Source organism: Pseudomonas sp. PB3P13 (genome assembly GCF_054897735.1).
Window position 1 is genome coordinate 4,056,799 of the sequence record NZ_CM142702.1, and the last position, 55,727, is coordinate 4,112,525.

A 55,727-nucleotide genomic window follows, 5' to 3' on the forward strand; every position below is an offset into this window, starting at 1 on the left:
TGCGAACGCCATCGCCTGCTCGGTGGTAAGACGCAGTGGCGAAGGCAGCGTCAGGCGGTTGTCGGTGCGCCAGGTGTAACCGCCCGGCACCGGCGCAAGTCCCCGCTGGGCCAGCAGCTCGGCCGCTTCGCGACTGACTGCCACCAAGCCTTTCATGCGTGCTTCGATGGCGCGGTCCAGTGTGGCGTAGACCGGCTTGCGCTTCTCACGCAGGTCCAGTTGTGCTTGCAGGGCCATCCCCATGCGTTCGGCAGCATTTTCGCTTTTGTCTGTAGGAGGAATGACGCCGTCGATCAACGCAAGATGAGTGACGCGTTCGGGCAACGAGCCGGCAATAATCAACGAAACGATGGCGCCCATGGAGTGCCCCATCAATGCAAAACGCTGCAGGCCCAGCTGTTCTGCAACCTGCAGTATGTCGTGGGCGTAGTCCCACATCGCATAACCGGCCCCGGTCGGTCGATGCCCGGAATGGCCGTGACCCGCCATGTCCAGCGCAATAATCCGTAGCCCCTCTAGCTTGGGCGCCAATCGGGCAAAGCTGTTGGCGTTGTCCAGCCACCCATGCAGGGCGATCACCGGCAAACCGTCCTCGGGACCCGACAGGTGTGCTGCCAACTCGATGTGCGGCAGGTTCAAACGGACTTCTTCCACGCCGTTCATGCGCAATCCTGCTCGCGGCGCGCGTCCCAGCGATTGAACAGGTTTTTCAGCAAGGTCGCGGTTTCATGCGGACGTTCGAGAGGAAACATGTGCCCACCGGGCATGGTCAGGGATTCACCCAGCGGCATACGGCCAACGGCGCTGGTGTGATGGCGCATCACAACGCGGCTTTTATGCCCGCGCACCACTGCGAGTGGCACCTTCAGCTGGCGTGCGCGGCCGGGACTGGTATGCGGCACGCCCCGGTAGATGCTGATTTCCGTAGCCGGGTCGAAGCGCAGCCGCAGGGTGTCGCCGACCCTGTGCAAACCGTGTTGCAGATAGGCATCGAAACAGTCCGGATCAAAACCACGAAACAACGTTTTGCCGGCGAAATACGCTCGGGCGGATTCCATATCAGTGAATTCTTCACGACGACCCAAGGTACGACCGGCCGGCGTCAGGCGATCAATAAAACCGAAGCGCTTGGCCGCGCGGATCACCCATTGATCGGTGCGGGTAAGCACCGGTGAATCGAGCATCACCACGCCGCGATACAGCTGCGGACAGCGCAGTGCCGCATGCAGATGCAGCACGCCGCCGAGGGAATGGCCGACACCCCAGACCGGCTGTGCTTGCCGCTCAAGATGATGAATCAGCTCGTCCACCAGATTGTGCCAGTTGTCGTCTGCCGGGAAGCGCGGGTCGTGAGCATGCTGCTCCAGATGCGTCACCTGATACTCGGGCGCCAGCGCCGCAAACAGCTTGCCGTAGGTTCCGGAGGGAAATCCATTGGCGTGGGCGAAAAATATCTGCTGCGACATACCGGCCATTCCCTTCACGAAACAAAGCTTGATTGTCCGCATGGCCGGCGCGCGACGCAATGACCGTAACTGCCAGGAATGATGACAGCCCGGTCAGAGTGATAACAACCTTGTAATTGGATGGACTCGCCCAAGCCGAGGCGTCAATGCGCCACGGTGGCAGTCTAAACAGCCAACGACAGCGAGGGCGAGTCCATGAAAAAGCATACTTCGATTGATCAATCCCTGTCTTCTTCCGATTTGTCGGCCTGCACAACCGTGGCGGTCGATCTGGCCAAGCAGGTTTTTAGGTCGCCGGTGAAGATGTCCTCGGCCAGGTGCGCTACGAGCAGCGGATCAAGTCGCGCGAGGCGTTTTATGAGTTTCTCCAACAGTTGCCGCCTCATGTCGTGGTTTTGATGGAGACCGGTCCGGGTGCTCAAGCCTGGGCCCGGCAGCTGCAAGACAAAGGCAATCTGGCGCGCATTCTTCCAGCCAATTTGGTGGCCACACACCGCAGCGGGCCTAAAAACGATCGCAACGATGCGCTGGCAATTCTGCGGGCTGGACGCGATGAAAAAATCTGCGCAGTACCGGTCAAAAGCGTTGCGGCGCTGGCAATGCAGGCGTTGCATCGTGCTCGTCAGGGTTATGTACGTCGACGTACGGCAGTAAGTAATCAGATGCGCGGTTTGCTACTCGAGCACGGCGTGGCCTTGGCGCAGGGCGATGTTGCGATCAGCCAGAAAATTCCGCGGGTACTGGAAGATGCGACCCAGCCGCTGCCGAGCCTGCTGCGCGAACTGATCGACGAACTGTTGGCCGAATGGCGCCATTTGGGCGAGCGCATCAGCGTGTTGACGGGACGCCTGGAAGTGGCTGCCAACGCCGACATAACGGCGAAGCGATTGATGACTGTGCGCGGCATCGGCCCAGTCACTGCCACGGCACTGGTGGCCAAGGAAACCAAGCCTGAGCGGTTTCCCAATGCCCGCAAGTTTGCCGCGTACTTTGGCATGGTGCCTGACCAGCACAGCAGCGGGCAGACGGTGCGGCTGGGTGACATGACCAAGCGAGGTGATGTGTATTTACGCAGCCTGATGATCCAGGGAGCCCATTCGGTGCTGCAACAGCTACGACCTGATTCCCAGCAACCCGATGACCGCCGCTTGTTGCGCTGGATGAGCCGGCTGGGCCGTAAGGAGGCGGCGATCAGGTTAGCCAACCGCAACCTGCGAATCGTCTGGGTGCTTCTACAGAATGACCAGACTTATCGTCGCCACACGGGTGATGGCCAGCGAGCGACGATGAGCCACTGAGCGACAGAGTTCTGCCACCGAGGTACTGACTGTCCGACCCTTTGCTGAAAAAAATTGACCCCAGGTAAGACCGGCGTGGATTGATGCCTAAGCTGCTACTGGCCTTCGAGGCCTGACTGTAATCGGCATACCACGAGCTTTTCCAATTTTGGCCAGAAGCCGAAGACGGCTTCCACGAATAGGCCTAATACATAGATGCAACGGGGCGACAGTTTTTCAAAAGCGGGTAGACAGTGGGGGCGAGTCCATACATAGCAGCTGCCGCAGGCTGCGTTCGACCGAGGCTACAGGGAGCGTCAATCAGCGAGCGGGCGGATTCTCCCCCAACGGCACCACCGCCATGGTCAACCGCGACACGCAACTGGCCTTGCCTTCATCACTGGTCAGGCGAATGTCCCAGACGTGCGTCGTGCGCCCGATGTGGATTGGCTTGGCCACGGCCGTCACCCGCCCACTGCGCAGCCCTCGCAGGTGGTTGGCGTTGATCTCCAGACCGACGCAATAAAACTTGCTGGCATCGATGCACAGATAACTGGCCATCGAACCGACCGATTCGGCCAGCACTACCGAAGCCCCGCCGTGCAGCAGGCCGTAAGGCTGATGAGTGCGATGGTCGATGACCATGCTCGCGGTCAGGGACTCGTCATCGAAGGCTTCGAAGCGGATATCCAGCACTTCGCCAATGGTATTTTTCTGGATCGCGTTCAACTGTTCAATGTTCGGAGTGGTACGCCACAGACTCATTGCCGACATCCTTTGTTGGTTTTATGGATGACTCAATCCTGCCACAGCACGGCCTCATTGCGCTCGCTCCATTCTTGGAACCGGGCGCCGTAAGCCGCTTCGATCACGTTGCGCTTGATCTTCAGGGTTGGCGTCAGAAAGCCGTTTTCCACGGCCCAGCTGTCTTTGACCACGATCAGCCGACGCAGACGCTCATGTTTGTCGAGCGCGCCGTTGACCTCCTCCAAAAGTTTTTCCAGGCTCGAGTGCAGCCCCGCGCGGGCCGTGCCGGCCGCGTCCTGCTGACCGACCGCCGAGAGCACGCACAAGCCCAACGGCGCGCTTAAACCGTCGCCGACCACACAGACTTGCTCGATCCGTGAATGCACCGCCAGGCGATTTTCAATCGGCGCCGGGGCGACGTATTTGCCTTTGCTGGTCTTGAAGATTTCCTTCAACCGGCCGGTGAGGCGCAGATAGCCTTCGGCATCCTGTTCGCCTTTGTCGCCGGTGCGCAGGAAGCCGTCTGCGGTAATCGTGTCGGCGGTTTTTTCGGGCTCCTTGAAGTAGCCGAGCATGGTCGCGCCACTGCGCACCATGACCTCGCCCGAATGGTCGATGCGCACGTCCACGTCCGGACACGGTTTGCCGATCCAGCCAGGTTTATGCTCGCCAGGCCGACCAATATGAGAATACCCGCAGCTCTCGGTCATGCCATATACCTCGAGCACATCCAGCCCGAGCTTGCGATACCACAGCAGCAGGGTCTGCGGGACCGGCGCAGCACCGGACAGGGCGACGCGCAAGGCATCGAGCCCGAGCCCCGCCAGTACTTTGTGTCCGACCTGCTTGCCGATGAAGGGCAAACCAAGCAGAAAATCAAGACGTTTAGCCGGGATCTTGCTGTACACGCCCATCTGGAATTTGGTCCAGATACGCGGCACGCCGAACAGTGCAGTCGGGCGCGCGCGCTGCAAATCGGTGAGAAAGGTGTCGAGGCTCTCGGCAAAAAATACCGTTTGCCCGGTGTAGACCGATGCCAGCTCGACGAACATCCGCTCAGCGACATGGCACAGCGGCAGGTACGACAGCAATCGGTCCGACTCGTTGAGCCCGAACAGCTGAGTGCCGCGAGTGGTGGCGAATCCCAGATTGCCAAAGCTGTGCATCACGCCTTTGGGAATGCCGGTAGTGCCGGAGGTGTAGATAATCGTTGCCAGCTGTTCGGCGGACGGCTTCGGGTCATCCCGAATCGGAGAATTCGCCTGAAGATCGTCCCAGCTGAAATCGAACGCACCGGACGGGTGCAATGGCAGGCTGATGGTCGTCAGCTGCGGGCTGACTCCGCAGGACATGCCAGGCCAATTGTCCAGCTTGCCAATGAAAGCCAGCGCAGCCTCGGAATGTTCGAGCACTTGCGCGACGGATTCAGCCGTGAGGTTTGGGTACAGCGGCACCGACACGTGCCCGGCCATCCAGATCGCCAGGTCGGCGATGATCCAGTGTGCGCAATTTTTCGAGATCAGGGCGATGTGGCTGCCTAGCGGCAATTCCCGCGCACGCAACCAGTGGGCGGCGCAGCGAGCCTGATGGCCGACGTCCGCCCAAGTGAGCGTCTCTACCTGGCCGCCGCCGATGGGCTGCACCAGATAACGCTGGCGCGGATGACGGGCCTCACGCTCGTAAAACACGTCCAGCGGCAGGCGAAAAGCGGCAGACATACGACTCGCTCCTGTTTTTGGGGTCTGGAGCAAGCGTAGTCAACCAAGCGGTTGCTTGGTTGACTATTTCAAACAAAATCCCACCACGCCACGAAGCCTGTGGGACCCGGTTTCTTCAGTCAACCAGGGTGTTTGATGCTGTTGAGCTTCATTGCGCCCGCCAGCGGCAGGTCGCCTTCAAGCTCCGCGAGACCCGCAGTCTTCACCGATTCCGGGTCTTGTACGTGACCGTGCTGCAGGTAACCGAGCAAATTTCCCACCAACGGGTTATGGCTGACCAGCAATGCGTAATCCACCGAAATCAACTGTTCGGCCACTGACTGCGGGCGATAGTCCGGGGTCAACCATTCGACAGTACGGATCTCGGGAGCGAACCCCAGCGCCTCTTTGACAATATCTGCTGTCTGCTGAGCGCGCAGGAACGGGCTGGCGTAGATCGCCGTGATTGGCTGCCCGACCAGCTCGGCGGCAATGCGCAACACCTCTTCACGACCATGCGCCGTCAACGCCCGTACGGAATCGGGGCGTGTGCCGTGAGGTTCGGCTTCACCGTGACGCAGTACCCAGAGTTTCATAGTTTCGGCTCCTCATCTCGGGCCGGGTGCGGTGCCGGCGCCACAACGTGCGGTGTTTCACCTTCCGGCGTACGCGGCGTCGGCCAATCGGCGAACGGCCAAGGCTTGTGGTCGCTGTGGAAGCTGCCGAAACGACCGATCTGCGCCAGGAACTGGCTCAGGCTGTCACCGAAATTCATAAGGCTGGCGCTCGGGGCGCCGTATATCAAACGATAGATCAACTGGACCAGCACCACCGCGCCAAGGATGAACTGCGCAACCTGCCAGACCAGCATGTAGACAATCATCCACAACACCCGCAGCAGGATGGACTCGTACCTGGCTTCTGTTTTCGGATCGTTCATGTGAAATTCCTTGTCTGTTTTGAGCAACGTGGTCAGTTGAAACCACTGGTAGAAATAAAGTCGACGTCGGTTTTCGGTTCGCCGCGCATCAACAGACCGATCACTTGATCCAGCGTGCGCCCTTCGAACAGGATCGCGTGCAGTCCGGCGACCAGCGGCATGTACACACCGACTTCCTGGGACTTGGCCTTAAGCACTTTCAAGGTGTTCACCCCTTCGGCGACTTCACCCAGTCGCGTCACCGCCTCTTCAAGGCTCAGGCCCTGACCGAGGGCAAAGCCGACTTGATAATTGCGGCTTTTCGGCGACGAACAGGTCACGATCAAGTCGCCCACGCCCGCCAGGCCGAGGAAGGTCATCGGGTTGGCACCCTGATTGACGGCAAACCGGGTCATTTCCGCCAGAGCACGGGTGATCAGCATGCTCTTGGTGTTCTCGCCCATGCCCAGCGCCACCGCCATGCCGGCGATGATCGCATAGACGTTTTTCAGCGCCCCGCCCAATTCCACGCCGAAGCGATCGGCGCTGGCATACACGCGAAAGGTTTTGCCATGCAATGCTTCCTGAACCCGTTGGCAGAGTTCTTCGTCTTCACTGGCGACCACCGTGGCCGTCAGCGCGTGTTCGGCAATTTCCCGGGCCAGGTTCGGCCCCGACAACACCCCGATGCGCGCTTGCGGGGCGATGTCTTCGAGGATTTGGCTCATCAGTTTGAAGGTGTGAGCTTCGATGCCTTTGGTCAGGCTCACCAGCAACTTGCCACTCAAGCGCTCGGCATGGGGCGCGAGCACCGAACGCAGCGCGCTGGACGGCAATGCGACGAAACACAAATCGCAGCTTTCCAGCGTGGCAAGCAGGTCGGTCACAGGCTCGACCGCCGGCAATATCTTGATGCCCTTGAGGTAACGCGGATTTTCGCGATTGACCCGGATGGCCTCGGCCTGCTCGGGATCACGCATCCACTGTCGGACCTGATGCCCGTTCTCGGCAAGAAGATTGGCCACGGCGGTTCCAAAACTTCCGCCTCCCAGGACTGCAATCGGGCGCTGTTCAGTCATATGCAATCCGTTAATCCATACCAGTGGCGATGCCGGCATTATACGGAGCGTCCCGACGGCGACCACCCCTCTGTACAATCACCGGCTTGTGTATAACGAAGACCAACAAAATCGAGGAAAATGCCGCCTTCGTCACTGGAAAACCGGATAGGCTCGGTTAACATGCGCGCCAATCGTTCGCTTTCAAGGCTGTGTCGTGTCTTTTGCTACTGCGTCCTCCCGTTTGCCGCTGTTTCTGACGCTGATCCTCAGCCCGTCGTTACAGGCCGACGATGTGTTCCTCGACAGCGAGCCGCTGCCGCAAGTGCTGACCGCCACCCGGCTCAAGCAGTCGCCGGCGGCGGTGCCGGGGAGCATGACGGTGATCGACGACGGGCTGATCACCGCCAGCGGCGCCCGCGACATCAGCGAATTGCTGCGCCTGGTGCCGGGCATGATGGTCGGCAACATCAACGGCAATCAGCCTGCCGTGAACTACCACGGCACCAACGCCAGTGAAGCGCGACGCATGCAAGTGCTGATCGATGGCCGCTCGGTGTACCGCGCCGGCCTGGCCACGGTGGACTGGAGCGACATCCCGGTGGCCATGGAAGACATCGAGCGCGTGGAAGTGTTTCGGGGGCCGAATACCGTCAGCTATGGCGCCAATGCGCTGATGGCGGTGGTCAACATCATCACCCGTCGCCCGGCCGACAGCCACGGCACGCGGATGAAAGTGACTCGTGGCCAGCGTGGCATCAATGATTCCCATGCCAGTCAGGGCCTGGGCTGGGATGGCGGCGACGTGCGCCTCTCGCTGTCCGGGCAGGAAGATGACGGTTTCGATTCGGACCGCACCGGCGCGGATTACCGAGACAGTCGCCGCTTGAATCGCTTTAACCTCGCCGTCAGCCAGGCGCTGAACGAGCGGCAAAGCATCGACTGGCAATTGAGCGGCAAGGACGGCGCCAACCAACGGCCGTATACCTACCGCCCGGTGTTCTCGGGGATCACTGCCGCAGGCAACAATTCCGACGTCACGGCCAAGGATTACGCAGGCTCCCTGCGCTGGAACCTCGACCTCAACCCCGACCACAGCCTCTATTTCCAGGGCTCGGCTCAACACTGGGACCGTCAGCAAACCTGGCGCGCCTGCGACGCCGAAGTGTCCTTCAGCCCTGAATTGGCCGAGCTCTGGCAGCTCAATCCGAACTACACCGAACGCCTGGCGCGCAATATCGAGCGCTTCGTCGGTCCCGGCGCGCCGGCAGGCACGATCACCGAGCAAACCCTGGCCAACCAGGCTCTGTGGCAATGGCGCAATGGCGCCAGCCAGACCTTATGCGGCGATATCGACCAGAGCGTGCGGGAGTCGCGCTATGACCTCGAACTGCAGGACACCCTCAGCCTGTCCGACAGCCTGCGTCTGGTCAGCGGTTTGAACTATCGTTACGACCGGGCCGATTCCGAGACCTACTTCAACGGCACGTTCGATGACACCCGCTGGCGAGCATTTGGCCAGATCGAGTGGCGCGCCAGTGAACACTGGTTGCTGCAGGGCGGCGCGATGTTCGAAGACACACAGTTGATCGGCAGTTCGTTGACCCCGCGAGTAGCGGTCAACTACCTGATCAATCCGCGCCACGGATTGCGCGCAGTGTATTCGGAGGCGATCCGTTCGCCGGACATGTTCGAGAACAACGTTAACTGGAGCTATCGGGTGACCCATCTGAGGCCCCGTGCCTACGGCCAGAGCAGCGCGCGTTATTTCGTCAGGACCCGTGGCCCTGGCGATCTCGATCAGGAACACATGCGCTCCCGCGAATTGGGTTACAACGGTTACTTCGCCGGGCCAGGGCTGGCGGTGGACGTGAAGGTATTCCATGACGAAATCACCGGCATGATCAGCGAGCCGCTGCGCAATAATCAGTACATCGCCAGTAACGCCAACAGCTCGCGCTTCAATGGCGCGGAGACCCAACTCGACTGGCGCCTCAACCGCGCCGACCGACTTCGCCTGACCTACGCCTATGTCGATGCAGAGGCGAGCAATCCGCTGGATGCACAACAGACCGCGCGCAACAGCGGTTCTGCCGGATGGCTGCGTGACTGGGGCCACGGCTGGAACAGCGCACTCTTCTATTATGGCGACGATGCGCTCAACGGTTATCGCTTCGAGCGGGTCGATACGCGCCTCGCCAAACACCTGCAGTTGGGCCACGCCCATCTGGAACTGGCCGGCGTACTTCAGCAGCGCCTGGACCGCCAGCCCACGACCTTCATCGATAATCGCTACGACGAGCGACGAGTGATTTACTTCAGCGCGGAGCTGGCGTTCTAGGATGACCCAACCTCAGTCACGGATGACGCCAATCCTTGGCCGCCTGCTGGCAGTGGTGTGCCTGTCGTTTGCCGGCCTGCTGGGCAGTGCGACTGCCCAGGCGGCAGACATTCTGATGACCGGCACCGAGGACAGCCCCGGCATGCATGCCTTCGCCTCGGCACTGGCTGAGTTGCGCCCGGCGGACACGGTACGCTTCCAGCCTTTGGCCAGCCTGCCTGCCCCCGGCGAATTGCCCAACGCCACCCGATTGATTCTGCTGGACCCGCCCAGCCTCGACTGGCGCCTGCAGGACGTCAAGGGCCCGCCCACTCTGGTGCTGCGCATCAGTCGTCTGCAAGCTCGCCAGCGCCTGGGTTCGGCTTTGCCGCCGCGCTTGAGTCTGCTCTGGAGCGACCCGCCGCTTGAGCGGCAACTGCGCCTGTCGCGAATCCTCCTGCCGGAGGCCAAGCGCATCGGTGTGCTTTACGAGGATCACAGCGAGTTTCTCCTCAAGGAGCTGCGCCAGGCTGCTCAGCCTCTGGGCCTGGAGATTGTCAGCGAACGCTGGGACGCCACCCGTGACAGCCGACCACTGCAAAACCTGCTGAAAAACAGCGACGTGCTGCTGGGCCTCGACGATCCCGACCTGTACAACCCGAAAACCGCGAAGAACCTGCTGCTCAGCAGCTATGCGCGACAAACGGCCCTGATTGGCCCCAACGCCGCGTTCGTCAAGGCCGGCAGCCTGGCCAGTACCTACAGCGATCAAAGCGATTGGCTGGCGATCCTCGACACCTTGCTCGACCGGCCTGCCGCGAGTTGGCCGCGCACCTACTACCCGCACCGCTTCAAGGTTGCAACCAACCCGCAAGTCGCTCGTTCATTAGGTATGGAACAGATGAATGAAGCATCTGTCGCATCACTGTTGGCCGAAGGAGAACGCCGCCCATGACCTTCCGTCGTTGCTGGGACATCAGCACCCGCACCCAGATCATCAGCCTCGGCCCGGCCCTGTTGGTCACACTGTTGTTGATCAGTTTTTTCACCTTCGTGCGAATTCAGGACCTGCGTCAGGAGCTCAACCACACCGGCCAGCTGATCGCGAATCAGTTGGCCCCGGCGACGGAATACGGAGTGATTTCGGGTAACAACGACGTGCTGGAAAGTTTGCTCAAGGCCACACTCGCCACGCCCAATGTGCGATTCCTTGAGGTTCAGGACAGCGCCGACCGGATTCTGGTGTACGTCGAGCACCCCTCGGAAAGCCACTCGCGCTCACGACAGGTCGAAGTGTTTCAGGCGCCGGTCCGGTTGCAGCGCATCGCACTCAATAATGATTTTTTCCAGAACACCAAAGCCGCCGGTACAGCGCCCGTCGAAGATTATCTGGGCCGGGTGATTGTCGGTCTGTCGAGCGATGCATTCAGCAAACGTCAGCAGGAAATCCTCCTCAAGGCCGCCGTGCTCGCGTTGTGCGCATTGCTGTTCACCTTTCTCATTGCGCGGCGTCTGGCCAGCAGCCTGTCGAAGCCGATCCGCGACATTGGCGACGCGGTCAAGGCGATTCAACTGGGCGATTACAAAACGCCGCTGCCGATCGTTGACGATGCCGAACTCGGTGCATTGTCGCAGCACATCAATAACCTCGCCCGCGGCCTTGAGCAGGCCAGCCGTGAACAGCATCAGGCAATGGCGCAATTGATCCAGACCCGCGAAGAAGCGGAGAAGGCCAACAACGCCAAATCCGAATTCCTGGCGATGATGAGCCATGAGCTACGCACGCCGATGAATGGCGTGCTGGGCATGCTGCAATTGCTCGAAACCACCGAGATGACCGAAGAACAGGCCGAGTATGCGGCGCTGGCCTCGGAATCCACGGAACACCTGCTCAAGGTGATCAACGACATTCTCGACTTCTCGCGCATCGAGCGTTCTGAACTGGAGCTTGAGCACATCCCGTTCAATCTCGTGGACCTGATCAGCAGTTGCGCGCAGTCGTTTCAGCACAGTGCCGCGCAGCGCGGGCTTGACCTGGCACTATCGATCCCACAGGACATGTGCGCGTTGCAGGTACAAGGGGATCCGACGCGGATCCGGCAAATTCTGGTCAACCTGGTGGGCAACGCGCTGAAGTTCACCGAGCAAGGCCGCGTCAGCATCGAATCGCAGTGGCAAGCGCTGGATCATGAATTGTTGTGGTTCACCTGCACCGTGCGCGACAGCGGCATCGGCATCCCGGCCGAGAGCCTGGAGCTGATGTTCGACGCGTTCCAGCAAGCCGACAGTTCGATTTCGCGACGATATGGTGGCACTGGCCTTGGGCTGCCGATCGCCCGAACGCTGGCCGAACGCATGGGCGGCACATTGCGCGCGCAGAGCGAAGAAGGCCGCGGCTCGGTGTTCACACTGGAAATACCGCTGGCGCTTTCGAAACAGATGCCCAAGGTGAGCGTTCCACGCATTCCCTCGGCAAACGGCGATGGTGCTGGACGAAATGTGTTGTTGGTGGAAGATAACCCCGTCAACCAGACCGTCATCGAGGCAATGTTGCGCAGTCTGGGCTTTACTGTGAGCGTGGCAACCGATGGCGCTCAGGCTGTACGCAGTGCCGAAAGCCTTATTTTTGAAGCGATTCTGATGGACTGTCGACTGCCGATCATTGATGGCTACGAAGCTACCCGCCAGATCCGTCAATTGCCCGGATGCACAGACGTGCCGATCATCGCCCTGACCGCCAACGCCTTGCAGGGCGACCGCGAAGCCTGTTTATCAGCGGGAATGAACGATTACCTGGCGAAGCCGTTCAAAAGGGCCGATCTGCAGCAGATTCTGCAGCGATGGGTGCAGTAGCACTGGCCTTTCGACCATCTGCGGCTGGCATGAAAAGCGAAAGTGCGGCAGTCTTAGGCACCCGAACGGGCCCGAAATCGGGCTCAAATAATAATTTCAGTGCACAAGTGTACATTCATGTCCTTGGCGCTGTGACTTTCACCACAACGCAATAGTCTATGAGTAGGCTGCCGACTCGAGGCATGAACGCTTCGAACGGTCGGGAAGATTTGCCCCACCTGCCGCATGGGACTATTGAGGAGCTCGCATGACCAAACAAAACGCCTTTACTCGGGAAGATCTGCTGCGCTGCAGTCGCGGCGAGCTGTTCGGTCCGGGTAACGCGCAACTGCCCGCCCCGAACATGCTGATGGTGGATCGCATCACCCATATCAGCGAAGAAGGCGGCAAGTACGGCAAAGGTGAGTTGGTCGCCGAACTGGATATCACTCCGGACCTGTGGTTTTTCGCCTGTCACTTCGAAGGTGATCCGGTGATGCCGGGCTGCCTTGGCCTGGATGCCATGTGGCAACTGGTCGGCTTTTTTCTGGGCTGGCAAGGCCTGCCGGGCCGCGGCCGTGCGCTGGGTTCGGGCGAAGTGAAGTTCTTTGGTCAGGTCCTGCCGACCGCGAAGAAAGTTACGTATAACATTCAGATCAAGCGCGTCCTCAAAGGCAAGCTGAACCTCGCTATTGCTGACGGTTCGGTGACGGTTGACGGTCGCGAGATCTACACCGCCGAAGGCCTCCGGGTCGGCGTTTTCACCTCCACTGACAACTTCTAAGGGTTATCCGCATGCGCCGCGTCGTTATCACTGGTCTGGGCATCGTTTCGTGCCTGGGCAATGACAAAGAGACCGTCTCCGCTAACCTGCGTGCAAGTCGCCCTGGCATCCGGTTCAACCCGGAATATGCTGAAATGGGTCTGCGTAGCCAGGTTTCCGGCTCCATCGACCTTCCTCTTGAAGAGCTGATCGATCGCAAGATCTATCGCTTCGTCGGTCACGCGGCGGCTTACGCCTACCTGGCCATGAAAGACGCCATCACTGACTCCGGTCTGACCGATGAACAAGTCTCCAACCCGCGCACCGGCCTGATTGCCGGGTCCGGTGGTGCTTCCACGCTGAACCAGATGGAAGCGCTGGACATCCTGCGCGAGAAAGGCGTCAAGCGCGTCGGCCCATACCGCGTTACGCGGACCATGAGCAGCACCGTTTCCGCTTGCCTGGCCACCCCGTTCAAGATCAAGGGCCTGAACTACTCCATCGCTTCTGCCTGCGCCACCAGTGCTCACTGCATCGGTACCGCCATGGAACAGATCCAGATGGGCAAGCAGGACATCGTGTTCGCCGGCGGCGGTGAAGAAGAGCATTGGAGCCAGTCGTTCCTGTTCGACGCCATGGGCGCACTGTCGAGCCAGTACAACGAGACCCCGGAAAAAGCGTCCCGTGCCTACGACGCCAAACGTGACGGTTTTGTCATCGCTGGCGGTGGCGGCATGGTCGTGGTTGAAGAGCTGGAACATGCCCTGGCCCGCGGCGCGAAAATCTACGCAGAGATCGTTGGCTACGGCGCGACCTCCGACGGCTACGACATGGTCGCCCCAAGCGGCGAAGGCGCCATCCGCTGCATGCAGATGGCCATGTCCACCGTCGACGCACCAATCGACTACCTCAACACCCACGGCACCTCGACCCCGGTCGGCGACGTCGCGGAAATGAAAGGTGTTCGTGAATTGTTCGGCGACAAGGCTCCGGCGATCAGCTCCACCAAGAGCCTGTCGGGTCACTCCCTGGGCGCTGCTGGCGTTCACGAAGCGATCTACTGCATGCTGATGATGGAAGGCAACTTCATGGCAGGTTCCGCCAACATCGACGAGCTGGACCCGGAAGTGGCTGACATGCCGATCCTGACCAAAACGCGCGAAGACGCCACCATCAACACCGTGATGAGCAACAGCTTCGGTTTCGGTGGCACTAACGCCACGCTGGTCCTGAAGCGCTGGTCGGGCAAGTAATACCGCCCCGCCGAACAAAAAAACGCCCCGACTGGTTCGGGGCGTTTTTTTGCCTTGGTTTATGACGTCACCACACCGCCCTGCAGGTGCTGGCTTCGCCAACTCCTGCGGTTTTGGCAGTGTACGTTATCGGGTTACCACATCAGATCATCAGGGATCTGATAGGCCGCGTACGGATCGTCTTCGGCGGCAACTTCTTCAGTCTGCACATTCAACTGCACAATGCGTTGTGGATCGCGTTCCTGGATCTTCAGTGCCGCCTCACGCGGGATCACCTCGTAGCCGCCGGCATGGTGCACGATGGCCAGCGAGCCACTGCTGAGCTTGTTACGCATCAGCGTGTTGACCGAGAGGCGCTTGACCTTCTTGTCGTCGACAAAATTGTAATAGTCCTCGGTGGTCAGCTTCGGCAGACGCGAGGCCTCGATCAATTGCTTGACCTGGGCAGCGCGGGCCTTGGCTTCAGCTTTTTCCTGCTGTTGACGGTTCAGCTCCTGATCGCGCTTGACCTTCTCTGCCTTGGCTTCCTGTGCTGCACGCTGCTGCGAGTCGTCGAGCTCGATCTGGCCTTTATGAGCCAGGCGCTGCTGCTTCTGCTTGTCTTTGCCGACCTGTTTGGCCTGCTTCTGGTTGACCAGCCCTGCTTTGAGTAACTGGTCGCGAAGGGAAATGCTCATGGTGCTTGTTTCTCACTTAGGCAACTGCTCAACCGCAGCCGGGCAAATTCTTTTCCTGACGTTTGGCTTCACCCCACAGGGCGTCCAACTCTTCGAGCGTGCAATCTTCCATGGGACGACCGGTATCGCGCAATGCCTGTTCGATAAAACGGAAGCGTCTGTCGAACTTGTTGTTGGCGCCACGCAGCGCCGACTCGGGATCGACCTTCAGATGCCGGGCCAGATTGACCACGGAAAACAGCAGGTCGCCGACTTCATCGGCTATGGCTACCGGGTCATTGTCGGCCATGGCTTCGAGTATTTCATCGAGTTCTTCGCGGACCTTGTCCAGCACCGGTAAAGCGTCCGGCCAGTCGAAACCGACCTGACTTGCGCGCTTCTGCAGCTTCGCCGAACGTGACAAGGCCGGTAACGCGGCAGGCACGTCATCAAGCAAGGACAGTTGTTGCGGTGCGGCGGAGTTCTCGGCGCGCTCTTGGGCCTTGATCTCTTCCCAGCGTTGCTTGACCTGTTCTTCACTCAAACGCGGGACATCCAGCGGTGCGTACAAATCACCTGCAGGAAACACGTGAGGATGACGACGGATCAACTTGCGGGTGATGCTGTCGATGACGCCTGCAAATTCGAAGCGCCCTTCTTCCCGCGCCAGCTGGCTGTAATAAACCACCTGAAACAGCAAATCCCCCAACTCGCCCTGCAAATGATCGAAGTCGCCGCGCTCAATGGCGTCGGCGACTTCGTAAGCTTCTTCGAGGGTGTGCGCAACGATGGTCTCCCAGGTTTGCTTGATGTCCCACGGGCAACCGAATTGCGGGTCGCGCAGGCGTGACATCAGATGCAGCAGGTCTTCAAGTGTGTACATCATTAATCTCTCACCACAAAAACCTCTGGGAGCTGGCCTGCCAGCGATGGCATCACCTCGACTCTATTGGAAGACTGAGGTGGCTGAATCGCTGGCAGGCCAGCTCCTACATTGGGCACCATCACGGCGTGCGATTACGCCGGGTTTCGATGATGTTCGGCAACTGGGAAATCCGTCCGAGCAACCTTCCCAACGCATCCAGCCCCGGAATTTCGATGGTCAGGGACATCAGCGCGGTGTTGTCCTCCTTGTTTGACCGGGTATTGACTGCCAGCACGTTGATCCGCTCGTTGAGCAGCACCTGCGACACATCACGCAGCAGACCGGACCGGTCGTAGGCGCGGATGATGATGTCCACCGGATAAGTCAGCACCGGCACCGGGCCCCAGCTGACCTGGATGATCCGCTCTGGCTCGCGCCCGCCCAATTGCAACACCGAGGCGCAGTCCTGGCGGTGAATGCTTACGCCGCGGCCCTGGGTGATGTAGCCGACGATCGCGTCGCCCGGCAATGGCTGGCAGCAGCCGGCCATCTGCGTCATCAGGTTGCCCACACCCTGAATCTGAATGTCGCCACGCTTGCCCGGTTTGTAACCGGTGGCCTTGCGCGGAATCAGTTCCAGCTGTTCGTTGCCACGCTCGGGCTCGACCAGTTGTTGCGCGAGGTTCACCAGTTGCGCCAGACGCAAATCCCCTGCACCCAACGCGGCGTACATGTCCTCGGCGGTTTTCATGTTGGCTTTATCGGCCAGTTTCTCGTAGTCCACCGCCGGTAGACCGAGGCGACTGAGTTCGCGTTCGAGCAAGGTTTTACCGGCCGCCACATTCTGATCGCGCGCTTGCAGTTTGAACCAGTGAACGATCTTCGCCCGCGCTCGCGACGTGGTGATGTAACCCAGGTTCGGGTTCAGCCAGTCGCGGCTCGGCGTGCCGTGCTTGCTGGTGATGATCTCGACCTGTTCGCCGGTTTGCAGGCTGTAGTTGAGCGGCACGATCCGGCCATTGATTTTCGCGCCACGGCAGTTGTGACCGATCTCGGTGTGCACACGGTAGGCGAAGTCCAGCGGCGTTGCGCCCTTCGGCAGGTCAATGGCGTGACCGTCGGGTGTGAAGATATACACCCGATCAGGCTCGATATCGACGCGCAACTGCTCGGCCAGACCGCCGATATCACCCAGTTCCTCATGCCATTCGAGGACCTGACGCAGCCAGGAAATCTTCTCTTCGTAATGATTCGAACCGGATTTGACGTCGGTGCCCTTGTAGCGCCAGTGAGCGCAAACGCCCAGCTCGGCCTCTTCGTGCATGGAGTGGGTGCGGATCTGCACCTCCAGCACTTTGCCCTCGGGACCGATGACCGCGGTGTGCAGCGAGCGATAGCCGTTTTCTTTCGGGTTGGCGATGTAGTCGTCGAATTCTTTCGGGATGTGTCTCCACAGCGTGTGGACGATACCCAGCGCGGTATAGCAGTCGCGCATTTCCGGGACGAGCACGCGCACGGCCCGAACGTCGTAGATCTGGCTGAAAGCCAGGCCTTTGCGCTGCATTTTGCGCCAGATCGAATAGATGTGTTTGGCCCGGCCGCTGATGTCGGCATCGACGCCAGTGGCCTGCAGCTCGATCTTCAGCTGGCTCATCACGTCAGCGATGAAACGCTCGCGATCCAGGCGCCGCTCGTGCAGCAGGTTGGCGATCTGTTTGTACTGATCAGGCTCCAGGTATCGGAAAGACAGGTCTTCCAGTTCCCACTTGATGTGACCGATGCCAAGCCGGTGCGCGAGTGGCGCGTAGATGTCGAACACCTCGCGCGCCACGCGGTTGCGCTTCTCGTCGTCGACGGTTTTCACCGCACGGATCGCGCAGGTGCGCTCGGCCAGTTTGATCAGCGCGACGCGAACGTCATCGACCATGGCAACGAGCATTTTGCGCAAGTTCTCGACCTGGCCCTGGGTGCCCAGCACCATGGACTGGCGCGGGCTCAGGCTGGCGCTGATCGCCGCCATGCGCAGCACGCCGTCGATCAGTTTGGCGACCACCGGACCGAAACGCTGGCTCACCGCCGCCAGTTCGATCTGGCCTTCGCGCACACCGCGGTACAGGACCGCGGCAACCAACGAATCCTGATCCAGTTTGAGGTCGGCGAGGATCTCGGCGATCTCAAGGCCCGTGCGGAAACTCGACGTCCCTTCGGACCACAGATTCTTTGCCGCATTGGCCTGTTGTTCGGACACGCGGGCGAACTCGCACGCGTCTTTCAAGGCTTCGCGATCCAGTGCCAGATCGACACTGACCGCATGATCGAGCCAAGCCTCGAGATTGATACTGCCGTCGGTGTTGATCGGCTGGTGTGCTCTCACCTGTACCATCTTGCTTTACCTTCCCTACGACGCAGATTCAATGCGTCAAATCGCTGACCTTTATTGCCAGCACGCACTCGTGGGGCTAAGACGAGTGCTGCACAAGCGGGTCAGTCGGACCAGACGAGCCATCCTGACTCGCTTCAAATAACGCCATGGCCTCGACATGTGCCGTCTGAGGAAACATATCGAGAATCCCGGCACGTTTTAACCGGTAGCCCTGCTTGATCAATTCGACCGTGTCGCGCGCCAGCGTTGCCGGGTTGCACGACACATACACCAACCGTTTGGCGCCCATGCCCTTGAGCTTGCGCACTACCTCGAAAGCACCGTCACGCGGTGGATCCAAGAGTACCGCAGAAAAGCCTTCCCGCGCCCATTCGGCATCGGTCAAAGGCTGGGACAAATCGGCCTGAAAAAACTGCACATTATGCAAATTGTTGCTGCAAGCATTCGCAGCGGCCCGCTCGACCATCGCCTGTACACCTTCCACCGCCACCACTTCGCGAACGGTTTTGGCCAGCGGCAATGCAAAGTTGCCCAGACCACAGAATAGATCGAGCACACGCTCGTGCGCGGTCGGCTTCAACCAGTCCAGCGCCTGGGCAATCATGGCGTCGTTGACCCCGGCGTTGACCTGAATGAAATCTCCCGGCCGGTACGCCAGGTCCAGATCCCACTGCTCCAGGCGATAACCCAAAGACTGATCGGCGTCGACCGGGTGGGGTTCACCGTTGCCATGCAGCCACAGTTGGGCTTCGTGGGACGCGCAAAATTCCTTGAGGATTGTCAGGTCGGCGTCGGACAACGGCGCCATATGGCGCAGCAAAACGGCCAGCGAAGTGCCACTGAACAGCTCGATGTGGCCCAGCGCCTGAGGTTTGCTCAGCCGTCGCAGCATGTCCGGCAAGTGACTGATGATCGGTTGCAAAGGCTGTACCAGCACCGGGCATTCGCTGATTGCCACGATGTCCTGACTGCCCGCCGCGCGAAAACCGACTTCGAGGTGTTTCGCCTTCATGTCCCAGCGCACCGCCACCCGCGCGCGACGACGATAGGCGAACTCCGGACCGCTCAAAGGCGCTGCCCATTCTTCGGGCTCGGCACCGGCGACCCTGGACAATTGCTCGGCGAGCATGCGCTGTTTGAGGGCCAGTTGTTCGCTGTGCGGCAGGTGCTGCACGCTGCAACCGCCACAGCGTCCGAAGTGCGGACACGGTGCGGGACGGCGCAGTTCACTGGCCTGAAATACACGCTCAGTGCGCGCCTCGACCACTTTGCCGTGGGCCCCCAGCACGCGCGCTTCGACCTCCTCACCGGCCAACGCGCCGAGAACGAACCAGGTGCGCCCTTCGAAAAACGCGATACCGCGACCGTCATTGGCCAGGCGCTCGATGCTCAAGCGCTGTTTCTTGCCGGTCGGAATCTGTGGGGCCTTGCTGCCGCCAGCAGGCTGGAAGCGCAGGCCTCTCTCGTGCCTGGCCATCAGTTGGGCGCGTCGAAAATGCCGGTCGACAGGTATCGGTCGCCACGGTCGCAAATGATCGCGACGATCACCGCGTTTTCAACTTCTTTGGACAGGCGCAGCATCGCTGCCACGGCACCGCCCGAAGACACGCCGCAGAAGATGCCTTCTTCGCGGGCCAGACGACGGGTGACGTCTTCGGCTTCGCTTTGTGCCATGTCGACGATGCGGTCCACGCGGTCGGCTTGATAAATCTTCGGCAGGTATTCCTGCGGCCAGCGACGGATGCCCGGGATAGCCGAACCTTCCATCGGTTGCAGGCCGACGATCTGCACACTGTCGCTCTGCTCCTTCAAGTAGCGCGAAACACCCATGATGGTCCCGGTGGTGCCCATCGAACTGACGAAATGAGTAATGGTACCCTCGGTCTGACGCCAGATTTCCGGACCGGTGGTGGTGTAATGCGCCTCGGGATTGTCACCGTTGGCGAACTGGTCCAGCACCTTGCCCCGGCCTTCGGCTTCCATTCGCTGAGCGAGGTCGCGCGCGCCTTCCATGCCTTCTTCCTGAGTGACCAGAATCAGCTCGGCGCCATAGGCAGTCATCGCCGCCTTGCGCTCGGCGCTGGAGTTGTCCGGCATGATCAGGATCATCCTGTAACCTTTGATTGCGGCGGCCATGGCCAGCGCAATCCCGGTATTACCCGAGGTCGCCTCAATCAGCGAGTCACCGGCCTGGATCTGCCCGCGCAACTCCGCGCGGGTGATCATCGACAGCGCCGGTCGGTCCTTGACCGAACCCGCCGGGTTGTTCCCTTCGAGCTTGAGCAAGAGGGTATTGCTGGTGGCGCCAGGCAGGCGCTGCAAACGGACCAGCGGGGTGTTGCCGACGCAATCGGCGATGGTTGGGTACTGCAAGGTCATGGCGTATTCGCAATCCAGACTGCGGGGGCGCCTATCATACCGGCAAACGTTCGCAGGCCATATCACGCAAAGTGCGGTCCTTATGGCTTATGGGAATAAGGGCAATGATCAGTCTTCCTCTGACGTAGCAACATTCATCGCATAGAACTCGTGCAGCTTCGCTTGAAGCAACTGTTGGGAAAGTGTCAGCAACAGCCTTTAGGAAATGTCGTACAACAACACCGGAACGCTCCGGCATTGGCTCACTTGAAACGAGTCATGAGGCCTTCCCCAGGGCAGCTCGAATCAGACCATCAGTGGCGGACATGCATTGGCAGCGAACCGGCTCCCAACCGCGCCATCACTGCCAACCCCCTCATCCGCCACCAACCACATATTCACCCGCAACCCCAGCCCGGTATTCTGCGCCCAAAGCCGCCCACCCTGCCGTTGGACCGCATTCCTGGCGATGCTCAAGCCCAACCCGAAACCGCCATCTCCCGGACGCGAACCCTCCAGCCGGATGAACGGTGAGAAAATCCGCTCCAGATCCGCCTCCGCTACCCCGCCGCCCTGATCCTCCAGCCACAGATGCCAGAAACCGCCATCGCGCCTGCCATCCAGACGCACGACACCGCCCTTGGGCGAATGCCGAATGGCGTTGCGCAAAATGTTTTCCAGCGCTTGCGCCAGGGTGTTGAGATTTCCGCGCACCCAGCAGGACGCGTCCACGTCGCATTGCAACTGACGCTCCGGCCAGCAGCTTTCATAGCAGGCGTTTTCCGTGAGCATCTCCCAGAGTGCCTGGATCTGAATGGCTTCATCGGGCAGCGGCGCGCGCTCGGTGTCGAGCCAGGCCAATTGCAGGGTGTCTTCGACCAGACGCTGCATGCCATCAACTTCACGGCCAATGCGCTCGCGCAACGGCAGCAGTGCTTGCTCGCTTTCGCTGGCGACCCGCAGCCGGCTCAGCGGCGTGCGCAGTTCGTGGGACAGGTCGCGCAGCAACTGCTGTTGCAGGGCGACGGTCGATTGCAGACGTTCGGACATTTGATCGAAGGCGCGGGCCAGCTCACCCAGTTCGTCCGGGCGTTCGGTGGTGTGGCTCGACAGCCGCACATTCAGTTGATCGGCGCGCCAGGCGTTGGCCTGTTCGCGCAGTTGATTCAACGGCACCACCAGCAAACGGTAGAGGCCGACACACAGCAACAAGGTAAACAGACCGGGAATGACACCGTTGGTGATCACCCGCCAGAACACTCGATAGTGCCCGGGCACGAAGCGCTGGGGTAATTCGATCACCAGACTGCCGGCCCCGGGATTATTCGGGAAAGGCACGCGCAGCCACGGCAGGCCTTTTTTATGAATGGGCCAGTCCAGGCCGCGCAAAAACGTCAGGCGCTCGATTTCCTTGTCCGTCAGTGGCCGGATGCTGAGCGACTGCAGTTCACTGCCAATGACGCCAACCCAACCTGCTTCGCGCTGTCGCATGGTTTGCAACCAGCGATCGACGCCCTCCCGCTGCCCCTGCTGCCACGCGTGCTCGGCTTCGGCGGCATAGCGTGTCAGGGTGCCGCGAGCGTCATCGGAAAGAAACTGGTTGCGCTCCTCCATATAGCGCCCCCAGGACCAACTCAACCAGATCATCAGCAGACAGAACGCCACCAGCAGACACGCCAGCTTCCAGAACAGTGAGTGTCTGCCCGGAACATCAGCCCATTTCATGGTCGGCACTCAATACATAACCCTTGCCCCAGACCGTGCGCACTTCCCGCTCGGTGTAGCCGATGGCTTTGAGCTTGCGACGGATCTGGCTGATGTGCATGTCGAGGCTGCGGTCATGGGCCGCGTAACCGCGTTGCAAAACGTGCTGATAAAGGAACGCTTTGCTCAACACTTCATCGCTGTTGCGGTGCAAGGTTTCCAGCAAGCGATATTCACTGCGGGTCAGCGTGGTGCGGCGTTCGCCGAAGCAGACCTGGAGGAGTTCATCGTCGAATCGCAGATTACCCGCGACGACAACCGGCGGCTCAGGCGCTGGTCGGCGATCCAGGGCAACGCGACGCAGGATTGCTTCGATGCGCACGTGCAGCTCGGCCATGCTGAAAGGTTTGGGCAGATAGTCATCCGCGCCGAGGCGAAAACCGCTGATGCGATCGGCCTCGGCCCCCAGCGCCGACATCAGCACCACCGGCGTGGAATGGCTCTGCCGCAATTGCGTCAACACATTCAGCCCGTCGAGGCCGGGGAGCAGAATATCCATCAGCACCACATCGAAAGGCTGCTGGCGCGCCATCGCCAGACCTTCCTGGCCGTTCTGGCACCAGGTCACCTGGAAACCGTTGCGGCCCAGCTCATCGTGAACATAGGCACCGAGCACCAGATCGTCTTCAATGGAAAGGATTCGAGGTGGACCGACAGAGATGGGAGTCATGAGTATCTGCAAATAATTCTCAGTTGGCGATTATTGAAGATTGCTTCGCCTTGGGCAACCCAAGGTTTGCTCAAGGCGCCAAAGCGTCGAACTGTCCGACGAATGACGACATCAATTTACGAAGATTGCCCGCCGGCAAATCGCTACACTGCGCCAGTGGCAGGCGCCGGATGCGCCCACAGGTTCTTAAATGGCTGGATGCAGGAGAAAGGCGTGCTCAAGAAACTGGGAATCAAAGGCCGCGTGCTGTTGCTGACCTTGCTGCCGACGAGCCTGATGGCGTTGGTGCTGGGCGGCTATTTCACCTGGACACAGTTGACGGACCTGCAGACCCAACTCATGCAGCGCGGCGAAATGATCGCCGAACAACTGGCCCCTCTCGTGGCGCCCGCCATGAGCCACAAAAATATCGAAATGCTCGAACGCATCGCTGCTCAGTCGCTGGAAACCCAGGATGTGCGAGCGGTGACGTTGCTGGCTCCCGACCGCACGCCGCTCGCCCATGCCGGCCCGACCATGCTTAACCCGGCACCGTCCGGCAATGGTTCCCAGCTGTTGCGGCGCAGTGGCAACGATGCCACGCGCTACCTGCTGCCGGTGTTTGGCAAGCACCGAAATCTGGCCGGTGATCTGATCCCCGATGAAGCCGAGCGGCTGCTGGGCTGGGTCGAAATCGAACTCTCGCACAACGGCATGCTGCTGCGCGGTTATCGCAGCCTGTTCGCCAGCCTGCTGCTGATCGGTGCCGGACTGGCCGGTGCGGCGCTGCTGGCATTGCGCATGGGCCGTACGATCAATCGGCCCTTGAGCCAGATCAAACAGGCGGTGGCCCAACTCAAGGACGGCAATCTGGAAACCCGCCTGCCGCCGCTCGGCAGCCATGAACTGGATGAACTGGCGTCGGGAATCAACCGCATGGCCGGTACCCTGCAGAACGCTCAGGAAGAACTGCAGCACAGCATTGATCAAGCCACCGAAGACGTACGGCAGAACCTGGAAACCATCGAGATCCAGAACATCGAGCTTGACCTGGCACGCAAGGAAGCGCTGGAAGCGAGCCGGATCAAGTCGGAATTCCTCGCCAACATGAGCCACGAGATCCGCACCCCGCTCAATGGCATTCTCGGTTTTACTCATCTGCTGCAAAAAAGCGAGCTGACCCCGCGCCAGCTTGATTACCTGGGCACTATCGAAAAATCTGCCGACAGCCTGCTGGGGATCATCAACGAGATTCTCGACTTCTCGAAAATCGAGGCGGGCAAACTGGTCCTCGATCACATTCCGTTCAACCTGCGCGATCTGCTCCAGGACACCCTGACCATCATGGCCCCGGCCGCGCATGCCAAGCAGCTGGAGCTGGTGAGCCTGGTGTATCGGGACACGCCACTGTCGCTGGTGGGTGATCCATTGCGACTCAAGCAGATTCTGACCAACCTGGTCAGCAATGCGATCAAGTTCACTCGCGAAGGCACTATCGTTGCCCGCGCCATGCTCGAAGACGAGCACGAAGACAGCGTGCAGCTGCGCATCAGCATTCAGGACACCGGCATAGGCCTGTCGAGCCAGGATGTGCGCGTGCTGTTTCAGGCGTTCAGCCAGGCCGACAATTCGCTTTCGCGGCAACCGGGCGGTACCGGTCTGGGGCTGGTGATTTCCAAACGGTTGATCGAGCAGATGGGCGGCGAGATCGGCGTCGACAGTACGCCGGGTGAAGGCTCGGAATTCTGGATCAGCCTCAAGCTGCCCAAAGCCCGCGACGATGCAGAAGATCTGCCAGGCCCGCCGCTGCTCGGGCGCCGGGTTGCGGTCCTGGAAAATCATGAACTGGCCCGACAGGCGCTGCAGCATCAACTGGAAGACTGCGGGCTGTTGGTTACCCCCTTCAACACGTTGGAACATCTCGCCAATGGTGTGACTGGCGCGCACCAGACCGATCAGGCCATCGACCTCGCCGTGCTCGGCATCACCAGTAACGACATGCCGCCGGAGCGCTTGGGTCAGCACATCTGGGACCTCGAGCACCTCGGCTGCAAAGTGCTGGTGCTGTGCCCGACGACTGAACAAACGCTGTTCCACCTGTCGGTACCCAACCCCCACAGTCAGCTTCAGGCAAAACCGGCGTGCACCCGTAAATTGCGTCGGGCCTTGTCGGATCTGGTCAACCCGCGCCAGCAACGCAGCGAACCCGGCGAAGCGATTTCCAGCCGGGCACCGAAAGTGCTGTGTGTCGACGACAACCCGGCCAACCTGTTGCTGGTGCAGACCCTGCTTGAGGACCTGGGTGCCAAAGTGCTTGCGGTTGAAAGTGGCTACGCAGCGGTCAAGGCTGTGCAGAGCGAAACCTTCGACCTGGTCTTGATGGACGTGCAAATGCCGGGCATGGACGGACGCCAGAGCACCGAAACCATTCGCCAGTGGGAAAGCGAACGGCACAGCACGCCGTTGCCGATTGTCGCGCTCACCGCACACGCCATGGCCAACGAGAAACGCGCGCTGCTGCAAAGCGGCATGGATGATTACCTGACCAAACCCATCAGCGAGCGGCAACTGGCCCAGGTGGTGCTGAAGTGGACCGGGCTGGCTCTGCGCAATCAGGGGCCGGAGCGCATCAGCGACAGTTCGGGCGGGAAGGAACTGCAAGTACTCGATCACGAAGAAGGCTTGCGTCTGGCGGCAGGCAAGGCAGATCTGGCAGCGGACATGCTGGCGATGTTGCTGGCCTCGCTGGAAGCCGACCGCGACGCCATTCGCTTCGCGCGTGATACCAACGATCACAACGCATTGATCGAGCGCGTCCATCGTCTTCACGGCGCGACCCGCTATTGTGGCGTGCCGCAACTGCGTGCTGCCTGCCAGCGCAGCGAAACCCTGCTCAAACAACAGGACCCGCGTGCCTATAGCGCCCTGGAAGAACTCGAGCGCGCAATCAATCGGCTGGCGTCTCATGCGCGAATCAATGCCTGATGCTGCTACACCGGCAACGTTTGGCCGGTATAAAAAGGAGAACAGCATGCGCACCATTCTTTTCAGCAGCCAGACCTACGACCGCGACAGCTTTCTCGGCGCCGAATGGCCCGCCGGGATCGAATTGCACTTCCAGCCAGCGCGCCTGAATCTCGACACCGTCGCGCTGGCCTACGCTCATGAAGTGGTGTGTGCCTTCATCAACGACGACCTCAGCGCCCCGGTGCTCGAACACCTGGCCGGCGGCGGTACGCGCCTGATTGCGTTACGATCGGCCGGTTACAACCATGTCGATCTCGCGGCGGCAAATCGCCTCGGCCTGTCGATTGTGCGGGTTCCCTCTTATTCGCCACACGCAGTGGCCGAACACGCGGTGGCGCTGATCCTGGCGTTGAACCGGCGTTTGCACCGCGCCTACAACCGCACCCGCGACGGGGATTTCAGCCTGCACGGCCTGACCGGGTTCGACCTGGTGGGCAAGACTGTCGGCGTGGTCGGCACCGGGCAGATTGGCGCGACGTTCGCGAAAATCATGAACGGCTTCGGCTGCACCTTGCTGGCTTATGACCCCTGTCCCGACCCGCAGGTCGAGGCGCTGGGCGCGCGTTATCTCAGCTTGCCGCAGTTGTTGGCGCAGGCGCAGATCATCAGCCTGCACTGCCCGCTCAATGACCAGAGCAAACACTTGATCAACCGCCAGTCGCTGCATCACATGCAGCCCGGCGCAATGTTGATCAACACCGGGCGCGGCGGTCTGGTCGACACGCCGGCACTGATCGACGCCTTGAAGGACGGGCAACTGGGCTATCTGGGACTGGACGTCTATGAGGAGGAAGCGCAGCTGTTCTTCGAGGATCGTTCCGACCTGCCGCTACAGGATGACGTTCTGGCGCGACTGTTGACCTTCCCGAACGTGATCATCACTGCCCACCAGGCCTTCCTGACCCGCGAAGCACTGGGCGCTATCGCCCACACAACATTGCAGAATATTGCAGCCTGGGCGGCCGGCACTCCGCAGAATCAGGTCGAGGCTGGCTGAACCGGATCGAAGGTCATTTGCCCGCGCAGTGCTGCCATGATGTCCGTGCTAGCATGCCGCGCATATTTGGAGGACCCATGGTCGAACACGATTTTCGCTATAGCCTGATGAACCCGCAACACACCCTCACCGAATGCCGCGCCCTGGTGCCGGGCCGTTATCAGGTCACCGGCAACGGCGGCTCGATTCGCAACAATGACGTGCTGGTCGTGACCCTCAAAGGTGCCAGGGACTTGTCCATGCGCCTCACCGTGGAAACGGTCCGGCACCTGATCAACCCGCCCGGCCAATGGGTCGCGGTAGCGAGTGGTCCGGTGTTCGGCGAACTGGCGATCCACACCTGGAAGGTCAACTGCGACAGCTGTGCCAAAGAGCTGAGCTTTGAATTCGCCGTGGACGCCAAGCTGGGCAACAAGGCTGAAAAACCGGCCGCCACGGCACGCATCGTCGAGTTGGGCTGGAAGACAGTCGGTGACAAGCACCTGTGCCCGACATGCCAGGAGCCTGCTTGATGAAACGCTTTGTTCTGGCCGCCATGGTGAGCGCCGGCCTGTTGGGTTGCGCCGCCGACCCGGTGAAGTTGCAGCACAATCGCAGTTACATACTGGAATGGATCGGCGAACGCCCGTTGATGGATTACAGCCACCTGACCATCACCCTCGGTGACGACGGTCGGGCGTACGGCAATGGTGGCTGCAATCACTGGTTTGCACCGTACTCGCAAGAAGGCAACAAGCTTACCTTCGGCAAAATCGGCAGCACGCGCAAAATGTGCGCCCCGGCACTGATGGAGCAGGAGCAGCGCTTCCTCCAGGCGCTGGAAAAGGTGCAGCGCTGGGACGTTTCGCCTATCGACCAGGTGCGTTTCTGGCCGGCTGAAGGCAAACCGTTACGCTGTTGGCTTGAAGAGGGTTGATTCCCCCTCTTGATCTCTGGCCAAGGGGCTTGTGTGGCGAGGGGCTTTTGTGGCGAGGGGGCTCGCCCCCGCTGGATTGCGAAGCGATCCCATAAAAAAGGGACTGCTGCGCAGTCCAACGGGGGCAAGCCCCCTCGCCACAACATCGCGTCACCGCACATCCGCGCACTGCAGGGATGGACAATCAGTTACTGGCGCGCAACGCCTCAAGTTTGGCCAACACCCCCGCCGCCGTTTGCTCACCCATCAATTGTTCCCGCACCTTGCCCTTGTCATCGATGATGTAAGTCACCGGCAATGCCTCACTGCGCGGCAACTCGAACACCTCAGCCGGATCCTGCGCGAGCACGGTAAATTTGATTCCGAGTTTCTCGCTGGCGTCTTTCAGCTCTTGCCCCTGCACATTGTCAAAATTGACCCCAAACACACCGATGTCCTTGTCCTTGAGCTGATCGGCCAAAGCGTTCAACTCCGGAATCTCGGTCCGGCACGGGCCGCACCATTCAGCCCAGTAATTGAGCACCAGCCACTGCTTGTCCAGACGCTCGGCCGCGACCTTCAGACCGTTCTGATCGATGCCATAGTCGTTGCCGCAGCCCCCCAGCATCAACGCTCCAATGATCGCCAATGCCGCTGCCAGTCGTCTTGTCATGTCGTGATCCCTATGGAAAAAACGAAACCGCCGCGCCCCATTGCCACCCACGGTTCTGGATTACGCGTTGCACGGTTAGAATAGCCGCCACCTTACGCAAGATGCGACCCGCACATGACCGATCTGACGCTTTATCACAACCCGCGCTGCTCGAAATCCCGCGGTGCGCTCGAACTGCTTGAAGCCCGTGGCCTGACCCCGACCGTCGTGCGCTATCTGGAAACGCCGCTGAATGCAGAGCGCATCCAGAACCTGCTGAAAAAGCTCGACATCAGCGCCCGGCAATTGCTGCGTACGGGCGAAGACGACTACAAAACCCTGGGCCTTGGCGACCCCAGCCTCAGCGAAGCGCAACTGATCGCCGCCATCGCTGCGCACCCGAAACTGCTGGAGCGGCCGATTCTCGAAGTTGGCGACAGAGCCGTGATCGGTCGTCCACCGGAGAACGTGCTGGAGTTGCTGCCGTGACCGCCCCCTACATTCTGGTTCTGTATTACAGCCGCAGCGGCTCAACCAATGAAATGGCCCGGCAAATCGCCCGCGGCGTCGAGCAGGCCGGCCTTGAGGCGCGGTTGCGCACCGTGCCGCCGATATCCGCCGAATGCGAAGCGGTGTCGCCGGACATTCCCGACGAGGGCGCGCTGTACGCCAGCCTCGATGATTTGAAAAACTGCGCCGGCCTCGCCCTCGGCAGCCCGACCCGTTTTGGCAACATGGCAGCGCCGCTCAAGTATTTCCTTGATGGCACCAGCAACCTGTGGCTGACCGGCGCGCTGGTCGGCAAACCGGCGGGTGTGTTCACCTCCACCGCGAGTCTGCACGGCGGCCAGGAATCAACATTGCTGTCGATGATGTTGCCCTTGTTGCACCACGGCATGCTGATCACTGGTCTGCCATACAGCGAATCGGCGCTTCTGGACACCCGCGGAGGCGGTACGCCGTATGGCGCCAGTCACCACGCCGGAGCTGACGGCAAAAGTGGCCTGGATGAGCATGAAATGGCGCTGTGCCGGGCCTTGGGCATGCGCCTGGCAAAGACTGCGCAAAAGCTGGGGAACTGACGTGGCGAAAAAGCCGAAGATTCTGCCCTCCATCGAATGGCTCGAACCGCGAGTGCGGGCCATGCGCGTTATCGCTTTGCTGTGCTTTCTGGGGCTGGTGGGTCTGTTGTGCGTTTATTACCTGCTGATCGCGGACCTGCACGGCGCACGGCCATGGGTGATTCTGCTGATCGAACTGGTGCCGCTGCTGGTGCTGGCGCCGGGCATGCTCGTCGGCAGCGCGCGTGGGCATTCGTGGATGTGTTTTGTGGTGAACCTGTATTTCATGAAAGGCGCGCTGGCAGCATTCGACCCGAACCGGCAGTTGTTCGGCCTGCTGGAGATGGGCGCGAGCGTGGCGGTGTTCTGTTCGGCGCTGTTGTATGTGCGCTGGCGGTTTCAGTTGAACCGCAGGTTGGCGGGTGAAGGCGAGCCCTCGGTTGCCTGACAGATCGCAATCGCTAGCAGGCTAGCTCCCACAGGGGATTTGTGTACGCCCCAGATCCACGGTGGAAGCCAGCCTGGTGACGGATTGGCGTACGTCACCGTTCCAATGTGGGAGCCAGCCTGCTGGCGATGGGCCAGGGTCGCGCTCGAGCGACTCGGTCTCAATGGTTGACGGTATACGCCAACATCATCGACAGCTGGCTCATCGGCCGCCCGCCACTTTCTTCGTGCCACTGGTTGAATACGCCCTGCACCGTGGCCAGATCCCGCTGACTGGTCGGCACTTTGTCGACGATCTTCTGCGCATTCAACCCTGCGACCACGTCATAACTGGGCACAAAAGTGTCCTTGCCGACCATGCGCAGAAACCGCGGTGCCGACAATCCGCCCAACTGGTGCCCGCGTTTCTTTAAATAGGTCCACAAACCGACAATATCGGTCACCGGCCAATCGGCGATCAATGCGCCAAAACTGCCGCGCTCGTGGACCTCGTCCAGCACGAATTGGGCATTGCGCGGCACACTCTTGAGTTTGCCCAGGTGACGAATGATGCGCGCATCCTGCATCAGGCGTTCAAGGTGCTCGGCGCTCATCAGCACGACTTTTTCCGGATCGAACCTGAAAAACACTTCCTCGAAGGACGGCCACTTGGCGTCGACGAGACTGTGCTTGAGCCCGGCACGGAAAACCCGCAGGGCCATGGTCGAGAGGTAGCGGTCGTCGCTGATCTTGCGCAATTGCGCGGAGGTTTTCGGAACGGGCAGGTGGGCTTCCAGTTTAGCCGCCGAACCAAAGCGGTTCAGACAGTACTCGTGCAGCCACTTGTAATCGTGCATGCCCTCTCCTGAGGATTGAAAATAAAAAACGACGCCCGCGAGCTGTGGTGCTGACCCAAGGGTATGTCAGAGGTTCACTACATTCACAAATCGGGAAGCGGCGCTTTCGTCGATCTTCAGGCTGGTAAAGTCGAACAGGTTGCGGTCGGCCAGCTGCGACGGGATCACATTCTGCAGGCTGCGGAAGATACTTTCGGTACGACCCGGCGTCTTGCGTTCCCAGTCTTGCAGCATGTCCTTGACCACCTGACGCTGCAGGTTTTCCTGAGAGCCGCACAGGTTGCACGGGATGATCGGGAATTGCTTGAAGTCCGAATAGGCCTGGATGTCTTTCTCGCTGCAGTAAGCCAGCGGACGGATCACCACGTTGCGCCCGTCGTCGGCGCGCAGCTTCGGCGGCATGGCCTTGAGCGAGCCGTTGAAAAACATGTTGAGGAAGAACGTTTCGACGATGTCGTCGCGGTGATGACCCAGGGCCATTTTGGTCGCGCCGATTTCGTCCGCGAAGGTGTACAGGGTGCCGCGACGCAAGCGTGAACACAGCGAACAGGTGGTTTTTCCTTCAGGGATAAGCTCCTTGACCACCGAGTAAGTGTCTTTCTCGACAATGTGGTATTCGACCCCCAGATCTTTCAGATAGGCCGGCAACACGTGCTCGGGAAAACCGGGCTGCTTCTGGTCCATGTTCACGGCCACGATCTGGAACCTGATCGGCGCGACTTTCTGCAAATGCAACAACACGTCGAGCAGGGTGTAACTGTCCTTGCCACCGGACAGGCAAACCATGACCTTGTCGCCCTCTTCAATCATGTTGAAGTCGGCAACGGCCTCACCGGCCTGGCGGCGAAGGCGCTTTTGCAGTTTATTCTGGTTGACCGTGAGAGTGCCCATGACGCGAGATCCGTGAGGTGTGACGAAAGGTCGGCATTTTACGCAAAAACCTTGCACTTGTGGCGAGTGGGCTTGCCCGCGTTGGGCTACGAAGTAGACCCCCTACATTCATCTCATCCTTACAGATATCAAACCGTACCGGTCAGGCGACTGCTACGCGGTCGAAAGGGGCGAGCCCCTCGCCCCAAAATCATGTACACACAGACGCAGCGGCGATTAACCACGACTTTTACAGCGCAATTTGCTCTAAGCCCCTCGCCCCTGCGTTAACAAGTCCTTTCTATACTGCGACATAAGGTCGCAGGCATATTCTGATCTGACCTGATCCTTACTCGGCCACTTTGGCCCGTAGGCGCTCCACCGGGGGGCGGCGGTAACGACAATAGGAGTGACTGGCATGATCCATCACGTTGTGGGGCTCTTCACCCACCCTGACCAGGAATGGAAAGAAATCCGTGGCGATCAGGAGGAAAGCATCAGCCACATGTACCTGACTCACACGTTGATACTGGCGGCGATTCCCGCTGTGTCGGCATTTATCGGCACTACGCAGGTCGGCTGGGTCATCGGCAACAGGCCGCCGGTGATGTTGACGATGGAAAGTGCGCTGTGGATGACGGTCATGTCGTACCTGGCCATGCTCGGCGGCGTCGCCGTGATGGGCGCTTTTGTGCACTGGATGGCTCGCACCTATGACGCCAATCCGAGCCTGGCGCGTTGCGTCGCGTTCGCGACCTACACCGCAACGCCACTGTTCGTTGGCGGACTGGCCGCGCTTTACCCGCACATGTGGCTGGGAATGATCGTCGGGACGGCGGCGATCTGCTACACGGTTTACCTGTTGTATGTCGGCTTGCCGACCTTCATGAACATCCCGTCTGACGAGGGCTTTCTGTTTTCAAGTTCGGTGCTGGCCGTGGGTTTGGTGGTGCTGGTGGCCATCATGGCGTTCACCGTGATTGTCTGGGGTCTGGGCGTGGGGCCGGTCTATACCAACTGACCGCTTTCTGGACATCAGGATTTGCCAATACAGGCCGCCATCGGGCGGCCTTCTCGTTTCGGGGATAACCATTGGGCGCCTGGACGATTCGCAAGCACCTGAGGTTGCGGCATACTCGGCAACTCTGGAGATCCATCAAGCATGCCCGAGCAACTCAATAACCGCGTCGAAGCGTGTTACCTGCAAGCCGAAACTTTTTTCAAACGAACCTTCAAGCGCCCCGTGGTGAGCCTCAAGCTGCGCGGGCAAAAAGCCGGTGTCGCGCATTTGCACGAGAACCTGCTGCGTTTCAATCCGCAGCTGTACCGGGAAAACAGCGAAGACTTCCTCAAGCAGACCGTGGCCCACGAAGTCGCGCACCTGATCGCTCATCAGTTGTTCGGTGACCGCATTCAGCCGCACGGTGAAGAGTGGCAATTGATCATGCGTGGCGTGTACGAACTGCCGCCCAACCGCTGCCACACCTACGACGTCCAACGCCGCCGCATGACGCGCTACATCTATAAATGCCCCTGCGAGAACAGCGACTTTGCGTTCTCGGCGCAGCGTCATGGGCTGGTGCGGCAAGGGCGGCGTTATCTGTGCCGGCGATGCCGGAGCACGTTGGTGTTCAGTGGGGAAATGCGCGTTGAATAATTTGGATTTTCGGTGTCTGTACCGGCCCCTTCGCGAGCAAAGACGCTAAAGAATGACGTTGGCACCCCGCAACCGGGCAATCCGCTCGACACTGAATCCCAACTCCCCCAACACCTGATCGGTATGCTCACCCAATGCCGCGCCGACATGTCGTGGCGCCGGCAGCCCAGCGGAAAACTTCAGCGGGCAGGCCACCTGCGCCTGCATTGACCCATCGCCACGCGGTACGTCAGTCACCAGTTCCCGCGCTTGGAACTGCGGATGGCGCACCGCTTCGCCCACCGTCAAAACCGGTTCGACACAGGCATCCAGCTCGGCAAACAACGCCGTCAATTCGTCAAAGTCGTGTTTCTCGAACTCGACTTTCAGCGCATCCTTGAGCTTTTTCTGTTGCGCCGGTTGCGGCGACAACCCTAGCGCGGCCAATTCTTCCAGGCCCAGCGCCGTGCACAGTTGCTTCATGAACGGCGGCTCCAGGCTGCCCACCGACAACCAGCGGCCATCCCGGGAACGGTAATAATCGTAAAAACTGCCGCCGTTGAGCATTTGCGTTTCCCGCCCCGGCTCCTCACCGCAGGCCAGGTAACCGGCCGCGGCCATGGCGTTCAGGCTGAACGCGCAATCGGTCATGCTCACATCCAGATGTTGGCCCTGCCCCGTTTGCTGCCGGGCGATGACTGCCGCCAGCAAACCGATCACCCCGTGCAGCGAGCCACCGGCAACGTCCGCCACCTGCATGCCCAACGGCAGCGGCCCACTGTCGGCACGGCCGGTGTAACTGGCCAGTGCGGCCAATGCCAGATAGTTGATGTCATGCCCGGCGCGGTCCCTGTACGGGCCGGTCTGGCCATAGCCGGTGATCGACACATAGATCAGTTTCGGGTTGAGCGCTTTCAACGCTTCGTAGCCCAAACCAAGCCGCTCCATCACGCCCGGCCGAAACTGTTCCAGCACGATGTCGTAGTCCTGGACCAACTGCTGGATGATCTCCAGCGCCTGCGGTTGCTTGAGGTCCAGCGCCAGGCTGCGCTTGTTGCGGTTGAGGTAGGCGTGACTGGCAGAAACGCCCTGATCGTGAGGTGGCAGCACGCGGACCAGGTCAATGCGGGTCGGCGATTCGATGCGCAGGACTTCGGCGCCCATGTCCGCCAGCAACAACGAGGCAAATGGCCCCGGCAACAATGTCGAGAAATCCAGAATCTTGAGTGATGCCAGTGGACCGAGCATAAGTTTCCTCCAGTACGATCCCCCAAGACTAGGCAGCCATTGCCATTGCGGCAATCACCTTATGCATCGGTGTCGCTGACCGTTACGCTCGAATCGCAGACAGAAAAAAACCCGCCGAAGCGGGTGCCTAGGCGGGTTTTCAGTCTTGCGAGAGTAATGCGAGGGTTACTTGACGCTGGCCGGCGTCGGGCCTTCGGCAACGCCCAGGTCGTCCTCTTCACGCTCTTCGGCGATACCGCGACCGCCGGAAGCCAGCTCTGCGTGCATCACGTCGGTGTCCAGTTCCTTGACCCACTTGGCCACAACCAGCGTGGCAACAGCGTTACCCACCAGGTTGGTCAACGCACGGGCTTCGGACATGAAGCGGTCGATGCCCAAGATCAGCGCCAGACCGGCCACCGGCAAGTGGCCAACAGCCGACAGGGTCGCGGCCAGCACGATAAAGCCGCTACCGGTGACGCCTGCAGCGCCTTTGGAAGACAGCAGCAACACCACCAGCAGGGTGATCTGGTGCGACAGGTCCATGTGTGTATCGGTGGCTTGCGCAATGAACACAGCCGCCATGGTCAGGTAGATGGCGGTGCCGTCGAGGTTGAACGAGTAACCGGTCGGGATCACCAGACCCACAACGGATTTCTTCGCGCCCAGACGCTCCATCTTGATCAGCATGCGCGGCAGTACCGATTCCGAGGAAGAAGTACCCAGCACGATCAACAGCTCTTCACGGATGTAGCGAATCACTTTGATCACACTGAAGCCGTGAGCGCGAGCGATGCCGCCGAGCACGATCAGGATGAACAACACACAGGTAATGTAGAAGCAGGCCATCAACTGACCCAGTTGCACCAGCGAGCCAACGCCGTAGGCACCAATGGTGAACGCCATGGCGCCGAAGGCACCGATTGGCGCGAGCTTCATGATCATATTGATGATGTTGAACATCACGTGGGCGAAGCGATCAATCAAGTCCAGCAGCGGCTTGCCGTAGGAACCCAGGCGATGCAGGGCGAAACCGAAGATCACCGAGAACATCAGCACTTGCAGGATGTCGCCTGTGGCAAAGGCGCCGACGATGGTGGACGGGATCACGTTGAGCAGGAAGCCGACCACGCTTTGATCAGCACCGGCCGCTACATACTGGGCGACTTTCGAGGCATCCAGGGTGGAAACGTCGATGTGCATGCCGTTGCCCGGCTGGACGATGTTGACCACCACCAGACCCACCAGCAATGCGATGGTCGAAACAATTTCGAAGTAGAGCAGCGCGTAACCGCCGGTCTTGCCGACCGACTTCATGTTCTGCATGCCGGCGATACCGCTGACGACGGTGCAGAAGATGATCGGCGCGATGATCATTTTGATCAGTTTGATGAACCCGTCACCCAGCGGCTTGAGGGCCACACCGGTCTGCGGATAGAAGTGACCGAGCAGGATGCCGATGGCGATGGCAACGATCACCTGGAAATACAGGGATTTGTAGATTGGCTGACGAGTCGTCATTGCAAAGTTCCTCAAGAGCGCCCGGTGCAACATCCGACTGTTGCCTGGACACCTGAATCGCGAACCCTCCTGCACTGGAGGGATTTGTTTTTTCGAGCTGCTCGATGGCAAGTCTCTGCGGGTTGTATCGCAAGCGTCGTGCCACGTTCGGAAGAAGCTCTGCGAGCCCCGTTTTGTAAGGGCTTGGGAGTTATTCAGGACGTTTGGCGAGCGAACGTCGATGGCGGGTTTCCGCCCAAGCTGTAGTACTCGTCCTACAATTTGGCGGATATCCGCCTTGTCCCGCTTCAGCCATCGCGACTACCATCCGCCGCTCGATAGCCGGAACCGCCCGTATGCGCGAACGCACCATCGCCAGCCATTTCGCCCGCGCCGCACTCGGCGGCGCGCGTCGACGCGGGTTCGACTATTCAGAGGTATTGCAGCAGGTGGGCATCAGTGCCGAATTGCTCGACGAGCCTCGGGCGCGCATTGCGCCGGAGCAGTTCACCCGCTTGATCCAGAGCCTGTGGCAGGCGCTGGATGACGAGTACCTGGGATTTGCAGCGCTGCCGAGCAAACCCGGCACGTTCGCGATGATGTGCCATGCGCTGATTCACTGTCGCAATCTGGATAAAGCCCTTCAGCGCGGCCTGCTGTTTTACAGCCTGTTTGCGGACGGCCCGGCCCTGACCCTGACCTGCGAAGGCGAAATGATTCGCCTGAGCCTGGACGATTCGCAGTTTCGCGACCCGGACCATTTCCTTACCGAAAGCCAGTTGTTGGTGTGGCACCGCCTCGGCAGTTGGCTGATCGGCCAGCGCATCCGGCTGGAGCAGGCTACCTTCAGCTACCCAAAGCCGGCGCACGGCGCCGAATACGATTTGCTGTTTCCCTGCGCGCTGGCGTTTTCGGCGGCACAGAGCAGCCTGCTGTTCCACAGTCGCTACCTGGCCTTGCCGTTGTTGCAGGACGAACGCACGCTCAAGCATTTCCTCGAGCGATCACCCGCCGATCTGCTCTCGCGCCCGGATGACGGCGACAGCCTGAGCAGCCAGTTGCGTCGTTTGCTCAGCCGCGACAGTTCAACCTGGCCGGACCTGGAAGCGGTAGCCGCGCATCTGCACATCAGCCCACAAACCTTGCGCCGGCATTTGCGTGAAGAAGGCTCCAGTTTTCAGGAATTGAAGGACCAGTTGCGCCGCGACATTGCGATTTATCACCTGAGTCGGGCGGATCTGTCGCTGCAGCAAATTGCCGAGCAGCTGGGGTTTTCCGAGCCATCGGCGTTTCATCGGGCGTTCAAGAAATGGACCGGCCTGACGCCGGGGGCTTATCGCGCGCAGGAACATTGAACCTGTGGGAGCCGGCGGTCGGCGGTCAAACCAGCGGAAAATGAATCCGGAAGGCCGCCCCGCCCAACGTTGAATCCCCAAGCGTCAGCTTCGCGCTGTAACTCTCGATGATGTCCTTGACCACCGCTAACCCGATCCCCTGTCCCGGATGCTGGCGATCCAGCCGTTCACCTCTTCGCAGAATCCGCGTGCGCTGCTCGGGCGGCACGCCGGGCCCATCATCCTCGACGCACAACTCAATGCCGCCCGGCATTTCCCGCACACTGAGGCGCACCTGCCCAAGGCACAGGCGATAGGCGTTTTCCAGCAGGTTGCCGAGCATTTCCAGCAAGGCACCCTGCTCGACCGGCACATGACACTGATCGGGTAAATCGAACGTCACTTGCACACGCTTGTCGCGGTAAACCTTGTCCAGCGTGTCGCACAGGCTTTGCAGCACCGGGCGCAGGCGCACCTGATGGCGCACCAGACCGCTCTTGCGCAGGCTCGCCCGTTGCAACTGATAGCTGATCTGCTGGCTCATGCGTTCGATCTGTGTTTGCAGCACCCAGGCGTGATCGCGTTCCTGTGCACGCTTGGCCATGTCTTCACTGACGCCCTGCAACACCGCCAGCGGGGTTTTCAGGCTGTGCGCCAGGTCATCCAGTGAATCGCGATAGCGGCTGCGCTGTTCGCGCTCGCTGTGCAGCAAGCGGTTAAGCGAACCGGTCAGGCGCAGCAACTCACGGGGGTGCTGTTCGCTCAGGCTTTGGCGCTCGCCGCTTTCGATTTCATCCAGTTCCTGACTGAGCCGGCGCAAGGCCTTCAAACCCCAGGTCAGGCCAATCCACAACAACGCCAGCAGCACCAGCAGCGCGGCGCCAAAACCGAAATAAAGATTTTCGCGCAGGCCTTCAAGCGTGACTTCGTACTCGCGCACCGGTTGCAGCGCGACAATGCTGTATGCCGCACTTTTGCCACCGAGCAGTTTGACTTCGACGTCATAGACGAAAAATTCCTGGCCGTTGGCTTCGCTGATTCGGGCGAACTCGCTACCGCGCCCGTCATATCGCGGCACATAGTTGAGGTGTTCTTCGCGAGTGCCGTTCGAGCGCCAGACCACATGCCCTTCGCGGTCATAGATGTAACCGAGCAAGCGGCCATCAGTGAGATTGAAGCGCTCATCGGGCAATTGCGCGGGCATCTGCAGATTATTGTGGTCCACGCGGGCGGCGGAGATCAGCGTAGTGACGTCCGAGGCCAGGCGTTGCTCGATGGAATCACGCAGCGCCAGGCTGAACGCACCTTGCATCGCCGGCAGCAGCGCGAGCATGAACAACACCGCCAACAGTGTGGCGGCGAGCATCAGGCGCACGCGAAGCGAACGGATCAAGTGCAGCGCTCAGTGAACAAATAGCCGAGGCCGCGCACGGTATCGATCGGCTTGAAACCCGAGGTGCCTTCCAGCTTGCGGCGCAGTCGGCCGACCAGCACTTCGATCACGTTGGGATCGCGCTCGTCATCGTCCGGGTACAGCTGTTCCATCAAGCGGTCCTTGGCAACCACTTGCTGATGGTGGCGCATCAGGTATTCGAGAATCCGGTATTCATAGGCGGTCAGCGCGAGCGGCTGTTCGTCGAGGGACGCCTGTTTGCGGTTGAGGTCGAGCAACAATGGCCCGGCGACGATGGTCGACTGGGTAAAGCCGCTGGAGCGACGCAGCAGTGCGTTGAGCCGTGCCTCGAGTTCTTCGAACTGGAACGGCTTGACCACGTAATCGTCGGCACCGGCGGCCAGGCCTTCGACCTTGTCCTGCCAGTTACCGCGCGCCGTCAGGATCAGGATCGGAAAGCTCTTGCCACGCGCGCGCAACTGACGGATCAGGTCAAGCCCGCCCAGGCCCGGCAAACCGAGGTCAATCACCGCCAGGTCGTGGTTGTACTGCTCGGCCCGGTACAGCGCCTCTTCGCCATTGGCCACGGACTCGACCACGTGGCCGCTCTCCGTCAGGCGGGTTTGCAGGTGATGGCGCAGCAGCGCTTCATCTTCGACAACCAGCAATTTCATAACGCTCTCCCGGGCAAACCACATCTCCAGCGGCACAGCGGTGAATGTTCAGGACAGATCATAGCGACCCAAAAGATGCTGCTCCCGGAGTTTAATGCCAATGTGCGAGACCGACACGTTGGCGCAACATTACGCAGCGATGCCTGAACTGTGCCTGAACACACGCCGAACCACAGCTGACGCAAATCGACTAGGCTGTTTTGACGACTTCTGGAGATTCGATCATGCGTGTGTTGCTGACCCTTTGCCTGGTAGCCCTGAGCGGGCTGACCCAGGCAGCCATCAAAACCGGGGAAATCCCTTACCAAGGCGCCGACGGCACCAAATTGATTGGTTACTACGCCTATGACGACGCGATAAAAGGCCCGCGTCCGGGCGTTGTGGTGGTGCATGAATGGTGGGGGCTGAACGATTACACCAAGCGGCGCGCCCGTGATCTCGCCGGTCTTGGCTACAGCGCTCTGGCCATCGATATGTATGGCGACGGAAAAAACACCGAACACCCCAAGGACGCCATGGCGTTCATGCAGGCCGCATTGAAAGACAGTGCGGCAGCCAGCGCACGCTTTCAGGCCGGGCTCGACCTGTTGAAGAAACAGGCACAGACCGATCCGGATAAAATCGCCGCGATCGGTTATTGCTTCGGCGGTGGCGTGGTGTTGAACGCGGCGCGTCAAGGATTACCTCTGGCAGGTGTGGTGAGCTTCCACGGTTCGCTGGTGACCAAAACGCCGGCGACACCGGGCAGCGTCAAAGCGAAAATCCTCGTCGAGCATGGCGCACAGGACAGCATGGTGACGGCGCAGAACGTCGCAGCGTTCAAGGCGGAAATGGACAAGGCCGGGGCCGATTACCAGTTCGTCAGTCTGGAAGGGGCCAGGCATGGCTTCAGTAATCCCGATGCGGATCGCCTGGGTCACGGTGATCATGGCGGGCCGGACATTGGTTACAGCAAGGCTGCGGATGAAAAATCCTGGGCGGACATGCAGGCGTTCTTCAAGAAAATCTTTGGTTGACAGGGTCAACCGGGGCGCGGCTTTCGCGAGCAGTCTCGCGAGTGGCCGCCCTGCGGTCTGACGCCAGGACTACCCAGCCCGAAGACAACCCGGCAAAATGCCCGTCATGAATCCCGCCCCTGCCCTCCCTGTCTGCTGCACCCCGCTCGATGCCCGTTGGCTGCTGCCTTTTGCGCTGGCCGATACGGTATTGCTGAGTACCCGTTTCGAAGCCTCACACCTCGCTGCCGATGATTTCCAGCGTAGCGCCATCGAGCCGCCTGCGAGCATCCAGCGTTCGGTCGCCAAGCGTCAGGCCGAATTTCTTGCCGGGCGCGTGTGTGCCCGTGCCGCGTTGCTGGCGCTGGACGGGCTCGACTTCACCCCCGCCATCGGTGAAGACCGCGCCCCGGTCTGGCCGGCGCATATCAGTGGTTCCATCACCCACAGCAGCGGCCGCGCTGCGGCGATCGTCGCGCGCAAACGTGATTGGCGCGGTCTCGGGATGGACCTGGAAAACCTGCTGGAACCGGAGCGGGCAGAACGCCTGGCCGGTGAAATTCTTACGCCAGCGGAATTGCAACGCATGGCCGCCGGCCCGCGGGATCAAGCGGCGCTGCGGGTGACTCTGACGTTTTCAGTGAAGGAAAGCCTGTTCAAGGCGCTGTATCCGATCGTTCGCCAGCGCTTCTATTTCGAACACGCCGAAGTGCTGGAATGGAACGAGCGCGGCGAAGTGCGACTGCGGCTGCTCACCGACCTGTCCAGTGAATGGCGCAACGGCACTGAACTCGATGCGCAATTCGCCGTGATGGATGGGCAGCTATTGAGCCTGGTTGGCGTCAAGGCTTGAAGGTCAGGTAGCAGGACAATCGCGTTATCGTTCTTCGCGAGCAAGCTTTGCTTCTACGGTCAGAGGTAGCCGTCAGCGCGTAACAAAGTTTCGAGGCAGTGTTCACGGATTTGGTAGAAATCCTTCAACTCCTGGATTTTCGCCAACAATTGCGCTCGGTCTCCGGGTTCGGCGCGCTTGACCGCCAGGATCATTTTGTTCTTGTTGGTGTGATCCAGCGAGATGAACTCAAACACTTTGGTTTCGTAACCGCATGCCTCGAGAAACAGCGCGCGCAAACTGTCGGTGACCATTTCTGCCTGCTGGCCCAGATGCAGACCGTATTGCAGCATCGGTTTGAGCAGCGCCGGGCTCTGGATTTGCAAGCGGATCTGCTTGTGGCAGCACGGCGAGCACATGATGATCGACGCGCCGGAGCGAATACCGGTGTGAATCGCGTAGTCGGTGGCGATGTCGCAGGCGTGCAGTGCGATCATCACGTCCAGCTCGCTCGGCGCGACGCTACGCACGTCACCGCATTTGAACACCAGCCCCGGGTGTTCGAGTTTTGCTGCAGCCGCGTTACACAATGTCACCATGTCCTCACGCAATTCGACACCGGTAACTTCTGCTTCGGCGTTGAGCGTATTGCGCAAATAGTCGTGAATCGCGAACGTCAGGTAACCCTTGCCCGAGCCAAAATCCGCGACCCGCACCGGTTTGTCCAGCGCCAGCGGCGAAGTGGTCAGGGCGTGGCTGAAGACTTCGATGAACTTGTTGATCTGCTTCCACTTGCGCGACATCGCCGGGATCAGCTCGTGCCTGCTGTTGCTCACGCCCAGGTCGGCGAGGAATGGCCGGCTCAGGTCGAGGAAACGGTGTTTTTCGCGGTTGTGCTCAGCGGACGGGACTTCACGCAGTTGCTGCGGTTTGCTCTTGAACAACGAAGCCTTGCCTTTTTTGCTGTATTCGAGCTGGGCTTCGTCGGTCAAAGTCAGCAAGTGTGCATTCTTGAAAGCGGCTGGCAACAGCGCGGCGATGGTCGCCACTCCCTCGGTGAGCGGGAGGTTCTTGGTGATGTCGCGGGTCTTGTAGCGGTAGACGAAGGACAGGCAGGGCTGATCCTTCACCGTCGTTTGCTTGATGATCAAACGCTGCAGGTCGGGCTCTGTGCCGACGTACCTGGCCAGCACGAGTTTGATGAATGCATTGGCGTCGAGACCGCTTTGCAGCAGGGCGATAAACCGGGCGTGATGATCCGGCACGAGGCTGGCAGGTTTGACGGTGATGGACATGAAAAACGGCCTTGGGCGATACGAGTCAGGAATGGCCGTCATTTTAAGGGAGATGGGGACGATGGGCACGGCGTTATTTTTAACAGGTCCTGGTATCGGCGCCCGGGACCTGGATAACACTCACGAGCGTCCCGTCTCAACCAACCGCAGCTTGCGATTATTGGGTGAATTGATGACGTATTTGACAATCAACCCCACTGGCACCGCCCATGTCAGGCCATTGGCGGGATCAGTCACCACCGCGATCGTCTCCGAACTGGCGGCGACATCCAGGCGCCGGCGGTCGTGGCTGGACTTGAGAATCCCATAGGCGTGGCTGACCAGTTTTTCAGCCAGATGCAGCGGCACATCCATATTTTGCAAATGCTTGACGGTTCGGCAGAACAGTATCTGATCATCCAGCAACCCGTCGGTTTCATGGCGAGTGAGGAACGCTTGAGCGATGTCCAGCAGGTCCCCATTCATTTCAAAGTAATCATCGCCTGCTGTCATTTCAGGCCTCCGGTTGCGTGTCTGTAGACGACGTGCTGACCGCAACCGGCCGGGCGGCACTACGCAAATCAGGTCCGGCGAACGGCAAACGCACCGCCGGGTTGGGCATTCCGCTGGGCGACAGTTCATGGGTCATTTCGAACTCGGCCCGAACCGACCATCCGCAGGCTTCCGAGGTGCATTGCAAATACGCAACCCGCAAAAAAATATGACGGCCCTCGCTGGTCCGGATCCGCATACGGCTCAAACAATGCGGGCACACCATTTTGTAGGTACTCATGCTTGACTCCCAGTAGTCATATGGTCGTAATCAACTTGATCAAACGAAGTACTGCTTGAAGCACTGATCGCTCCGGTCCGGTCATGCGAATAACGTCTGCCAGATATAAGGAATTGAATCGGCAGTCGCGGATTGAGTACACGTCAAGCTTGTAGGAAATTGCACTGATACCATTAGGAAGTTTCGTCATCGTATTCTTCTAATCCAAAGTTGAAGTTTGATTACTGACAAGACAAAACAAACTCATATCGCATACGTTAAATACTCAAAAAGCATGTGTCAAAAGGAAGAGGCTCAAATTGCGTAGCAAAAAATCACAGGCCGTTCTGGCTCGCCTCAAGCTCGCAACAGGCGCAACGACTGACGCATCTTTGTCTCTAGCACTGAAGATCAGTCCTCAGACGCTGAGCAGCTGGAAGGGCCGTGGCAGCACACCGTACTCATTATGCGTAGATTTTGCTCATACCCATGGCATCTCACTGGACTGGTTACTGCTCGGTGAAGGACCGATGTTGCGTCCTGCAGCGGGCGATCTCGCAGAGCGCAGTCAAGAAACTACACTGCAGGAGAACACGATCCTTGCCCTGTGGCGGTTGCTCAACGATGACGACCGTCACGCCATCCAATGCGCACTGGAAGAAAAACGGCGACTGCGGGACCTGGAACTCAAACTGGCCGCAATGTCTTCTGCACTTTCGGCACTTCAGCGCGGTAATGACATGTAAACCAAACAGCCACTCGCGTTTCACTGCCTCAACACATACCACAGCACCCTGAGGTTCCCACCGCAGCGAAAGATCAGCGTGCAAGCCAGAACGCTCACGGCTGTGTGCCACGGGCTCACTGGTACACCTTTTAGAAGAACGTCCATGCCGGCAAGGCAAAACAGGCTGCCAAATAAACTGTTGATGAGGCCGCCTCGCCAGCTATATTGCTCTTCGTTGCGGTGATAACAGGCCAGCCTGAACGCACTCAGTAAATGCGCAATGCCTGTCATTACGATAAGCCCCATCATCGCCGTCGCCGTCACCATTTACTGTCGCCCCCGCAGGTGCCGAACGATGTCAGCAATTCCGGCACCATCGATCCATTGCATCAGCTTTATGCTGATAGGGATGACAACCAGCGCGCAGAGAAACGCCGTCACGCCCTCAGTCAGAAAAGGTGCCATGGGCAACGCGACAGGCGTGAACAGATAGCCCACACCTGCTGACAGCAATAAAGAGCCCATTCGTTGCCATGCCTTGAAATTTGCGCGCGTGGTGGTCACCAGCCACGCACCGAGCGCCGCACCGAACAACGCTTCTCCATCGATGGCCGGTAACGTGCCGATTCCCAGCCCCAACAGCAGCCCACCAATGGTGTTCGAGACCGAGTCAGTCATGCTCATGCCGACCTCCGCCGTTGTACCCGCCGACATCGATGACGCCCAGTTCAATGGCCTTGAGCAAGGCGGCACTGCGTGAATTGACAGCGAACTTGCGGCGGATGTTGGAGAAGTGAAAGTTGACCGTGGATTCCGAGCAATTCTGAATTCTTGCGATCTCCCAAGAGGTTTTACCCTTCCAGCACCACAGCAGGGTTTGCGTCTCTTTGGCAGTCAATTGGGCGGGCACCGACTTTTCGTTATCGTGCGGGACACCCCCAAAAGGATTGAGCGGTTGATTCGTTGACATGACAAAACTCCCTCCAGGCCGGAACGCCCGTGGTCGGGCGTTGGTTAATGGAAAGAGATCTTGGAGACAAGCCGGCGCTCAAACAACGAGCGGGATTTGTAGGGCGCAGCGGTACATCAAGGGCCGACTTCTCAGCGCAGCACCACCAATCGATTCGGCAATTCATTTCTGACGTGCGTCACCGGTACGTGCATTTTCAGCAACTCACCACACGCTTCGACGCACGTCACAAACCCCTGCACGGTCTGGCCCTGTTTCACTTGCTCGGTAAACGCCGCGACAATTGCGTCCCAATGCGCGTTGTCCAGCCGCGTGGAGATCCCCTGGTCCACCAGAATTTCCACATAACGCTCAGCCTCGGAGACGAAAATCAGGATGCCGGTACTGCCCACGGTGTGGTGCAGGTTCTGCTCCAGAAACTGTCGCCGGGCCAGGTTTGACGCCCGCCAGTGACGCACCGAACGCGGGACCAGGTGAGTGGTGATGCTGGGGATTTTAAACAGCAGGCAGAGCACGATGAACGTGCCCCATTGCACCATCAGCAAAGTGTGCAGGGTCAGCCAGCCACTCAGGTAGTGCACGACGCCCGGCACCACCAGCGCCAGCAAGCTGGCCCACAGCAGCGGGATGTACGCGTAGTTGTCGGCGCGGGCCGCGAGCACGGTCACCAGTTCGGCGTCGGTGTCGCGCTCGACCCGGGCGATCGCCTCGGCGACCTTGCGTTGTTCCTGTTCAGTGAGTAAAGCCATGGTTACGATTGCCTGTTCAATGTTGTGATCACCAGCCGCCCGACGAACCGCCGCCCCCGAAACTGCCTCCGCCGCCGCCGAAGCCACCGTCCCCACCGCCGCCAAAACCGCCACCGCCAAAGCCACCACCCGAACCGCCACGACCGCCCCCGCCGCTGGGCAGAATGCCGAGCATCTGACAGACGAATACGACAAGGATGAACAGCATCACCAGAAAGACGAATACACCCGGATGCTGCGAGAGGAATTCGCCCTGATCACCGCGCGTTCCGTAAATGGTCGACGGCTCATCCAGCGGATTGCCGCCCAGCACCACCAGCATCGCCGCGACGCCATCGCTGATGCCCTTGCTGAAATTACCGGTCTTGAACGCGGGGGTGATCACCTGATTGATGATCACCGAACTCTGCGCATCGGTCAGACGGTCTTCCAGGCCATAACCGACTTCGATGCGCAGCTTGCGATCATCGCGGGCGACAATCAGCAATGCGCCGTTGTTCTTGTCTTTCTGGCCGATTCCCCAGTGGCGCCCGAGCTGATAACCGAAATCGGCAATGTCGGCGCCCTGTAAATCCGCCAGCGTGACCACGACCAGTTGTTCGCCCGTCGCTTTTTCATGGGCGCTGAGTTGCTGATTCAGCTGCTCGCGCACCGTGGGCTCGATCATTTGGGCGTTGTCGACGACTCGCCCCGTCAGCTGCGGAAACTTCAGCTCGGCCTGCGCCGACACCGCAAACACCCAGAACAACAACACCAGGCCCATTTTCAACACACGCATAGACAACCTCGCAAGCGAGCAGCGGCAAGCTCCAAGCCTCAAGCTGCAAGCTCGCCGAGACTTGCAGCCCGCCGCTTGCAGCTTGCAGCTGCTGTTTTAGAACTTCACTTCAGGGGCTTTTTCAGCTTCCGGGCTGGTCGCCTCGAAGGTCGCGCGAGCCTGCAGATCGCTGTACATCACGCTGTGCCACAAGCGGCCCGGGAACGTGCGCAATTCGGTGTTGTATTGCTGCACCGCCAGAATGAAATCGCGGCGCGCCACGGCGATACGGTTTTCCGTGCCTTCAAGTTGCGACTGCAAGGCGAGGAAATTCTGGTTGGCTTTCAGGTCCGGATACCGCTCGGACACCACCATCAAACGACTCAGGGCACCGCTCAGCTGATCCTGGGCCTGCTGGAATTGTTTAAGCTTTTCCGGATTATCCAGTGTGCTGGCGTCCACCTGAATCGAGGTCGCCTTGGCCCGCGCTTCGATGACTGCGGTCAGGGTTTCCTGCTCGTGCTGGGCATAGCCCTTGACAGTTTCCACCAGGTTGGGGATCAGGTCGGCGCGACGCTGATACTGGTTTTGCACCTGGCCCCAGGCTGCTTTGGCCTGTTCGTCCAGGGTCGGAATCGTGTTGATGCCGCAACCGGCCAGCAACGTGGTCAGTAACATCAAGGCTGCGACTTGAAGGCTCGATCGATAGTGTTGTCGTACATTCATGTGGTTGATGCTCCCTTGCTCATTGCGTTGAAAAAACAACCTGCGAACTTTGCACCCGCTCTTGGGGCATAATCTACGACCGCCACTGGATTGCATCGTGCCAATGGGCTAAAAGATGCCCCCAGCGTTAAAGCGCTGGAAGTGTGCTGCATTTACCTGAACAACAATAGTCGCTCCCTACATTTTGGCTGACCGGTGTTTCATTCCTGCCGTTTAGGCTTTAGAGAAAACCATTCATGAAGAAGCTGTGTTTGCTGGGCCTGTTCGTCAGCCTGGCCAGTCATACCGTATTGGCCGCTACGACGCCCGCTCATCTGGAAAACAAGGACGCCTTCGTCAGCAACCTGATGGAGCAAATGACCCTCGATGAAAAAATCGGCCAATTGCGCCTGATCAGCATCGCCCCGGAAATGCCGCGCGAGCTGATCCGCAAGGAAATCGCCGCAGGCAACATCGGTGGCACGTTCAACTCGATCACGCGCCCGGAAAACCGTCCGATGCAGGACGCGGCCATGCGCAGCCGGCTGAAGATCCCGATGTTCTTCGCCTACGACGTGATCCACGGTCACCGCACGATTTTCCCGATCCCGATTGCCCTCGCGTCGAGCTGGGACATGGACGCGATCGGTCTGTCCGGGCGCGTCGCCGCCAAGGAAGCTGCCGCAGACGGCCTCGATCTTACCTTTGCGCCGATGGTCGACGTGTCCCGCGACCCGCGCTGGGGGCGCACCTCGGAAGGTTTCGGTGAAGACACCTACCTTGTTTCGCGCATTGCCGGCGTGATGGTCAAAGCCTTCCAGGGTGCTGGCGCGAACGCGGCCGACAGCATCATGGCCAGCGTCAAACACTTTGCCTTGTACGGCGCGGTCGAGGGCGGTCGCGACTACAACGTGGTCGACATGAGCCCGGTCAAAATGCACCAGGACTACCTGCCACCGTATCGCGCGGCGATCGACGCCGGCGCGGGCGGCGTGATGGTCGCGCTGAACTCGATCAACGGCATGCCGGCCACGGCCGACACCTGGCTGATGAACGATCTGCTGCGCACGGAATGGGGCTTCAAAGGTCTGGCAGTCAGCGACCACGGGGCGATTTTCGAGCTGATCAAACACGGCGTCGCCCGCGACGGTCGCGAAGCCGCGAAGCTGGCGATCAAGGCCGGCATCCACATGAGCATGAACGACACGCTTTACGGCAAGGAACTGCCGGGGCTGCTGAAGGCCGGCGAGATCCAGCAAAGCGACATCGACAACGCCGTGCGTGCCGTGCTCGGCGCCAAGTACGACATGGGCTTGTTCAAAGACCCGTACCTGCGCATCGGCAAGGCTGAAGATGACCCGGCCGACACTTACGCCGACAGTCGCCTGCACCGCGCCGAGGCCCGCGATGTCGCGCGCCGCAGCCTGGTATTGCTGAAGAATCAGGGCGAAACCCTGCCGCTGAAGAAAACCGCAAAAATTGCTTTGGTCGGTCCTCTGGCCAAAGCACCGATCGACATGATGGGCAGCTGGGCAGCCGCAGGCCGTCCGGCGCAGTCAGTCACGTTGTTCGACGGCATGACCCGCGCGCTCGGCGATCAATCGACGCTGATCTACGCCCGCGGCGCCAACATCACCAGCGACAAGAAAGTGCTCGATTACCTGAACTTCCTCAACTTCGACGCACCGGAAGTAGTCGATGATCCGCGCTCGGCGCAGGTGTTGATCGACGAAGCGGTCAACGCCGCGAAGGATGCGGATGTGATCGTGGCTGCCGTCGGCGAATCCCGTGGCATGTCCCATGAATCGTCGAGCCGAACCGACCTGAACATTCCGGCCAGTCAGCGCGATCTGATCAAAGCGTTGAAAACCACCGGCAAACCGCTGGTGCTGGTGCTGATGAACGGCCGCCCGCTGTCAATTCTCGAAGAGACGGAGCAGGCGGACGCGATTCTGGAAACCTGGTTCAGCGGCACCGAAGGCGGCAATGCGATCGCCGACGTGCTGTTCGGCGACTACAACCCGTCGGGCAAACTGCCGATCACCTTCCCGCGTTCGGTGGGGCAGATCCCGACTTACTACAATCACCTGAGCATTGGCCGGCCGTTTACGCCGGGCAAACCGGGCAACTACACCTCGCAATATTTCGATGACACCACCGGGCCGCTGTTTCCGTTCGGTTTTGGCTTGAGCTACACCCGTTTCAGCCTGACCGACATGGCGTTGTCGTCGACCACGCTGAACAAGACCGGCAAACTCGATGCCAGCGTCATGCTCGAGAACACCGGCAAGCGTGACGGCGAGGCTGTGGTGCAGTTGTACATTCAGGATGTAACCGGATCGATAATTCGCCCGGTCAAGGAACTGAAGAATTTCCAGAAAGTCATGCTCAAGGCCGGCGAACGGAAAGTTGTGCACTTCACCATCACCGAGGATGACCTGAAGTTCTTCAATGCGCAGCTCAAGTACGCGGCAGAGCCGGGCAAGTTCAACGTGCAGATCGGCCTCGATTCGCAGGATGTGACGCAGCAGAGTTTCGAGTTGTTGTAATTATTCAACCGCCAAAACCTGTGGGAAATTCCATGGTGACTGTTACACCGCCATCGCTAGCAGGCTAGCTCCCACAGGTTTCGGGCTGAAATACAACAGGGTGATCAGCCCACAATCCTTGTGTGCGAGCTTGCTCGCGATGAGGCCTTAAGGTCCAACATCTGTGTTGGGCTGTTCCTTCGCCATCGCGAGCAAGCTCGCTCCCACAGTGGTCGGCAGTGTACCAACTACCCCCGCCGATCCAGCAGATTCACCACCAACCTATCCACCCATCCCCACACCCGCTGCTTGACCCGTCGCCACAGCGGCCGGCGCTGCCAGGCTTCGAGGCTGATTTCCTGGCTGAGCGCAAAATCCTTGTCGAAACTCGCTGCCACTGCCTGGGTCAAGCCGGCGTCCAGTGCTTCGAGGTTGGCCTCCAGATTGAAGCGCAGATTCCAGTGATCGAAATTGCACGAACCGATGCTGACCCAGTCGTCGATCAGGACCATTTTCAGGTGCAGGAAACACGGCTGGTACTCGTAGATCCTCACCCCGGCCTTGAGCAGTCGCGGGTAATAGCGATGGCCGGCGTAGCGCACCGACGGATGATCGGTGCGTGGTCCGGTAAGCAGCAGGCGCACGTCGATGCCACGCGCGGCGGCGCGACGTAACGAACGGCGGACTTTCCAGGTCGGCAGGAAATACGGCGTGGCCAGCCAGATGCGCTGCTGGCCGCTGTTCAATGCACGAACCAGCGATTGCAGGATATCGCGATGCTGACGGGCGTCGGCATAGGCGACCCGCCCCATGCCTTCGCCCTTGGCCGGCACCCGGGGCAGGCGCGGCAAGCCGAAATTGGCGGTGGGCTTCCAGGCCCGCCGATGGCGGTTGGCGATCCACTGCCGGTCGAACAGCAATTGCCAGTCGATCACCAGCGGGCCGCTGATTTCCACCATGACTTCATGCCATTCACTGATGTCCTCGCCGGGCGTCCAGAATTCGTCGGTGACGCCCGTGCCGCCGACTACCGCCAGACACTGATCCACGAGCAACAACTTGCGATGATCGCGATACAGATTGCCAACCCAGCGGCGCCAGTTCAGGCGATTGTAAAAACGCAACTCGACACCCGCCGCCGTCAGTCGCTGGCGCAAGGCAGGGGTGAAGGCGAGGCTGCCGTAATCATCGAACAGACAACGCACGCGCACGCCGCGTTCGGCCGCTTGCACCAGTGCCAGAACCATCGCATCGGCGCAGGCGCCCGCCTCGACCAGATACAGTTCCAGTTCGACCTGCTCCTGGGCGCGAGCGATCGCCAGCAGCATGCGCGGGAAAAACTGCGGACCGTCGACCAGCAACTCAAACCGGTTGCCTTCACGCCAAGGGAAAATCGCCCCGGACATGTCAGCGCGCCGTGAAAATCAGCACCGCACCCACCGGCACCGACAAACTGATCGCTGACAAACCGGCAACCTTGCGCAGATTTTCCAGACCTGGCGCCAGGTCGAAATCGGCGGCGTTGATCACCAGCGGCTCAAGGGTGACCACTTGAAAGCGGCGATCATCGAGGCGTGTTGCCAGCAACTCGGCGTTGTATTCGTGGGTTTTGCCGTGAAGTTTGACAGTCACCGGCAGGCGCAATTCGAGTTGTGCGCCAGGCGCGAGGTCGTTGATCGGGCGCAGATCGATCTGCGTCGTGATCACCGCCTCGGGGAAATTCTGGATCTCGAACAGTTCCTTGCGCATACGTTCGTCGCGCAGCGGCACACCGCTGTTGACCGATTCGAGCTCGACTTCCACCTCGGCCACGCCTTTGGGGCTGACTTTGCCGTGCAGCACCAGAAAGCGATTCACTTCAGAGATGTGGGCATTTTTAGTGCTGACGAACGACAGCCGCGAGGATTCGCCGTCGAGGTACCAATTGGCCTGGGCCGACAGCGAGGTGCCAGCCAATAGCAGGCATGCGAGGGTGTTGCCAAGAGAGCGGTTGAGCATAAAGACCCGTGTTGAAAATAAACGTGCACGAACCTTAACCGCCCGCGTGCCAGATGCAAACTGTCATCACTGACACCCGACCACTGTGGCGAGGGGGCTTGCCCCCGTTCGGCTGCGCAGCAGTCGCAAAATCAGCCGCCTCGGTTAGTGAGAAATAATACCGTCGCAGGTTTTGGCACTGCTTCGCAAAGCAACGGGGATAAATCCCCTCGCCACAGAAGCGTGCTTGCCGTGCGTATTCAAGGATCCAGTCGGCAGCCTTGGCGTGGGCTGATCCAGCTGGCGCTGTTGCTGCGGCCCATGCCGCTGGCGGTGATGCGTTTGCTCGCGGTGTCATCGGTAAACCCGCTGGTGGGCAGCCATTGCTTCACGTAACCGCGGCAATAATCCGCGTCGTTGTTCATCACATAGCGGCACGAACAATATTCCTTCGCGGTGTAGGCGCTGATGATGTCGGGGAACGCCCAGAGCGCCACACGCTCGTGCCAGATCCAGCCGAAAAAAGCGATCATGATCAGCCCGAGCGTAGTGAACGGTCGGCGAAGGAAACGGTTCATGGTTGCACCCTGCCGGCGAAGGCTTTCAGCGCGAATTTGAGCAGCTCATTGTGTCGATACGTGCCATCGCGATCATCGCCGTAGCGCACAATAACCAGCTTTTCGCCGGGCATCACGTACATTGCCTGCCCCCAATGACCTAAGGCAGCAAAGGTGTCGGCGGGGGCATCTGGCCAGGGTTTTGCGCCGCTGGTTGTCGAGCGATTGAGCCACCAGTGGCCGCCGGGAACCGCTTCGTCCTGATTCGCTTTATAACCGGCGAACGGCGCGCGGTTGAACGCTACCCAGTCTCCAGGCAGCAATTGTCGATCGCGCCAGCGACCCTCGCGCGCCATCAACAAACCGATTCGCGCCAGATCGCGCGCGGTCAGGTATGCGTATGACGAGCCAACGAACGTGCCGCTGGCGTCGCTTTCCCAAACGGCGTCGCGGATGCCCAGTGGCTCGAACAGCGCGGTCCACGGATAGTCCGCATAGCGCGCAGGCCCGACGATGTTTTTCAGTGCAGCGGACAACAGGTTGGTGTCGCCGCTGGAATAGCGGAAGGCCTGACCGGGCCTGGCGTACCCGGTGTGATCCGCGGTGAACGCCGCCATGTCTTGCCGGCCGCGGGTGTAGAGCATGGCGACCACCGAGGACTTCAACGGTGCGTACTCGTAATCCTCTTGCCAGTCCAGCCCGGAGGCCCAGTGCAGCAGGTCGGCCATGCTGATGGCCGGGTGCTTTTGCAGCGGCGGATAATACTTCAACGCCGGGTCGTCCAGTTTGAACAGGCCCTCGCCCCAGGCCACCCCGAGAAGGGTCGCCAGCAGGCTTTTGCTGATGGACCAGGTCAGGTGAGGCGTCTGCGCGTGGGTCGGAGCGGTGTAGCGTTCGTAGATCAATTGACCGTCGCGGATCACCAGCAAGGCATCGGTGCGGATGCCTCGACGAGTGACGTCGTCGCGGGGTGGGAAGGCGTAGTTTTCCAGGGCTTGCAGGTCGGGACCGGTGACGCCCGGGCCGGATGACCATTGCTCGCCGGGCCAGGTTTCAGCGATGGCCGGGACGCTGATCAACAGGATAAGGAACAAAGACAAGCCTTTGAACATGGTGGGGGCTCGATGGACAGACCTGCTGAGCCTAATCGAGGTTGATGACAGTTCCGGGGTTTTTGGTGCCAGTCAGTCCGCCTTCGCGGGCAAGCCTCGCTCCCACAGGTTCTGCGTCGTGCCGGGGATTGGTCAGCAGCACCGATGAACCTGTGGGAGCTGGGCTTGCCCGCGAAGGGGCCCGTCAATCCAGCGAAAATCCTGCCAGTGCCTTGGCCAACCGCTTGCCCCGCGCGCCCGCCGCCAGATCCATCACCGCCTGATCACGCTGCCACATCACCGCCCATTGCTGCGGCCCATTGGTCATCGCCAGGCCGACCTCGGCCCTGAGCCCGTCAAACTGCGCGAACAAGCCGCCTAGCAACACATGCCCTGCAAGATTACTCGGCGCTTGCCGGCTCGCTTCCGCGCAGCCGGCCAACAGCGCCAGCAAGCGCAATTGCAAGGTCTGCGACCAGTCGCACGCCTGCCCGACGCCATACAGCCACGCGGTCATCGCGCTCAGCACATACACATCTTCAAGGGTGCGAAACGGTTTGACGTAGGCATCCCAACCATCCCCGGCCAGCAGCTCGCACTGGGCATCGTCCAGCACCAGCCGACCGTGGCTGATGTCCGGCATCAGCGGGATCGGCGGCAGTTTTTCCACTCGCACGCCCGGTTCGTCGGGATAGACCACCGCCAGGCTCAAACGCGCGCGTTCACCCGCTGACTCGCAGCGAGCGGCAATCAGCAACCAGTCGGCCGCGTCGCCGGCGGTGACGAAATCCTTGCGCCCGCTCAGGCGTAATCCGCTCAACCGGGTCTGCATGTCGGCTACGCGCAGGCTGCGTTGCTCCGTGGCACACAACGCGCCCAGGCTATGCGGCGCGCTCGGCCAGAGCATGCGCAATGCCGCCTGATACCCCACCAGAAACGCAAGCCCCGGCGTTGCCATCAAACGTCCGCCAAGCACCGCCAGCTCGAACGGCGTCACCGTGCCCAGATGCTGCAACAGGGTCGCAAAGCCGTCGCCCAGGTTCGGGTCGGCGGGCAGGCGATCGCGGCGATTCAACAGGGTTTGCCAAGGCATCAGAGGCTCCTCGTGGGCTGTCATATAAGCATCACCAAAGCTTCATGGCGATGACACCGGGGCTACATAGCCTGACTTTGCACAACACGGCTGCATAAAGAAAGTGGATCGGCTGTTAACCAAGACGGGTGAGCAGCCCGCACGGAGAGACGCAATGACTCAGATCGCCCGCATCAGCGACACCGGCACTGAACGCCGCCTGCAAGCCGAACGACTGGTGGGCGCCAAGGCCTTGCAGGAAGCCCAGGCTTTGCGCTTCAACGTGTTCAGCGGCGAATTCAACGCCAAACTGAAAGGCGCAGAGCTGGGTCTGGACATGGATGACTATGATGTTCACTGCGCCCACATCGGCGTACGTGATTTGAACACCGGGCGTCTGGTGGCGACCACGCGTTTGCTCGACCACACCGCGGCAAGCAGCCTGGGCAGGTTCTACAGCGAAGAAGAATTCAGCCTGCACGGCTTGGTGCATCTGCAAGGGCCGATCCTGGAAATCGGTCGCACCTGCGTCGATCCGGCTTACCGCAACGGCGGCACCATCGCCGTGCTCTGGGGTGAACTGGCTGAAGTCCTCAATCAGGGCGGCTACAGCTACCTGATGGGCTGCGCGAGCATTCCGATGCAGGACGGCGGCATTCAGGCCCACGCAATCATGCAGCGTTTGCGCGAACGCTATCTGTGCACTGAACACCTGCGCGCCGAACCGAAAAAACCGCTGCCGGTTCTGGATATCCCCTCCAACGTCATCGCTGAAATGCCGCCGCTGCTCAAGGCCTACATGCGCCTCGGCGCGAAGATCTGCGGCGAGCCGTGCTGGGACGAAGATTTTCAGGTGGCCGACGTGTTCATCCTGCTCAAACGCGACGAACTCTGCCCGCGCTACGCCCGCCATTTCAAGGCGGCCGTGTGATGAGCCGCTTGCGGGTGTACGCGCGAATTGCGCGAGTGCTGGTGGTGGTGACGCTGGGCTTGAGCATGGCCAGCGTGTTTGGCCTGTTCGAGCGGTTGGGCATTGCCCATTCGATGGTGCGCCGGCAGCGCTGGTCGCGGTTTTTCATGGCGCGACTGGCCAATGCCCTGCCCTTTCGCATGACGGTGCATGGCGAGTTGCCGAAGGCGCCGATGCTCTGGGTCAGCAATCACG

56 protein-coding genes and 1 pseudogene (2 of these 57 only partly in view) are annotated in these 55,727 nt (G+C 60.2%); 22 read left to right on the forward strand and 35 right to left on the reverse strand.

Annotation, left to right across the window (positions count from 1 at the left end):
- Window positions 1-663, reverse strand: the 5' portion of a protein-coding gene (locus ACYZT1_RS18635; protein WP_462016128.1) for an alpha/beta hydrolase. Its footprint begins 189 nt before the window's first position; 663 of the gene's 852 nt are visible here — the first part of the coding sequence; the start codon lies at window positions 661-663; its stop codon lies off the left edge, out of view.
- Window positions 660-1,466, reverse strand: coding sequence for an alpha/beta fold hydrolase (locus tag ACYZT1_RS18640; protein WP_462016129.1), 807 nt, complete (start codon window positions 1,464-1,466; stop codon window positions 660-662). Before ACYZT1_RS18640 ends, ACYZT1_RS18635 begins: the two co-directional genes overlap by 4 nt.
- Before the next feature lie 240 nt (window positions 1,467-1,706).
- Between ACYZT1_RS18640 and ACYZT1_RS18645 the strand changes: the two are divergent.
- Window positions 1,707-2,764 (forward strand): annotated as a pseudogene (locus tag ACYZT1_RS18645) (IS110 family RNA-guided transposase).
- Between the two features lie 300 nt (window positions 2,765-3,064).
- On the opposite strand, the gene ACYZT1_RS18650 reads toward ACYZT1_RS18645, so the two are convergent.
- The 5 genes from ACYZT1_RS18650 to ACYZT1_RS18670 all read right to left on the reverse strand — a co-directional run bounded on the left by ACYZT1_RS18650 (window position 3,065) and on the right by ACYZT1_RS18670 (window position 7,185).
- On the reverse strand, window positions 3,065-3,508 hold the full coding sequence (locus tag ACYZT1_RS18650) for a hotdog fold thioesterase (protein ID WP_223545484.1): 444 nt from the start codon (window positions 3,506-3,508) through the stop codon (window positions 3,065-3,067).
- A gap of 32 nt (window positions 3,509-3,540) precedes the next feature.
- Complete coding sequence (locus ACYZT1_RS18655; RefSeq protein WP_462016130.1) at window positions 3,541-5,208, reverse strand: AMP-binding protein; 1,668 nt, start codon at window positions 5,206-5,208, stop codon at window positions 3,541-3,543.
- A 119-nt stretch (window positions 5,209-5,327) separates the two neighbouring features.
- A complete protein-coding gene (gene sixA, locus ACYZT1_RS18660; RefSeq protein WP_462016131.1) occupies window positions 5,328-5,783 on the reverse strand; it encodes a phosphohistidine phosphatase SixA in 456 nt (151 codons plus the stop codon).
- A complete protein-coding gene (locus tag ACYZT1_RS18665; protein ID WP_462016132.1) occupies window positions 5,780-6,127 on the reverse strand; it encodes a DUF4389 domain-containing protein in 348 nt (115 codons plus the stop codon). The genes sixA and ACYZT1_RS18665 overlap by 4 nt, the downstream gene beginning before the upstream one ends.
- A 32-nt stretch (window positions 6,128-6,159) precedes the next feature.
- Window positions 6,160-7,185, reverse strand: a complete 1,026-nt coding sequence (locus tag ACYZT1_RS18670) for an NAD(P)H-dependent glycerol-3-phosphate dehydrogenase (RefSeq protein ID WP_462016133.1) — start codon at window positions 7,183-7,185, stop codon at window positions 6,160-6,162.
- 196 nt (window positions 7,186-7,381) lie between these two features.
- Between ACYZT1_RS18670 and ACYZT1_RS18675 the strand changes: the two genes are divergently transcribed.
- The 5 genes from ACYZT1_RS18675 to fabB all read left to right on the forward strand — a co-directional run bounded on the left by ACYZT1_RS18675 (window position 7,382) and on the right by fabB (window position 14,332).
- Complete coding sequence (locus ACYZT1_RS18675; RefSeq protein ID WP_462016134.1) at window positions 7,382-9,505, forward strand: TonB-dependent receptor plug domain-containing protein; 2,124 nt, start codon at window positions 7,382-7,384, stop codon at window positions 9,503-9,505.
- A 1-nt stretch (window position 9,506) separates the two neighbouring features.
- Window positions 9,507-10,439: an ABC transporter substrate-binding protein gene (locus ACYZT1_RS18680; protein ID WP_462016135.1), complete on the forward strand. Its 933-nt coding sequence runs from the start codon at window positions 9,507-9,509 to the stop codon at window positions 10,437-10,439.
- A complete protein-coding gene (locus ACYZT1_RS18685; RefSeq protein ID WP_462016136.1) occupies window positions 10,436-12,337 on the forward strand; it encodes an ATP-binding protein in 1,902 nt (633 codons plus the stop codon). The genes ACYZT1_RS18680 and ACYZT1_RS18685 overlap by 4 nt, the downstream gene beginning before the upstream one ends.
- 247 nt (window positions 12,338-12,584) lie before the next feature.
- Window positions 12,585-13,100: a 3-hydroxyacyl-[acyl-carrier-protein] dehydratase FabA gene (gene fabA / locus ACYZT1_RS18690; RefSeq protein ID WP_017127984.1), complete on the forward strand. Its 516-nt coding sequence runs from the start codon at window positions 12,585-12,587 to the stop codon at window positions 13,098-13,100.
- An 11-nt stretch (window positions 13,101-13,111) separates the two neighbouring features.
- Complete coding sequence (gene fabB, locus ACYZT1_RS18695) at window positions 13,112-14,332, forward strand: beta-ketoacyl-ACP synthase I (RefSeq protein ID WP_462016137.1); 1,221 nt, start codon at window positions 13,112-13,114, stop codon at window positions 14,330-14,332.
- A gap of 134 nt (window positions 14,333-14,466) precedes the next feature.
- Here the strand turns inward: fabB and ACYZT1_RS18700 are convergent, their stop codons facing one another.
- From ACYZT1_RS18700 to ACYZT1_RS18730, 7 genes are all read right to left on the reverse strand, one after another.
- On the reverse strand, window positions 14,467-15,009 hold the full coding sequence (locus tag ACYZT1_RS18700; protein ID WP_462016138.1) for a DUF2058 domain-containing protein: 543 nt from the start codon (window positions 15,007-15,009) through the stop codon (window positions 14,467-14,469).
- Between the two features lie 28 nt (window positions 15,010-15,037).
- Window positions 15,038-15,871: a nucleoside triphosphate pyrophosphohydrolase gene (gene mazG, locus ACYZT1_RS18705; RefSeq protein ID WP_462019280.1), complete on the reverse strand. Its 834-nt coding sequence runs from the start codon at window positions 15,869-15,871 to the stop codon at window positions 15,038-15,040.
- A gap of 121 nt (window positions 15,872-15,992) precedes the next feature.
- Complete coding sequence (gene relA, locus ACYZT1_RS18710) at window positions 15,993-18,236, reverse strand: GTP diphosphokinase (protein ID WP_462016139.1); 2,244 nt, start codon at window positions 18,234-18,236, stop codon at window positions 15,993-15,995.
- Between the two features lie 76 nt (window positions 18,237-18,312).
- Window positions 18,313-19,713: a 23S rRNA (uracil(1939)-C(5))-methyltransferase RlmD gene (gene rlmD / locus ACYZT1_RS18715; RefSeq protein WP_462016140.1), complete on the reverse strand. Its 1,401-nt coding sequence runs from the start codon at window positions 19,711-19,713 to the stop codon at window positions 18,313-18,315.
- Window positions 19,713-20,615 carry a cysteine synthase CysM gene (cysM, locus tag ACYZT1_RS18720; RefSeq protein WP_462016141.1) on the reverse strand — a complete coding sequence of 301 codons (903 nt, stop codon included), beginning with the start codon at window positions 20,613-20,615 and terminating at the stop codon, window positions 19,713-19,715. The genes rlmD and cysM overlap by 1 nt, the downstream gene beginning before the upstream one ends.
- Window positions 20,616-20,900: 285 nt before the next feature.
- Window positions 20,901-22,319: a histidine kinase sensor domain-containing protein gene (locus tag ACYZT1_RS18725; RefSeq protein ID WP_462016142.1), complete on the reverse strand. Its 1,419-nt coding sequence runs from the start codon at window positions 22,317-22,319 to the stop codon at window positions 20,901-20,903.
- Window positions 22,306-23,028 (reverse strand): response regulator transcription factor, encoded by a 723-nt coding sequence (locus ACYZT1_RS18730; RefSeq protein ID WP_462016143.1) that lies wholly within the window; start codon window positions 23,026-23,028, stop codon window positions 22,306-22,308. Before ACYZT1_RS18730 ends, ACYZT1_RS18725 begins: the two co-directional genes overlap by 14 nt.
- 213 nt (window positions 23,029-23,241) lie before the next feature.
- Here ACYZT1_RS18730 and ACYZT1_RS18735 point away from each other — a divergent pair, with 213 nt between their 5' ends.
- The 4 genes from ACYZT1_RS18735 to ACYZT1_RS18750 all read left to right on the forward strand — a co-directional run bounded on the left by ACYZT1_RS18735 (window position 23,242) and on the right by ACYZT1_RS18750 (window position 27,947).
- A complete protein-coding gene (locus ACYZT1_RS18735; protein ID WP_462016144.1) occupies window positions 23,242-25,992 on the forward strand; it encodes a response regulator in 2,751 nt (916 codons plus the stop codon).
- A 46-nt stretch (window positions 25,993-26,038) separates the two neighbouring features.
- The gene (locus ACYZT1_RS18740) at window positions 26,039-27,031 is read left to right on the forward strand and encodes a 2-hydroxyacid dehydrogenase (RefSeq protein WP_462016145.1); all 993 of its coding nucleotides are present in this window, start codon (window positions 26,039-26,041) and stop codon (window positions 27,029-27,031) included.
- A gap of 77 nt (window positions 27,032-27,108) precedes the next feature.
- Complete coding sequence (locus ACYZT1_RS18745; RefSeq protein WP_462016146.1) at window positions 27,109-27,543, forward strand: hypothetical protein; 435 nt, start codon at window positions 27,109-27,111, stop codon at window positions 27,541-27,543.
- Window positions 27,543-27,947 (forward strand): META domain-containing protein, encoded by a 405-nt coding sequence (locus ACYZT1_RS18750; RefSeq protein ID WP_462016147.1) that lies wholly within the window; start codon window positions 27,543-27,545, stop codon window positions 27,945-27,947. Before ACYZT1_RS18745 ends, ACYZT1_RS18750 begins: the two co-directional genes overlap by 1 nt.
- A gap of 184 nt (window positions 27,948-28,131) precedes the next feature.
- Here ACYZT1_RS18750 and ACYZT1_RS18755 read toward each other — a convergent pair whose 3' ends face one another.
- Window positions 28,132-28,599 (reverse strand): TlpA disulfide reductase family protein, encoded by a 468-nt coding sequence (locus tag ACYZT1_RS18755; protein WP_462016148.1) that lies wholly within the window; start codon window positions 28,597-28,599, stop codon window positions 28,132-28,134.
- 114 nt (window positions 28,600-28,713) lie between these two features.
- Between ACYZT1_RS18755 and arsC the strand changes: the two genes are divergently transcribed.
- Genes arsC through ACYZT1_RS18770 form a run of 3 tightly spaced genes read left to right on the forward strand, consistent with a single transcriptional unit; the run spans window position 28,714 to window position 30,087 of the window.
- The gene (gene arsC / locus ACYZT1_RS18760) at window positions 28,714-29,067 is read left to right on the forward strand and encodes an arsenate reductase (glutaredoxin) (protein WP_462016149.1); all 354 of its coding nucleotides are present in this window, start codon (window positions 28,714-28,716) and stop codon (window positions 29,065-29,067) included.
- Complete coding sequence (gene wrbA, locus ACYZT1_RS18765; RefSeq protein ID WP_462016150.1) at window positions 29,064-29,660, forward strand: NAD(P)H:quinone oxidoreductase; 597 nt, start codon at window positions 29,064-29,066, stop codon at window positions 29,658-29,660. Before arsC ends, wrbA begins: the two co-directional genes overlap by 4 nt.
- A gap of 1 nt (window position 29,661) precedes the next feature.
- On the forward strand, window positions 29,662-30,087 hold the full coding sequence (locus tag ACYZT1_RS18770) for a DUF2069 domain-containing protein (RefSeq protein WP_462016151.1): 426 nt from the start codon (window positions 29,662-29,664) through the stop codon (window positions 30,085-30,087).
- Window positions 30,088-30,247: 160 nt separating this feature from the next.
- On the opposite strand, the gene ACYZT1_RS18775 is transcribed toward ACYZT1_RS18770, so the two are convergent.
- Both ACYZT1_RS18775 and ttcA read right to left on the reverse strand, forming a co-directional pair.
- A complete protein-coding gene (locus ACYZT1_RS18775; protein WP_462016152.1) occupies window positions 30,248-30,922 on the reverse strand; it encodes a DNA-3-methyladenine glycosylase I in 675 nt (224 codons plus the stop codon).
- Window positions 30,923-30,988: 66 nt separating this feature from the next.
- Entirely contained in the window at window positions 30,989-31,813 is an 825-nt protein-coding gene (gene ttcA / locus ACYZT1_RS18780) for a tRNA 2-thiocytidine(32) synthetase TtcA (protein ID WP_462016153.1), read from the reverse strand.
- Between the two features lie 397 nt (window positions 31,814-32,210).
- On the opposite strand from ttcA, the gene ACYZT1_RS18785 reads away from it, so the two are divergent.
- Window positions 32,211-32,813, forward strand: a complete 603-nt coding sequence (locus tag ACYZT1_RS18785) for a Yip1 family protein (RefSeq protein WP_462016154.1) — start codon at window positions 32,211-32,213, stop codon at window positions 32,811-32,813.
- Window positions 32,814-32,954: 141 nt separating this feature from the next.
- Complete coding sequence (locus tag ACYZT1_RS18790; RefSeq protein ID WP_462016155.1) at window positions 32,955-33,449, forward strand: SprT family zinc-dependent metalloprotease; 495 nt, start codon at window positions 32,955-32,957, stop codon at window positions 33,447-33,449.
- A 45-nt stretch (window positions 33,450-33,494) separates the two neighbouring features.
- On the opposite strand, the gene ACYZT1_RS18795 is transcribed toward ACYZT1_RS18790, so the two are convergent.
- The gene (locus ACYZT1_RS18795; RefSeq protein WP_462016156.1) at window positions 33,495-34,676 is read right to left on the reverse strand and encodes a CaiB/BaiF CoA transferase family protein; all 1,182 of its coding nucleotides are present in this window, start codon (window positions 34,674-34,676) and stop codon (window positions 33,495-33,497) included.
- A 165-nt stretch (window positions 34,677-34,841) separates the two neighbouring features.
- Complete coding sequence (locus ACYZT1_RS18800; protein ID WP_462016157.1) at window positions 34,842-36,176, reverse strand: dicarboxylate/amino acid:cation symporter; 1,335 nt, start codon at window positions 36,174-36,176, stop codon at window positions 34,842-34,844.
- A 335-nt stretch (window positions 36,177-36,511) separates the two neighbouring features.
- Between ACYZT1_RS18800 and ACYZT1_RS18805 the strand changes: the two genes are divergently transcribed.
- Entirely contained in the window at window positions 36,512-37,510 is a 999-nt protein-coding gene (locus ACYZT1_RS18805) for an AraC family transcriptional regulator (RefSeq protein WP_462016158.1), read from the forward strand.
- Window positions 37,511-37,535: 25 nt separating this feature from the next.
- On the opposite strand, the gene ACYZT1_RS18810 is transcribed toward ACYZT1_RS18805, so the two are convergent.
- Together ACYZT1_RS18810 and ACYZT1_RS18815 are read right to left on the reverse strand one after the other, a co-directional pair.
- Window positions 37,536-38,882 (reverse strand): ATP-binding protein, encoded by a 1,347-nt coding sequence (locus tag ACYZT1_RS18810; RefSeq protein ID WP_462016159.1) that lies wholly within the window; start codon window positions 38,880-38,882, stop codon window positions 37,536-37,538.
- Window positions 38,879-39,556 (reverse strand): response regulator, encoded by a 678-nt coding sequence (locus tag ACYZT1_RS18815; RefSeq protein ID WP_462016160.1) that lies wholly within the window; start codon window positions 39,554-39,556, stop codon window positions 38,879-38,881. Before ACYZT1_RS18815 ends, ACYZT1_RS18810 begins: the two co-directional genes overlap by 4 nt.
- A 224-nt stretch (window positions 39,557-39,780) precedes the next feature.
- Here ACYZT1_RS18815 and ACYZT1_RS18820 point away from each other — a divergent pair, with 224 nt between their 5' ends.
- Together ACYZT1_RS18820 and ACYZT1_RS18825 are read left to right on the forward strand one after the other, a co-directional pair.
- Window positions 39,781-40,572, forward strand: a complete 792-nt coding sequence (locus tag ACYZT1_RS18820) for a dienelactone hydrolase family protein (protein ID WP_462016161.1) — start codon at window positions 39,781-39,783, stop codon at window positions 40,570-40,572.
- A gap of 106 nt (window positions 40,573-40,678) precedes the next feature.
- Window positions 40,679-41,404: a 4'-phosphopantetheinyl transferase family protein gene (locus tag ACYZT1_RS18825; protein ID WP_462016162.1), complete on the forward strand. Its 726-nt coding sequence runs from the start codon at window positions 40,679-40,681 to the stop codon at window positions 41,402-41,404.
- Window positions 41,405-41,463: 59 nt separating this feature from the next.
- Here ACYZT1_RS18825 and ACYZT1_RS18830 read toward each other — a convergent pair whose 3' ends face one another.
- The 3 genes from ACYZT1_RS18830 to ACYZT1_RS18840 form a co-directional block, all read right to left on the reverse strand.
- Window positions 41,464-42,678: a class I SAM-dependent methyltransferase gene (locus ACYZT1_RS18830; RefSeq protein WP_462016163.1), complete on the reverse strand. Its 1,215-nt coding sequence runs from the start codon at window positions 42,676-42,678 to the stop codon at window positions 41,464-41,466.
- A 120-nt stretch (window positions 42,679-42,798) separates the two neighbouring features.
- Window positions 42,799-43,170, reverse strand: a complete 372-nt coding sequence (locus ACYZT1_RS18835) for a hypothetical protein (protein ID WP_462016164.1) — start codon at window positions 43,168-43,170, stop codon at window positions 42,799-42,801.
- 1 nt (window position 43,171) lies between these two features.
- Complete coding sequence (locus ACYZT1_RS18840; RefSeq protein WP_462016166.1) at window positions 43,172-43,450, reverse strand: Ogr/Delta-like zinc finger protein; 279 nt, start codon at window positions 43,448-43,450, stop codon at window positions 43,172-43,174.
- Between the two features lie 299 nt (window positions 43,451-43,749).
- Here ACYZT1_RS18840 and ACYZT1_RS18845 point away from each other — a divergent pair, with 299 nt between their 5' ends.
- Window positions 43,750-44,175, forward strand: a complete 426-nt coding sequence (locus ACYZT1_RS18845; RefSeq protein WP_462016167.1) for a helix-turn-helix domain-containing protein — start codon at window positions 43,750-43,752, stop codon at window positions 44,173-44,175.
- A gap of 20 nt (window positions 44,176-44,195) precedes the next feature.
- Here the strand turns inward: ACYZT1_RS18845 and ACYZT1_RS18850 are convergent, their stop codons facing one another.
- The 6 genes from ACYZT1_RS18850 to ACYZT1_RS18875 form a co-directional block, all read right to left on the reverse strand.
- Window positions 44,196-44,483, reverse strand: a complete 288-nt coding sequence (locus ACYZT1_RS18850; protein WP_462016168.1) for a phage holin family protein — start codon at window positions 44,481-44,483, stop codon at window positions 44,196-44,198.
- Window positions 44,484-44,840, reverse strand: coding sequence for a putative holin (locus ACYZT1_RS18855; protein WP_462016169.1), 357 nt, complete (start codon window positions 44,838-44,840; stop codon window positions 44,484-44,486). It lies immediately after the preceding gene.
- Window positions 44,827-45,126: a helix-turn-helix domain-containing protein gene (locus ACYZT1_RS18860; RefSeq protein WP_462016170.1), complete on the reverse strand. Its 300-nt coding sequence runs from the start codon at window positions 45,124-45,126 to the stop codon at window positions 44,827-44,829. Before ACYZT1_RS18860 ends, ACYZT1_RS18855 begins: the two co-directional genes overlap by 14 nt.
- A 131-nt stretch (window positions 45,127-45,257) precedes the next feature.
- Window positions 45,258-45,875 carry a TPM domain-containing protein gene (locus tag ACYZT1_RS18865; protein WP_462016171.1) on the reverse strand — a complete coding sequence of 206 codons (618 nt, stop codon included), beginning with the start codon at window positions 45,873-45,875 and terminating at the stop codon, window positions 45,258-45,260.
- Between the two features lie 28 nt (window positions 45,876-45,903).
- On the reverse strand, window positions 45,904-46,653 hold the full coding sequence (locus ACYZT1_RS18870) for a TPM domain-containing protein (protein ID WP_462016172.1): 750 nt from the start codon (window positions 46,651-46,653) through the stop codon (window positions 45,904-45,906).
- Between the two features lie 96 nt (window positions 46,654-46,749).
- Window positions 46,750-47,358, reverse strand: a complete 609-nt coding sequence (locus ACYZT1_RS18875) for a LemA family protein (RefSeq protein ID WP_462016173.1) — start codon at window positions 47,356-47,358, stop codon at window positions 46,750-46,752.
- 236 nt (window positions 47,359-47,594) lie between these two features.
- On the opposite strand from ACYZT1_RS18875, the gene bglX reads away from it, so the two are divergent.
- Complete coding sequence (gene bglX, locus ACYZT1_RS18880) at window positions 47,595-49,886, forward strand: beta-glucosidase BglX (RefSeq protein ID WP_462016174.1); 2,292 nt, start codon at window positions 47,595-47,597, stop codon at window positions 49,884-49,886.
- Between the two features lie 227 nt (window positions 49,887-50,113).
- Here the strand turns inward: bglX and ACYZT1_RS18885 are convergent, their stop codons facing one another.
- The 5 genes from ACYZT1_RS18885 to ACYZT1_RS18905 form a co-directional block, all read right to left on the reverse strand.
- Window positions 50,114-51,271, reverse strand: coding sequence for a phospholipase D-like domain-containing protein (locus ACYZT1_RS18885; RefSeq protein WP_462016175.1), 1,158 nt, complete (start codon window positions 51,269-51,271; stop codon window positions 50,114-50,116).
- 1 nt (window position 51,272) lies between these two features.
- Window positions 51,273-51,863 (reverse strand): YceI family protein, encoded by a 591-nt coding sequence (locus tag ACYZT1_RS18890; protein ID WP_462016176.1) that lies wholly within the window; start codon window positions 51,861-51,863, stop codon window positions 51,273-51,275.
- A 239-nt stretch (window positions 51,864-52,102) separates the two neighbouring features.
- Window positions 52,103-52,420: an amidase gene (locus ACYZT1_RS18895; RefSeq protein WP_462016177.1), complete on the reverse strand. Its 318-nt coding sequence runs from the start codon at window positions 52,418-52,420 to the stop codon at window positions 52,103-52,105.
- Window positions 52,417-53,511 carry a serine hydrolase domain-containing protein gene (locus tag ACYZT1_RS18900; RefSeq protein WP_462016178.1) on the reverse strand — a complete coding sequence of 365 codons (1,095 nt, stop codon included), beginning with the start codon at window positions 53,509-53,511 and terminating at the stop codon, window positions 52,417-52,419. The genes ACYZT1_RS18895 and ACYZT1_RS18900 overlap by 4 nt, the downstream gene beginning before the upstream one ends.
- A gap of 184 nt (window positions 53,512-53,695) precedes the next feature.
- Window positions 53,696-54,583 carry an acyl-CoA dehydrogenase middle domain-containing protein gene (locus ACYZT1_RS18905; RefSeq protein WP_462016179.1) on the reverse strand — a complete coding sequence of 296 codons (888 nt, stop codon included), beginning with the start codon at window positions 54,581-54,583 and terminating at the stop codon, window positions 53,696-53,698.
- A 154-nt stretch (window positions 54,584-54,737) separates the two neighbouring features.
- On the opposite strand from ACYZT1_RS18905, the gene olsB reads away from it, so the two are divergent.
- Both olsB and ACYZT1_RS18915 read left to right on the forward strand, forming a co-directional pair.
- Window positions 54,738-55,493 carry an L-ornithine N(alpha)-acyltransferase gene (gene olsB / locus ACYZT1_RS18910; RefSeq protein ID WP_462016180.1) on the forward strand — a complete coding sequence of 252 codons (756 nt, stop codon included), beginning with the start codon at window positions 54,738-54,740 and terminating at the stop codon, window positions 55,491-55,493.
- A protein-coding gene (locus ACYZT1_RS18915) for a lysophospholipid acyltransferase family protein (RefSeq protein ID WP_462016181.1) crosses the window boundary here: on the forward strand, window positions 55,493-55,727 show its 5' portion. Its footprint extends 557 nt past the window's final position; only the first 235 of its 792 coding nucleotides appear in the window; the start codon lies at window positions 55,493-55,495; its stop codon lies beyond the right edge, outside the window. The genes olsB and ACYZT1_RS18915 overlap by 1 nt, the downstream gene beginning before the upstream one ends.

Coding starts and splice junctions, on each gene's coding strand:
- ACYZT1_RS18640 (WP_462016129.1), bottom strand. CDS start 1,466: ATGTCGCAGCAGATATTTTTCGCCCACGCCAATGGATTTCCCTCCGGA.
- ACYZT1_RS18650 (WP_223545484.1), bottom strand. CDS start 3,508: ATGAGTCTGTGGCGTACCACTCCGAACATTGAACAGTTGAACGCGATC.
- ACYZT1_RS18655 (WP_462016130.1), bottom strand. CDS start 5,208: ATGTCTGCCGCTTTTCGCCTGCCGCTGGACGTGTTTTACGAGCGTGAG.
- sixA (WP_462016131.1), bottom strand. CDS start 5,783: ATGAAACTCTGGGTACTGCGTCACGGTGAAGCCGAACCTCACGGCACA.
- ACYZT1_RS18665 (WP_462016132.1), bottom strand. CDS start 6,127: ATGAACGATCCGAAAACAGAAGCCAGGTACGAGTCCATCCTGCTGCGG.
- ACYZT1_RS18670 (WP_462016133.1), bottom strand. CDS start 7,185: ATGACTGAACAGCGCCCGATTGCAGTCCTGGGAGGCGGAAGTTTTGGA.
- ACYZT1_RS18680 (WP_462016135.1), top strand. CDS start 9,507: ATGACCCAACCTCAGTCACGGATGACGCCAATCCTTGGCCGCCTGCTG.
- ACYZT1_RS18685 (WP_462016136.1), top strand. CDS start 10,436: ATGACCTTCCGTCGTTGCTGGGACATCAGCACCCGCACCCAGATCATC.
- fabA (WP_017127984.1), top strand. CDS start 12,585: ATGACCAAACAAAACGCCTTTACTCGGGAAGATCTGCTGCGCTGCAGT.
- fabB (WP_462016137.1), top strand. CDS start 13,112: ATGCGCCGCGTCGTTATCACTGGTCTGGGCATCGTTTCGTGCCTGGGC.
- ACYZT1_RS18700 (WP_462016138.1), bottom strand. CDS start 15,009: ATGAGCATTTCCCTTCGCGACCAGTTACTCAAAGCAGGGCTGGTCAAC.
- mazG (WP_462019280.1), bottom strand. CDS start 15,871: ATGTACACACTTGAAGACCTGCTGCATCTGATGTCACGCCTGCGCGAC.
- relA (WP_462016139.1), bottom strand. CDS start 18,236: ATGGTACAGGTGAGAGCACACCAGCCGATCAACACCGACGGCAGTATC.
- rlmD (WP_462016140.1), bottom strand. CDS start 19,713: ATGGCCAGGCACGAGAGAGGCCTGCGCTTCCAGCCTGCTGGCGGCAGC.
- cysM (WP_462016141.1), bottom strand. CDS start 20,615: ATGACCTTGCAGTACCCAACCATCGCCGATTGCGTCGGCAACACCCCG.
- ACYZT1_RS18725 (WP_462016142.1), bottom strand. CDS start 22,319: ATGAAATGGGCTGATGTTCCGGGCAGACACTCACTGTTCTGGAAGCTG.
- ACYZT1_RS18730 (WP_462016143.1), bottom strand. CDS start 23,028: ATGACTCCCATCTCTGTCGGTCCACCTCGAATCCTTTCCATTGAAGAC.
- ACYZT1_RS18740 (WP_462016145.1), top strand. CDS start 26,039: ATGCGCACCATTCTTTTCAGCAGCCAGACCTACGACCGCGACAGCTTT.
- ACYZT1_RS18745 (WP_462016146.1), top strand. CDS start 27,109: ATGGTCGAACACGATTTTCGCTATAGCCTGATGAACCCGCAACACACC.
- ACYZT1_RS18750 (WP_462016147.1), top strand. CDS start 27,543: ATGAAACGCTTTGTTCTGGCCGCCATGGTGAGCGCCGGCCTGTTGGGT.
- ACYZT1_RS18755 (WP_462016148.1), bottom strand. CDS start 28,599: ATGACAAGACGACTGGCAGCGGCATTGGCGATCATTGGAGCGTTGATG.
- arsC (WP_462016149.1), top strand. CDS start 28,714: ATGACCGATCTGACGCTTTATCACAACCCGCGCTGCTCGAAATCCCGC.
- ACYZT1_RS18775 (WP_462016152.1), bottom strand. CDS start 30,922: ATGCACGATTACAAGTGGCTGCACGAGTACTGTCTGAACCGCTTTGGT.
- ttcA (WP_462016153.1), bottom strand. CDS start 31,813: ATGGGCACTCTCACGGTCAACCAGAATAAACTGCAAAAGCGCCTTCGC.
- ACYZT1_RS18785 (WP_462016154.1), top strand. CDS start 32,211: ATGATCCATCACGTTGTGGGGCTCTTCACCCACCCTGACCAGGAATGG.
- ACYZT1_RS18790 (WP_462016155.1), top strand. CDS start 32,955: ATGCCCGAGCAACTCAATAACCGCGTCGAAGCGTGTTACCTGCAAGCC.
- ACYZT1_RS18795 (WP_462016156.1), bottom strand. CDS start 34,676: ATGCTCGGTCCACTGGCATCACTCAAGATTCTGGATTTCTCGACATTG.
- ACYZT1_RS18800 (WP_462016157.1), bottom strand. CDS start 36,176: ATGACGACTCGTCAGCCAATCTACAAATCCCTGTATTTCCAGGTGATC.
- ACYZT1_RS18805 (WP_462016158.1), top strand. CDS start 36,512: ATGCGCGAACGCACCATCGCCAGCCATTTCGCCCGCGCCGCACTCGGC.
- ACYZT1_RS18815 (WP_462016160.1), bottom strand. CDS start 39,556: ATGAAATTGCTGGTTGTCGAAGATGAAGCGCTGCTGCGCCATCACCTG.
- ACYZT1_RS18820 (WP_462016161.1), top strand. CDS start 39,781: ATGCGTGTGTTGCTGACCCTTTGCCTGGTAGCCCTGAGCGGGCTGACC.
- ACYZT1_RS18825 (WP_462016162.1), top strand. CDS start 40,679: ATGAATCCCGCCCCTGCCCTCCCTGTCTGCTGCACCCCGCTCGATGCC.
- ACYZT1_RS18830 (WP_462016163.1), bottom strand. CDS start 42,678: ATGTCCATCACCGTCAAACCTGCCAGCCTCGTGCCGGATCATCACGCC.
- ACYZT1_RS18835 (WP_462016164.1), bottom strand. CDS start 43,170: ATGACAGCAGGCGATGATTACTTTGAAATGAATGGGGACCTGCTGGAC.
- ACYZT1_RS18840 (WP_462016166.1), bottom strand. CDS start 43,450: ATGAGTACCTACAAAATGGTGTGCCCGCATTGTTTGAGCCGTATGCGG.
- ACYZT1_RS18850 (WP_462016168.1), bottom strand. CDS start 44,483: ATGGTGACGGCGACGGCGATGATGGGGCTTATCGTAATGACAGGCATT.
- ACYZT1_RS18855 (WP_462016169.1), bottom strand. CDS start 44,840: ATGAGCATGACTGACTCGGTCTCGAACACCATTGGTGGGCTGCTGTTG.
- ACYZT1_RS18860 (WP_462016170.1), bottom strand. CDS start 45,126: ATGTCAACGAATCAACCGCTCAATCCTTTTGGGGGTGTCCCGCACGAT.
- ACYZT1_RS18865 (WP_462016171.1), bottom strand. CDS start 45,875: ATGGCTTTACTCACTGAACAGGAACAACGCAAGGTCGCCGAGGCGATC.
- ACYZT1_RS18870 (WP_462016172.1), bottom strand. CDS start 46,653: ATGCGTGTGTTGAAAATGGGCCTGGTGTTGTTGTTCTGGGTGTTTGCG.
- ACYZT1_RS18875 (WP_462016173.1), bottom strand. CDS start 47,358: ATGAATGTACGACAACACTATCGATCGAGCCTTCAAGTCGCAGCCTTG.
- bglX (WP_462016174.1), top strand. CDS start 47,595: ATGAAGAAGCTGTGTTTGCTGGGCCTGTTCGTCAGCCTGGCCAGTCAT.
- ACYZT1_RS18885 (WP_462016175.1), bottom strand. CDS start 51,271: ATGTCCGGGGCGATTTTCCCTTGGCGTGAAGGCAACCGGTTTGAGTTG.
- ACYZT1_RS18890 (WP_462016176.1), bottom strand. CDS start 51,863: ATGCTCAACCGCTCTCTTGGCAACACCCTCGCATGCCTGCTATTGGCT.
- ACYZT1_RS18895 (WP_462016177.1), bottom strand. CDS start 52,420: ATGAACCGTTTCCTTCGCCGACCGTTCACTACGCTCGGGCTGATCATG.
- ACYZT1_RS18900 (WP_462016178.1), bottom strand. CDS start 53,511: ATGTTCAAAGGCTTGTCTTTGTTCCTTATCCTGTTGATCAGCGTCCCG.
- ACYZT1_RS18905 (WP_462016179.1), bottom strand. CDS start 54,583: ATGCCTTGGCAAACCCTGTTGAATCGCCGCGATCGCCTGCCCGCCGAC.
- olsB (WP_462016180.1), top strand. CDS start 54,738: ATGACTCAGATCGCCCGCATCAGCGACACCGGCACTGAACGCCGCCTG.